Annotated in this window: 53 protein-coding genes (2 of these 53 running past the window's edge); 32 read left to right on the top strand and 21 right to left on the bottom strand. The window is 64.5% G+C overall.

Features of this window, described 5'->3' with window-relative positions; genetic code table 11:
- Together glsA and ABID58_RS19675 are read right to left on the bottom strand one after the other, a co-directional pair.
- Positions 1–778, bottom strand: partial view of a glutaminase A gene (gene glsA / locus ABID58_RS19670; RefSeq protein WP_354034000.1) — the start only. 1067 nt of this gene lie to the left of the window's left edge; 778 of the gene's 1845 nt are visible here — the first part of the coding sequence; its start codon is at positions 776–778; its stop codon lies beyond the left edge, outside the window.
- A 146-nt stretch (positions 779–924) separates the two neighbouring features.
- Positions 925–1146: a biotin/lipoyl-containing protein gene (locus ABID58_RS19675; RefSeq protein ID WP_354034001.1), complete on the bottom strand. Its 222-nt coding sequence runs from the start codon at positions 1144–1146 to the stop codon at positions 925–927.
- Between the two features lie 94 nt (positions 1147–1240).
- Here ABID58_RS19675 and ABID58_RS19680 point away from each other — a divergent pair, with 94 nt between their 5' ends.
- Positions 1241–2215, top strand: coding sequence for an IclR family transcriptional regulator (locus tag ABID58_RS19680; protein ID WP_187434641.1), 975 nt, complete (start codon positions 1241–1243; stop codon positions 2213–2215).
- Complete coding sequence (locus tag ABID58_RS19685) at positions 2145–3704, top strand: acyl-CoA carboxylase subunit beta (protein ID WP_354034003.1); 1560 nt, start codon at positions 2145–2147, stop codon at positions 3702–3704. The genes ABID58_RS19680 and ABID58_RS19685 overlap by 71 nt, the downstream gene beginning before the upstream one ends.
- Positions 3705–4198: 494 nt before the next feature.
- On the opposite strand, the gene ABID58_RS19690 is transcribed toward ABID58_RS19685, so the two are convergent.
- A complete protein-coding gene (locus tag ABID58_RS19690) occupies positions 4199–4474 on the bottom strand; it encodes a DUF3303 domain-containing protein (RefSeq protein ID WP_018319867.1) in 276 nt (91 codons plus the stop codon).
- 379 nt (positions 4475–4853) lie between these two features.
- Between ABID58_RS19690 and ABID58_RS19695 the strand changes: the two genes are divergently transcribed.
- On the top strand, positions 4854–5390 hold the full coding sequence (locus tag ABID58_RS19695) for a hypothetical protein (RefSeq protein ID WP_354034004.1): 537 nt from the start codon (positions 4854–4856) through the stop codon (positions 5388–5390).
- Between the two features lie 27 nt (positions 5391–5417).
- On the opposite strand, the gene ABID58_RS19700 is transcribed toward ABID58_RS19695, so the two are convergent.
- Positions 5418–6893: an FAD-binding oxidoreductase gene (locus ABID58_RS19700; protein WP_354034006.1), complete on the bottom strand. Its 1476-nt coding sequence runs from the start codon at positions 6891–6893 to the stop codon at positions 5418–5420.
- A 964-nt stretch (positions 6894–7857) separates the two neighbouring features.
- On the bottom strand, positions 7858–9054 hold the full coding sequence (locus tag ABID58_RS19705) for a patatin-like phospholipase family protein (RefSeq protein ID WP_354034007.1): 1197 nt from the start codon (positions 9052–9054) through the stop codon (positions 7858–7860).
- A gap of 219 nt (positions 9055–9273) precedes the next feature.
- On the opposite strand from ABID58_RS19705, the gene ABID58_RS19710 reads away from it, so the two are divergent.
- From ABID58_RS19710 to ABID58_RS19720, 3 genes are all read left to right on the top strand, one after another.
- Entirely contained in the window at positions 9274–10056 is a 783-nt protein-coding gene (locus ABID58_RS19710) for an acetoacetate decarboxylase (RefSeq protein ID WP_148749441.1), read from the top strand.
- 110 nt (positions 10057–10166) lie between these two features.
- The gene (locus ABID58_RS19715) at positions 10167–11186 is read left to right on the top strand and encodes a transporter (protein WP_354034009.1); all 1020 of its coding nucleotides are present in this window, start codon (positions 10167–10169) and stop codon (positions 11184–11186) included.
- Between the two features lie 22 nt (positions 11187–11208).
- Positions 11209–12612: a carbohydrate porin gene (locus ABID58_RS19720; RefSeq protein ID WP_354034010.1), complete on the top strand. Its 1404-nt coding sequence runs from the start codon at positions 11209–11211 to the stop codon at positions 12610–12612.
- Here the strand turns inward: ABID58_RS19720 and ABID58_RS19725 are convergent.
- The 3 genes from ABID58_RS19725 to ABID58_RS19735 form a co-directional block, all read right to left on the bottom strand.
- Positions 12609–13904 carry an MFS transporter gene (locus tag ABID58_RS19725; protein ID WP_354034011.1) on the bottom strand — a complete coding sequence of 432 codons (1296 nt, stop codon included), beginning with the start codon at positions 13902–13904 and terminating at the stop codon, positions 12609–12611. The genes ABID58_RS19720 and ABID58_RS19725 overlap by 4 nt on opposite strands.
- 114 nt (positions 13905–14018) lie before the next feature.
- Entirely contained in the window at positions 14019–15215 is a 1197-nt protein-coding gene (locus ABID58_RS19730) for an acetyl-CoA C-acyltransferase (protein WP_354034013.1), read from the bottom strand.
- A 129-nt stretch (positions 15216–15344) separates the two neighbouring features.
- Complete coding sequence (locus ABID58_RS19735; RefSeq protein WP_354034014.1) at positions 15345–16115, bottom strand: enoyl-CoA hydratase; 771 nt, start codon at positions 16113–16115, stop codon at positions 15345–15347.
- A gap of 154 nt (positions 16116–16269) precedes the next feature.
- Between ABID58_RS19735 and ABID58_RS19740 the strand changes: the two genes are divergently transcribed.
- A complete protein-coding gene (locus tag ABID58_RS19740) occupies positions 16270–16809 on the top strand; it encodes a PaaI family thioesterase (RefSeq protein ID WP_354034016.1) in 540 nt (179 codons plus the stop codon).
- A gap of 59 nt (positions 16810–16868) precedes the next feature.
- On the top strand, positions 16869–17489 hold the full coding sequence (locus ABID58_RS19745; protein WP_354034018.1) for a TetR/AcrR family transcriptional regulator: 621 nt from the start codon (positions 16869–16871) through the stop codon (positions 17487–17489).
- A gap of 114 nt (positions 17490–17603) precedes the next feature.
- On the opposite strand, the gene ABID58_RS19750 is transcribed toward ABID58_RS19745, so the two are convergent.
- Entirely contained in the window at positions 17604–18512 is a 909-nt protein-coding gene (locus ABID58_RS19750; RefSeq protein ID WP_354034020.1) for a LysR family transcriptional regulator, read from the bottom strand.
- 98 nt (positions 18513–18610) lie between these two features.
- Between ABID58_RS19750 and ABID58_RS19755 the strand changes: the two genes are divergently transcribed.
- From ABID58_RS19755 to ABID58_RS19790, 8 genes are all read left to right on the top strand, one after another.
- Positions 18611–20107: a CoA-acylating methylmalonate-semialdehyde dehydrogenase gene (locus ABID58_RS19755; RefSeq protein WP_148749448.1), complete on the top strand. Its 1497-nt coding sequence runs from the start codon at positions 18611–18613 to the stop codon at positions 20105–20107.
- Positions 20108–20256: 149 nt separating this feature from the next.
- Complete coding sequence (locus ABID58_RS19760) at positions 20257–21402, top strand: isobutyryl-CoA dehydrogenase (protein WP_354034021.1); 1146 nt, start codon at positions 20257–20259, stop codon at positions 21400–21402.
- Entirely contained in the window at positions 21399–22466 is a 1068-nt protein-coding gene (locus ABID58_RS19765) for an enoyl-CoA hydratase/isomerase family protein (protein ID WP_354034022.1), read from the top strand. Before ABID58_RS19760 ends, ABID58_RS19765 begins: the two co-directional genes overlap by 4 nt.
- A complete protein-coding gene (gene mmsB / locus ABID58_RS19770; protein WP_354034093.1) occupies positions 22463–23383 on the top strand; it encodes a 3-hydroxyisobutyrate dehydrogenase in 921 nt (306 codons plus the stop codon). Before ABID58_RS19765 ends, mmsB begins: the two co-directional genes overlap by 4 nt.
- Positions 23383–25098, top strand: a complete 1716-nt coding sequence (locus tag ABID58_RS19775) for an AMP-binding protein (RefSeq protein ID WP_354034023.1) — start codon at positions 23383–23385, stop codon at positions 25096–25098. Before mmsB ends, ABID58_RS19775 begins: the two co-directional genes overlap by 1 nt.
- A 160-nt stretch (positions 25099–25258) precedes the next feature.
- Positions 25259–25738, top strand: a complete 480-nt coding sequence (locus ABID58_RS19780; protein WP_354034025.1) for a MaoC family dehydratase — start codon at positions 25259–25261, stop codon at positions 25736–25738.
- Positions 25739–25969: 231 nt separating this feature from the next.
- Positions 25970–26887, top strand: a complete 918-nt coding sequence (locus ABID58_RS19785) for an SDR family NAD(P)-dependent oxidoreductase (protein ID WP_354034027.1) — start codon at positions 25970–25972, stop codon at positions 26885–26887.
- A complete protein-coding gene (locus tag ABID58_RS19790) occupies positions 26884–28104 on the top strand; it encodes a BaiN/RdsA family NAD(P)/FAD-dependent oxidoreductase (RefSeq protein ID WP_354034095.1) in 1221 nt (406 codons plus the stop codon). The genes ABID58_RS19785 and ABID58_RS19790 overlap by 4 nt, the downstream gene beginning before the upstream one ends.
- Here ABID58_RS19790 and ABID58_RS19795 read toward each other — a convergent pair whose 3' ends face one another.
- Positions 28105–29322 carry an MFS transporter gene (locus tag ABID58_RS19795; RefSeq protein ID WP_354034029.1) on the bottom strand — a complete coding sequence of 406 codons (1218 nt, stop codon included), beginning with the start codon at positions 29320–29322 and terminating at the stop codon, positions 28105–28107.
- A gap of 93 nt (positions 29323–29415) precedes the next feature.
- Here ABID58_RS19795 and ABID58_RS19800 point away from each other — a divergent pair, with 93 nt between their 5' ends.
- On the top strand, positions 29416–30318 hold the full coding sequence (locus ABID58_RS19800) for a LysR family transcriptional regulator (RefSeq protein ID WP_354034030.1): 903 nt from the start codon (positions 29416–29418) through the stop codon (positions 30316–30318).
- On the opposite strand, the gene ABID58_RS19805 is transcribed toward ABID58_RS19800, so the two are convergent.
- Genes ABID58_RS19805 through ABID58_RS19815 form a run of 3 tightly spaced genes read right to left on the bottom strand, consistent with a single transcriptional unit; the run spans position 30315 to position 33715 of the window.
- Positions 30315–31394, bottom strand: a complete 1080-nt coding sequence (locus ABID58_RS19805) for a D-TA family PLP-dependent enzyme (protein ID WP_354034031.1) — start codon at positions 31392–31394, stop codon at positions 30315–30317. The two genes, ABID58_RS19800 and ABID58_RS19805, sit on opposite strands and share 4 nt — an antisense overlap.
- 3 nt (positions 31395–31397) lie before the next feature.
- Positions 31398–33209 (bottom strand): ABC-F family ATP-binding cassette domain-containing protein, encoded by a 1812-nt coding sequence (locus tag ABID58_RS19810; RefSeq protein ID WP_354034032.1) that lies wholly within the window; start codon positions 33207–33209, stop codon positions 31398–31400.
- Positions 33210–33211: 2 nt separating this feature from the next.
- Positions 33212–33715 carry a YaiI/YqxD family protein gene (locus tag ABID58_RS19815; RefSeq protein ID WP_148749460.1) on the bottom strand — a complete coding sequence of 168 codons (504 nt, stop codon included), beginning with the start codon at positions 33713–33715 and terminating at the stop codon, positions 33212–33214.
- 107 nt (positions 33716–33822) lie between these two features.
- Between ABID58_RS19815 and ABID58_RS19820 the strand changes: the two genes are divergently transcribed.
- Positions 33823–34623: a hypothetical protein gene (locus tag ABID58_RS19820; protein WP_354034034.1), complete on the top strand. Its 801-nt coding sequence runs from the start codon at positions 33823–33825 to the stop codon at positions 34621–34623.
- A 159-nt stretch (positions 34624–34782) separates the two neighbouring features.
- Here ABID58_RS19820 and ABID58_RS19825 read toward each other — a convergent pair whose 3' ends face one another.
- Positions 34783–37152 (bottom strand): xanthine dehydrogenase family protein molybdopterin-binding subunit, encoded by a 2370-nt coding sequence (locus ABID58_RS19825; protein WP_354034036.1) that lies wholly within the window; start codon positions 37150–37152, stop codon positions 34783–34785.
- 209 nt (positions 37153–37361) lie between these two features.
- Here ABID58_RS19825 and ABID58_RS19830 point away from each other — a divergent pair, with 209 nt between their 5' ends.
- On the top strand, positions 37362–38435 hold the full coding sequence (locus ABID58_RS19830; RefSeq protein ID WP_354034038.1) for a Ppx/GppA phosphatase family protein: 1074 nt from the start codon (positions 37362–37364) through the stop codon (positions 38433–38435).
- Position 38436: 1 nt separating this feature from the next.
- A complete protein-coding gene (locus tag ABID58_RS19835) occupies positions 38437–39123 on the top strand; it encodes an RlmE family RNA methyltransferase (RefSeq protein ID WP_354034039.1) in 687 nt (228 codons plus the stop codon).
- A 106-nt stretch (positions 39124–39229) separates the two neighbouring features.
- Here ABID58_RS19835 and ABID58_RS19840 read toward each other — a convergent pair whose 3' ends face one another.
- The gene (locus ABID58_RS19840; protein WP_354034041.1) at positions 39230–40720 is read right to left on the bottom strand and encodes an MFS transporter; all 1491 of its coding nucleotides are present in this window, start codon (positions 40718–40720) and stop codon (positions 39230–39232) included.
- A gap of 372 nt (positions 40721–41092) precedes the next feature.
- Here ABID58_RS19840 and guaB point away from each other — a divergent pair, with 372 nt between their 5' ends.
- The 3 genes from guaB to ABID58_RS19855 all read left to right on the top strand — a co-directional run bounded on the left by guaB (position 41093) and on the right by ABID58_RS19855 (position 44199).
- A complete protein-coding gene (gene guaB, locus ABID58_RS19845; RefSeq protein WP_354034042.1) occupies positions 41093–42586 on the top strand; it encodes an IMP dehydrogenase in 1494 nt (497 codons plus the stop codon).
- A gap of 124 nt (positions 42587–42710) precedes the next feature.
- Positions 42711–43748 (top strand): NADPH-dependent curcumin/dihydrocurcumin reductase, encoded by a 1038-nt coding sequence (gene curA, locus ABID58_RS19850; RefSeq protein ID WP_354034044.1) that lies wholly within the window; start codon positions 42711–42713, stop codon positions 43746–43748.
- Between the two features lie 151 nt (positions 43749–43899).
- Positions 43900–44199 carry a hypothetical protein gene (locus tag ABID58_RS19855; protein WP_354034046.1) on the top strand — a complete coding sequence of 100 codons (300 nt, stop codon included), beginning with the start codon at positions 43900–43902 and terminating at the stop codon, positions 44197–44199.
- A 9-nt stretch (positions 44200–44208) separates the two neighbouring features.
- Here the strand turns inward: ABID58_RS19855 and ABID58_RS19860 are convergent, their stop codons facing one another.
- Positions 44209–45051, bottom strand: coding sequence for a metallophosphoesterase family protein (locus ABID58_RS19860; protein ID WP_354034047.1), 843 nt, complete (start codon positions 45049–45051; stop codon positions 44209–44211).
- A gap of 282 nt (positions 45052–45333) precedes the next feature.
- Here ABID58_RS19860 and ABID58_RS19865 point away from each other — a divergent pair, with 282 nt between their 5' ends.
- Both ABID58_RS19865 and ABID58_RS19870 read left to right on the top strand, forming a co-directional pair.
- A complete protein-coding gene (locus tag ABID58_RS19865) occupies positions 45334–45756 on the top strand; it encodes an MAPEG family protein (protein ID WP_354034049.1) in 423 nt (140 codons plus the stop codon).
- Between the two features lie 34 nt (positions 45757–45790).
- Positions 45791–47092 carry an RsmB/NOP family class I SAM-dependent RNA methyltransferase gene (locus tag ABID58_RS19870; protein WP_354034050.1) on the top strand — a complete coding sequence of 434 codons (1302 nt, stop codon included), beginning with the start codon at positions 45791–45793 and terminating at the stop codon, positions 47090–47092.
- A 215-nt stretch (positions 47093–47307) separates the two neighbouring features.
- Here ABID58_RS19870 and ABID58_RS19875 read toward each other — a convergent pair whose 3' ends face one another.
- The 3 genes from ABID58_RS19875 to ABID58_RS19885 form a co-directional block, all read right to left on the bottom strand.
- Positions 47308–47517 (bottom strand): cold-shock protein, encoded by a 210-nt coding sequence (locus ABID58_RS19875; protein ID WP_148749473.1) that lies wholly within the window; start codon positions 47515–47517, stop codon positions 47308–47310.
- A 254-nt stretch (positions 47518–47771) separates the two neighbouring features.
- The gene (locus tag ABID58_RS19880) at positions 47772–48104 is read right to left on the bottom strand and encodes a DHCW motif cupin fold protein (protein ID WP_354034052.1); all 333 of its coding nucleotides are present in this window, start codon (positions 48102–48104) and stop codon (positions 47772–47774) included.
- Between the two features lie 157 nt (positions 48105–48261).
- Complete coding sequence (locus ABID58_RS19885) at positions 48262–48633, bottom strand: nuclear transport factor 2 family protein (protein WP_148754210.1); 372 nt, start codon at positions 48631–48633, stop codon at positions 48262–48264.
- A gap of 150 nt (positions 48634–48783) precedes the next feature.
- Here ABID58_RS19885 and guaA point away from each other — a divergent pair, with 150 nt between their 5' ends.
- From guaA to ABID58_RS19920, 7 genes are all read left to right on the top strand, one after another.
- Positions 48784–50382 carry a glutamine-hydrolyzing GMP synthase gene (gene guaA / locus ABID58_RS19890; RefSeq protein ID WP_187435203.1) on the top strand — a complete coding sequence of 533 codons (1599 nt, stop codon included), beginning with the start codon at positions 48784–48786 and terminating at the stop codon, positions 50380–50382.
- Positions 50383–50447: 65 nt separating this feature from the next.
- Positions 50448–51347: an HNH endonuclease gene (locus tag ABID58_RS19895; protein WP_354034053.1), complete on the top strand. Its 900-nt coding sequence runs from the start codon at positions 50448–50450 to the stop codon at positions 51345–51347.
- Between the two features lie 107 nt (positions 51348–51454).
- Complete coding sequence (locus tag ABID58_RS19900; RefSeq protein ID WP_354034054.1) at positions 51455–51697, top strand: type II toxin-antitoxin system Phd/YefM family antitoxin; 243 nt, start codon at positions 51455–51457, stop codon at positions 51695–51697.
- A gap of 3 nt (positions 51698–51700) precedes the next feature.
- A complete protein-coding gene (locus ABID58_RS19905; RefSeq protein ID WP_354034056.1) occupies positions 51701–52156 on the top strand; it encodes a type II toxin-antitoxin system VapC family toxin in 456 nt (151 codons plus the stop codon).
- Between the two features lie 267 nt (positions 52157–52423).
- Positions 52424–52756: a hypothetical protein gene (locus ABID58_RS19910; protein ID WP_148754215.1), complete on the top strand. Its 333-nt coding sequence runs from the start codon at positions 52424–52426 to the stop codon at positions 52754–52756.
- Positions 52757–52850: 94 nt separating this feature from the next.
- The gene (locus ABID58_RS19915) at positions 52851–53168 is read left to right on the top strand and encodes a hypothetical protein (protein ID WP_354034057.1); all 318 of its coding nucleotides are present in this window, start codon (positions 52851–52853) and stop codon (positions 53166–53168) included.
- A 203-nt stretch (positions 53169–53371) separates the two neighbouring features.
- Positions 53372–54253 carry an AraC family transcriptional regulator gene (locus tag ABID58_RS19920; RefSeq protein WP_354034058.1) on the top strand — a complete coding sequence of 294 codons (882 nt, stop codon included), beginning with the start codon at positions 53372–53374 and terminating at the stop codon, positions 54251–54253.
- Positions 54254–54361: 108 nt separating this feature from the next.
- On the opposite strand, the gene ABID58_RS19925 is transcribed toward ABID58_RS19920, so the two are convergent.
- On the bottom strand, positions 54362–54898 hold the full coding sequence (locus ABID58_RS19925; protein WP_354034059.1) for a GFA family protein: 537 nt from the start codon (positions 54896–54898) through the stop codon (positions 54362–54364).
- Positions 54895–55518: the 3' portion of an FAD-dependent oxidoreductase gene (locus ABID58_RS19930; protein WP_354034060.1), read on the bottom strand. 516 nt of this gene lie beyond the right edge of the window; 624 of the gene's 1140 nt are visible here — the last part of the coding sequence; its start codon lies off the right edge, out of view; it ends in the stop codon at positions 54895–54897. Before ABID58_RS19930 ends, ABID58_RS19925 begins: the two co-directional genes overlap by 4 nt.

Below are 55518 nucleotides of genomic sequence, written 5' to 3' on the forward strand. Positions count from 1 at the left end.
AGATCCACTCGCCGGCATAGTCGTACATGCCCGATGACGTCATCACCGAGAGCGTGCGCGAGATCGCGTAAGGCGTCAGCACCTGCTCACCGGTGACCGGATTGACGCCGCGATTGGCGAGCGTTGCCGCCATCACCGCGATGTCGCGCGCGGTGACCAGCACCGCGCATTGCCGGAAATAGACGTCGAGCACGCCGGCGACGTTGTCCGAGATCACCGCATTGGTCTTGAGGAGATAGCCGATGGCGCGATTGCGGTCGCCGGTCTGGCTCTCCGACGTGTACACAGCTTCGTCGACGGCGAGGTCGCGTCCGGCAAAGCGACTGAGAGCGAGCCGGATCTGCTCGAAAGCCTCAGCGCCCTTGCTGTCGTAGATCAGCCCGGTGCAGGCGATCGCGCCGGCATTGACCATCGGGTTGAACGGATGGTTCTCCGCATTGAGCCGGATCGAGTTGAAGGGATCGCCCGAGGGCTCGACGCCGATCGCGCTCTCGACCTTGCCTGCGCCGAGCAAGTCCAGCGCCAGCGCGAACACGAACGGCTTCGACATCGACTGGATGGTGAAGGGCACCCGGCTGTCGCCCACTTCATAGACATGGCCGTCGAGCGTCGCGAGGCTGATGCCAAAATAGGCAGGGTCGGCCTTGCTCAGCTCGGGAATGTAGTCCGCGACATGGCCCGAGGTCTCGGCGGAGAATTCATTGAGGCACGTGTCGAGAAACCGCAGCAGCGGCGGCTTCGAGCGGATCCAGGCGGAGGCGGGCGGTTGCGCTATCATCGGCTCCCTTGTGCAACGCAATCAGGGCACGCGCAACCCGTCCGGCACCTCGGTCCGCCGTGACGTCCGAACGCAAGACGCCGCGCACCATCGCGATATGATCTGTTTCAGATTGTCGCGGATGAGAAGCCGCTGGCAGCGCGTGCTCAACTCGCGACAATCGCGATCGTCTGACCTTCGGCAACGAGGTCATCGATCTTCACGAGCAGTGATGTGAGCGTGCCTGAAGCGGGCGTGGATACAGGTATCTCCATCTTCATGGCTTCGACGACCACAACGTCATCGCCATCGGCGACGGTTCCTCCAACTTGCACGGGAGTTGCGCAGATGCGGCCCGCGACCTCCGTGACGATCTTAATTTCTGGCATGCCATCGCCTTTTTGTTGTGGTGGCAAAATGCCTGAGGTAGCGTCGTCTGCAAGCGGAATTTAATTCCGCAGAGCGGAACAGACGGTAGGGATCATGGGACGACGTTCGGAGCGGTTGAGTAGGCAAGGTGCACTCGCTGGCGATGCCGGTGAAGGTGATGTCATCCAGGTGGTGTCGCGCGCGTTCGACGTGTTGCGATGCTTCGAGGGCCACGATAGCAGGCTCGGCAATCTCGAGATTTCAAATCGCTGCGGCTTGCCGCGCTCGACGGTGTCGCGGCTCACGCATACGCTGACGCGCATGGGGCAGCTGGTCTATCTGCCGCGTGACCAGAAGTATCGCATCGGTCCGAGCGCAGTGGCGATGAGCGCCTCGATGATGAAGGGCGCGCAGCTGCGCAGCATGATCCGGCAGCGGCTGCAGGAAGTCGCCGAGCAATTGCCGGGCACCGTCGGCTTCGTCGTGCCCGATCGCTTCCATCTCGTCTATCTCCAGTTCGCGCGCTCGGCCTCTGCGCTCGGTTTGCACGAGGGCACCGGCAGCCGCATCTCGATGGCCTCGACCGCTGCGGGCGCGGCCTACACCGCGGCCTTGTCGCCGGAAGTCGGCGATGCCTACATTGCGGAAATGGAGCGCGAAGCGCCGGAGGCCGCAAAGATCTTGCGGCCGCGCATCGAGGCCAACCGGCAGTCGCTGCGCGAGCGCGGCTATGTCACGGCCTGCGGCCTGTGGAGCCCGCACATCAACGGGCTCGCGGTGCCGATCTGGTCGCCGCAGTATCAGACCTTCGTGGTCGTCACGATCGGCCTTCTCTCGGCGATGTATGACGAGCAGCGTCTGCATGCCGAAGTCGCGCCGTCGATGGTCGCGCTCGGCCGTTCGCTCGGCAGCCTGATGGAGGGCGCGGAAGGCGACGTCTTCAACGCGCGCATCCCGCGCAAACCGGTCGCAATGGCCGTGCACAACAATAACAAGCCGATCAATTCGGAGGGAGTGAATGAACTGGAAGCCGGAACTCGACGAGCTCGCCCGGCGCGAAGCCTTCGCGCGGGAGATGGGCGGCGTTGACAAGGTCAAGCGACAGCATGACCAGGGCCGGCTGACTGTTCGGGAACGCATCGACAGACTGGTCGACAAGGGCAGCTTCCACGAGATCGGTGCCGTTTCCGGCATCGGTGAGTACGATCCCAAGGGCGAGCTGAAAACCGTGACGCCGGCGAACTGCGTGTTCGGCCGCGCGCGCGTCGACGGCCGCACATTGGTCGTCGTGGGCGACGATTTCACGGTTCGCGGCGGCTCGGCGGATGCGTCGATCTCGGCAAAGCCCTTGATGGCGGAGGAGATGGCGCACGACATCCGTCTGCCCATCATCCGCATCATCGAGGGCTCCGGCGGCGGCGGCTCGGTCAAGACCATCGAGACCAAGGGCGCGGCCAACCTGCCGGGTGGCATCGGCGGCACGCGCTGGTATCGCTTCACGACCGAGAATCTGTCGCGCGTGCCGGTGGTCGCGCTCGGCCTCGGCTCGGTTGCGGGCTTAGGCGCCGCGCGTCTGGCCGCAAGCCACTATTCCATCATGACGCGGAAGTCCGCGATGTTCGTCGCGGGTCCGCCGGTAGTGAAGGCGCTGGGGCAGAACCTCTCGAAGGAGGAGCTCGGCGGCGCCGAGATCCAGACCCGCGCCGGTGCGGTCGATCATGCCGTCGACACCGAGGAGGAAGCTTTTGCCTGCGCGCGGCACTTCCTGTCCTATCTGCCGTCATCGGTCTACGAGCTGCCGCCGACCTTGCCCTGCATCGACAATCCGGAGCGCAGCGAAGAGGCGCTGATGAATGCGGTGCCGCGCAACCGCAAGCAGGTCTACAAGATGCGGCCGATCATCGAGCAGGTGGTCGACAAGGGCTCGTTCTTCGAGGTCGCCAGTAATTTCGGCAAGCCGATCATTGTTGGTCTGGCGCGGCTCGAGGGCAGGGCGGTGATGTTGCTCGCCAGCGACAGCTTCCACTATGGCGGCTCCTGGACGGCGGATGCCTGCCAGAAGGTGGTGCGCTGGGTCGACTTCGCCGAGACCTTCCATCTGCCGATCGTCTATCTCATGGATTGCCCTGGCTTCATGATCGGTCTCGACGCCGAGAAGGCGGCGACCATCCGCCACGGCGTCCGCGCCATGGCCGCGGTCAACCAGACCACCGTGCCCTGGTGCACCGTGATCCTGCGCAACGCCTTCGGCGTCGCCGGCGTGGTGCATCAGCCGGCCGACCGCTTCTCGATCCGCTACGCCTGGCCGTCGGCCTATTGGGGCTCGCTGCCGCTCGAGGGCGGCATCGAAGCCGCCTACCGCGCCGACATCGACGCGGCCGAGGACAAGGCCGCCAAGCTCAACGAGATCCAGGAGCGGCTCAACAAGCTGCGCTCGCCGTTTCGCTCGGCCGAAAAATTCTGGGTCGAGGAGATCATCGACCCGCGCAAGACGCGCTCGCTGCTGTGCGAGTTCGCACGGCTCGCCGAGCCGCTGCGAAAAGCAGGACCGCCGGAGAACATGACGATCCGGCCGTAGGTTTCGTCGGGCCTCAGGAACGATTTTCGGCGCTCCGCATTCAACCCGCATGAGGAACCTGTATTTCGGCATCGGCGCTCTCGCCGGCGCGCTGGTTCTCCTCACGGTTTGGCTGGGCCAGCACGAACGCCAGGCGTCAATCGATCGCCTCGAGCAATGGGAGCTTCCGCGCTCACCTGAGCGCTAGAGCATGATGATCAGGCTCGATGTGGCAACGAGTGAGATGCGCTCCCTCCCTCGCTTGCGGGGGAGGGTTGGGGAGAGGGTGTCTCCACAACGGGACAGTCCCCAAGAGGAAAGAACCCTCACCCGGCGCGCAGGACGATGCTTCGCATCGCCCGGGCGCGCCGACCTCTCCCGCAAGCGGGAGAGGTGAACGAGCCCGCGGCCGGTTGATTCAGCCTAAAGCCATTCCGCTTTAGCGGCGATGTCACCACTGGCGGGCACGCCACTGCCGCCGGCGTTGGCGGCGGCAGTGATGTGAGTGGTGACGATCAACGCTTGGGTAGCGACGCCATCACTTCGCCCGCGTCTCCGTCTTCGAGGCAAGGTGTGACGGTCAACGGGAGCAGGTCGGACCATTGCGCGAGCCAACGATACATGGCTTTGGGATCACTCGATTCAGAGATCGCAAATCCCTGTCCGTTCATGCCATGCCAGCGCCCCAACATCTTGACGCCTTCGGGTGGTGCGCCGCCGGTTTCTAGAAATCGGGCGACTGCTGCATTGAAGGTGCCTTGGGGTACACTCCAGGTGGTTATGAATTTCATGCGATTCTCCCATAACTGGAATTATTGGATGAATGCCGCGGCTGCGCCGCCTGCGCACGATAGCGCCTGCGCATCGAATAACAAAGGCGGATGAATGGGTGCGTTGGTTTGATCCAGGGCGCGGTTCTCTGACACCGTCGCGATCTTCTGCGTCTGGCGCAAAGCGAGCCTGGTCGCATGTCGCAAAGCGTTGGAAGCGCCAAAGGCAGGCGTTCGTACTCTGCGAGTTAATCATGTCGATCGCAACGTGTAGCTTATGAAAATTGAAGACAGCGGCGCACAAAGGCAGCCGGTTTCGGCCGTTCTTTAGGCCCATTTCAGCCAAACTGATATTGGTTTCTCATTGCCCGGGGCAGGTCTTCAATTTCGGAGTCCTGCAATGTTCAAGCAAGTTCTTTCTGCGTGTTTCTTCTTTGCCGTTAGCTCCATCGCCTCGGAAGCACGACCGTACCACCTTCAACAAGCTTCCGAATGCAATGTGACCATGCCCTGCGACTTCTCGTATTCGCAAACGCGCCGCGAGCGAGTGTCCAGGAGCTCACTGCAGGCGTACCGTTCGATGCGACTGACAGTGACTGACGCCGGTGGCGACGCCGCGGCGGCGAATGTCTCCGGCGCGCAAATCGTCGGCGGCAGGCCGGCCGGTTGCCCGTCGTCCTTCTGCGGCTGCGGCGCGGCCCTGCGCGTGTTTGGTCATATCGTGCCGGAATTGAATCTCGCGGCCAACTGGCTGCGCTTTCCGCGGACATCGCCGGCGCCGGGAATGGTTGCGGCGCGACACGGCCACGTCTTCGTCCTGGAGCAGCCCCTGGGAGGCGACATGTGGATGGCCTATGATGCCAATTCGGGCGGCCATACCACGCGCATGCACGCGCGTTCGCTGCGGGGCTACACCGTGGTCAACCCGCGCGGCTGAAACGACGGGGAGGGTGCCCGGCCTTCATCACAGCCGCAGCACCTTCCCCGGATTCATGATGTTCTGCGGGTCGAGCGCGCGCTTGATGGTGCGCATGATGTCGAGCTCGGTCTTGGAGCGGTAGTGGCTGAGCTCGTCGAGCTTTTCGATGCCGATGCCGTGCTCGGCCGAGATCGAGCCGCCCATGGAGGTGATGAGATCGTTCACGGCCCGTGTGATCGCGGCGGTGTATTGGTTCAGGGCCTGCTGATCCATACCCTTCGGCCCCATGAACGAGAAATGCAGATTGCCGTCACCGATGTGGCCCAGCGGATAGGGGCGAATGGACGGGAGAATATCGAGCGCGGCCTCGAGCCCCTTGTCGATGAACTCCGGAATTTTGGAGATCGCCACCGACACGTCGTAGCTGAGCCCCGGACCCTCGGCGCGTGAGGCCTCGGCCATGGCCTCCCGGATGCGCCACATGTTGCGCGATTGACCGACGGTCTGCGCGATCGCCGCGTCGAGCACGCGACCGGCCTCGAGCTGGTCGGCGAGAAACTGCTCCAGCTTCTCGGACATGCCATCGGCCCCGTCCTGCCGCGGGCGCGAGGACGACCATTCAAGCAGCAGGTACCACGGCGTATCCGCCTTGAGTGGATCCTGGACGCCGGGGATGTGGCGCATCACAAGGTCGACGGCCGCACGGCTCAGCAGCTCGCAGGACCCGACATTGTCCTCGGAGGCCGCATGCGCGTCGGACAGGATCTCCAGCGCCGCGCGCGGATCGCGGACAGCCAGCCACGCCGTGGCGACGTCCTTCGGCGCCGGCCATAGCTTGAGGACGGCCTTGGTGATGATGCCGAGCGTCCCCTCGGCGCCCATGAAGAGGTGCTTGAGGTCGTAGCCGGTGTTGTCCTTCTTCAGCGCACGCAATCCGTTCCAGACCTCGCCGTTCGGCAGGACGACCTCGAGCCCGAGCGCGAGGTTGCGCGCGTTGCCGTAGCGCAGCACCTGCACACCGCCGGCATTGGTCGAGAGATTGCCGCCGATCATGCAGGAACCCTGGGCGCCAAGGCTCAACGGCAGGAACCTGTCGTGCTCGGCCGCGGTCTCCTGAAGCGTCTGCAAAACGCAGCCGGCCTCGACCGTCATCGCATAGCCGACGGGATCGACGTCCAGCACGCGGTTCATGCGGCCCAGCGACAGCACGATGCCGGTGTGTGCAGGCCAGGGCGTGGCGGCGCCCATCAGCCCGGTGTTGCCACCCTGCGGCACGATCGCGACGCCGTGCTCATGGCAAAGCCGGACCACTTTCGAGACTTCCTCGGTGCTGCCAGGACGTATGACGGCCCCGGCGCCACCAGCCAGCAGCCCCCGCCAGTCTGTCACGAACGGCTGCTTGCCGTGCTCGTCTTCGATAATGCCCTTCGCACCCACGATCGCGCGCAACGCGTCGCGTAGCTGGGCGGTCAAAGGCGCGGTCGGAATGGCGGGTACGGGCGACGGGAAGGCAGTCGGCATTTTGTTTCCCCTGGCGCATCTTGGTGTGCACTGCGCGCGCGAAGCGCTTGGACCGCATTGTCCACGTTTGGGCCGCGAAGTCTATCGGCAACACTTGAACGATTTCAGCAAGGCGGTTGTCACATGCCCGCGCCCGTCGGGCAAAACACCCTGTCAATCCCTCCGCGTAAAAACATTCTTGTTTACCGAAATTCGGTTATAGCGCATATTGCGTCCATCCTGCCCGCCGCAAGGGGCGTTTCGCGATCGTCACGGGACGCGGGCAGGGAGGCGGTGGCCGCGACTGCGTCGGCGCGCATTCCAGGCTGCAGGGCGGGGCTCCTTCAGGGGTGTTCCGTGAGCAGCATGAGCGCGGCACGACACGGCGCTGACAGCGTCTTCGTCCGGCCCGGATGGCGAGCGCACGCCAGCCATCGGGGCGAGGGGCGGAGATGTGCGCGGACGGCAAAATCGTGTGGTCCTGGCGCCCGGAGCCTGTGCGTCAAGTCTTGTGGTGATGTGCGCTGTCCAACCGGGCTCGCAGACCAGTCATCCGCAAGGTGACGGGGGCAATAGTGCATCGCTCCCCGGGGAGAGCGCGACATAAGCCGTAAAGCCATTCGCGCAGGGAAGGCCGGGCGTTCCGGCGTCACCTGTTGTCCACCCCGTGCGCGTTTTTCCGCACACGGGACGCGGGTGCCAGCCGGCGCCCGGCCTTCCCTGTGCCCTTTCCATCAGAAGGGCGCGAAGATGAGAGCAAAGCTCGGGCGAAATGAGCCGCGAGGATGCGAAGGTGTGTCTGCAAGCGAAAATGCGAATTGGGTGAGCGCAACGATGCGTCATACTCCGTCATTGCGAGTGCAGCGAAGCAATCCAGACTGTCTCCGAGGAAAGACTCTGGATTGCTTCGCTGCGCTCGCAATGACGATGGGAGGCAGCTCTCGTTCCACGCTCGATCAGGCTCGCAATGACGAGGAGAATAGGACTACGACGCGCTCTCCGTCTCCCGGTGCACGTCGTGCACCACGAGCCCCATGCCTTCGTCTGGCATCTTGATCCAGTCGCGGCGCTTCAGGGTGCGCTTGGTGTCCTCGTACCCGCTCGTCCAGTGCTCGCGCATCGAGGTGCCAGAGAATTCGTGGTCCTTGGCGTCGCCTTCATAGGCCTTCTGCTGGTAGATCAAATGCAGGATCGCGATCTCCGGCATGTTGCGCAGGCTCGTCTTGAGGCTGCGATCCTCGTCGGACAATTGCTCGTCCGGAATCTTCGCGAGCGCCTTGTAGAGCAGCACCTTGAGATTATGCGTGCGGCGGTAGACGTCGGTATTGTGGCGGGTGCGCGAGGAATACATGATGTCCTTGTGGCGGGCCATCACATCCTGGATCGAGCGCGGCAGCACGCCGCGCGCGCTGAACAGGTCGACCTGGAACACCAGCGAATTGAGCGCGTCCTCCTGGTCGAGCAGATGCTGCAGCGGCGTGTTGGAGACGATGCCGCCGTCCCAGAAATGATCGGTGCCGATCCGCACCATCGGCAGCGCCGGAGGCAGCGCGCCGGACGCCATGATGTGCTCCGGCTCGATCTCGTCATGGGCGTTGTCGAAATAGATGAAGTTGCCCGAGAGCACGTTGACCGCGCCGACCGCGAAGCGGATCTTCTTCTCGTTGATGAGGTCGAAGTCGACCAGCTCCAGCAAGGTCGCCTTGAGTGCCGCCGTGTCGTAATAGCTCGTCGCTGTTCTGGCGCCGACGGCGCTGAACCAGGGATTGACCTGGTGCGGGGTGAAGAAGCCCGGCTGGCCCATCGCGGACGTCATCCAGGAGCTATAGAGGTTGCGCCACTGGCGGAAAATGTCGCCGTCGGGCGTGTAGTGCCAGATCTTGCGATTGGTGATGCGCTCCCAGAACACGCGCAGCGCATCGAGCCGCTTCTCCGGCCTGTTGCCGGCGATGATCGCCGAGTTGATCGCGCCGATCGAGACGCCGGTGACCCAGTCGGGCTCGATGCTGGCCTCGTGCAGCGCCTGGTAGACGCCGGCCTGGTAGGCACCGAGCGCGCCGCCGCCCTGCAGGACCAGCGCGACGCGGTCGCAGCGCTCCGGCCGCCAGCCCCGTGCGGGCGGCTGGCGGGTCTGATGTGTCTGTTGCGACGTCTGTGTCGCCTGCGACGTCCGGGCGTCCATGATGATGCCTCCTGCCTTCATTGGACGATTGCGGCCGGTGGTGACGGCGTGATGACAAAGCCGGCCGATGCATCCTTTGCATGCAGGTCAGTTGGGGCGGGAATGGCAGGAGGTCGTGCGGCTGACGGAAATCGTCACACCGCAGTCAATGACGGCGGCTAGCAATTTGGGTAAAGTCGGAACTTGCCGGACATCACAGCATCACCAGAGGAGACAGCGATGCGCAGGGAAGATTTGCTGAGGCTTCCGTCCATGCCGGCCGCCGGGCCGAGCTATCCGGCCGGGCCGTACCGCTTCGTCAACCGCGAATTCCTCGTCATCACCTACGAGACCGATCCGGACCTGATCCGTGCCGGCCTGCCTGAGCCGCTGGAGCCGATCGACCAGCCGATCGTGCACTACGAATGGATCAAGATGCCGGACTCCTCCGGCTTCGGCAGCTACACCGAGTCCGGCCTCGTGATTCCAGCGCGGCTGCACGGCGAGGAGGTCAACTTCGTCTCGCAGATGTATCTCGACGATGATCCGCCGATCGCGGCCGGCCGCGAGATCTGGGGCTTTCCCAAGAAGTACGCCCATCCAAAACTCGAGATCGTCAAGGACACGCTGACGGGCACGCTTGAATATGCCGGCCAGCTCGTCGCCATGGGCACGATGGGCTACAAGCACGAGAGCATGGCCGGCAACGGCGATCTTACCCGCGCCACGCTGTCGAAGACGCAGATCAATCTGAAGATGATCCCGGGCGTCGACGGAAATCTCGAGGTCTGTCAGCTCGTCGCCATCAACCTGATCGACATCGTGCCGAAGGGCTCCTGGATGGGTCCCGGCCGGCTGCATTTGGTGCCGCACGTCAACGCCCCGGTCGCGGATTTTCCGGTCCGCCGCTGTATCGGCGCGCATCACTACATCGCCGACCTGACGCTGCCGTTCGGCCGCGTGGTGCACGATTACATCAAGGAAGCGGAGACTGAGGCTGCGACGGGGTTGGCGGCGGAGTAGGGCGGCGCGCCATCATCAAACTGTAACACTGGCGTAATTGACTGCACCGGAGGACCCGGAGGAGGCCAGTAACGGCCCCCGGGCATGGGCTGCAATGATTTGGGGTCAGCATGGCCGAGCCGGCAAAGCTTGTCAGCGCGACATCGGATGTCGCGCCTGTCATTCCTGGACTGGTGTGGGCGTTTCGTTTGCATGGTGACGGCAGCGCCGAGGCGCTGCCGATCGACCAGCCGATCGAGTTCAGCCGTGATGGCCGGCTCTGGCTGCATTTCAATTTGACAGATGGTCGCGTGCGGCCGTGGATCGCGACATCACAGCTGCCGCCCCTGGCGCGCGATCTTCTGTTGTCGAGCGACACGTTCCAGCAGCTTCACGTCATCGACCATTGCGTCTACGGCGTGTTCTCCGATCTCGTCCGCGACATCGATGCTGCTACGGAAGAGACCGCGTTCCTGCGCTTCGCAATGACCGAGCATCTCTTGGTCTCGGGCCGCCATCAGGCGCTGTGCTCGGCGGATGCGACGCGGCGCGTCCTCGAAGGCGGTTATCGCGTCGACAATGTCGCCCATCTCCTGGAGAAGATCGTCGACGAGGTCGCCGACACGCTCGATCGCATGGCCGACAAGCTCGGCCAGGAGATCGACGGCATCGAGGAACGCATTCTCGCCGACGACGCCAAGCCGGAGATGCGCCGCACGCTCGGAAGGTTGCGCCGGACCTGCGTGCGGCTGCACCGCCAGCTCACCGGCCTGCGCGTGCTGTTCCATCGGCTCGACCAGAAGAACACCGATCATCTGTCGCCCGGCTTGCGCATCCAGGCCGGCAAGCTCGCCCAGCGGCTCGACGGTCTCGACCACGACATCGTCGAGCTCCGGGAGCGCAGCCGCCTGCTCGAAGAGGAGCTGCGCTTCAAGAACGAGGAGGAGAGCAACAAGCACCTCCACACGCTCTCGATCGTGACGACGCTGCTGCTGCCGCCGACGCTGATCACCGGCATCTTCGGCATGAACACCAAGGGCCTGCCGCTCACCGACGTGGACGAGGGCTTCCTCTGGGCGGCGGCGCTGATGGTGAGCTCGATCGGCCTTGCCTACCTGTTCATGCGGCGCACCGGCATCTTCAAAAAGTAGCGCATGCAAGCCGGTGTCAGCCGTGAGTGGGATTGCCCAGACATTTGCGTTGCAACGTTCGGTCGTGATCGCGGCGATGTTGCTCGCGAGCACCGGCGCGTTCGCCGGCGCCAAGGATGAGGGCGCTGCCGACTGGCTGTTCCCAAAATGGTTCAACGAGTGGCATGACGGTCTCGCCAACAAGGGGCTCAATTTCGGCGCGACCTACATTGCCGACAACATCGGCAATGTCTCGGGCGGGGTCTCGCGCGGCGCCATCCATTTTGGCCGGCTCGATCTCTCGGTCGACGCCGATCTCGACAAGCTCGTCGGCTGGACCGGCGGCCGCATCTTTGCCAATGGCTACATCATCTACGGCCGCGGGCTCAGCCGGAATTACATCTATAATCTCGCCACCATCAGCGAGATCGAGGCGCTGCCCGACCAGCGGCTCTACAACGCCTATTTCGAGCAGAGCTTCTTCAACGACCGGCTGAACATCAGGGCCGGCCAGCAGGCGGCCGACGTCGAGTTCTTCGACAGCCAGACCGATGACCTCTTCATCAACGGCACCTTTGGTTGGCCCGCGATCAAGGCGTCAAACCTCCCGGCCGGCGGCCCGGCGCCGCCGATCGCGGTGCCCGGTATTCGCGTCAAGGCTCAGGTCGCGGACAACGTCACCGTCTTCGGAGCGGTGTTCAACGGCAATCCAGCCGCGCCCGGCGGCGGAGATCCGCAGACGCGCGACAATCATGGTCTGGCGTTTCGCGTCAATGATCCGTCCTGGCTGATCGGGCAGGTCCACTTCGACTATCATGTCGACATCGGCGGAAGCACGCTTGCCGGCAATGTCACACCCGGAGGCTGGTATCATTTCGGCGACTTCGACAGTCAGCGCTTCACTGCGGACGGCTTCTCGCTCGCAGACCCGGCCGGATCCGGCATTCCGGCGAAGCTTCGCGGCAATTACGGAATCTATGCGGTCGTCGAGCAGGCCCTGTGGCGGCCGCCGGGGACAGAAACCGAAAAGACCGTGTCGGCCTCGATCCCCGGCGTCACCGCCTTCGGCCGCGTCGCCTACAGCCCGCCCGACCGAAATCGGATCGATCTTTATCTGGACGGCGGCGTCGGCTTTGTCGGCTTCACGCCCGGCCGTCCGCTCGACCGGTTCGGGATCGGCGTGGCCTATATGCGGATTTCGGGCGCAGCACGAAGCCTCGACGTCGATACGCAGTTTTTCAACGGCATCCAGAGCCCGGTGCGCAGCAGCGAGGCCTTGCTCGAAATCATCTACGAGGCGCACATCAGGCCGGGCTGGCTGATCGCGCCTTACTTCCAATATGTATTCAGACCGTCGGGCGGCATCCCGAACCCGAACGATCCGACCGGCGTGTCGCGGATCGGTGACGCCGCTGTGTTCGGCGTCACCACCACGATCAGGTACTAGGCCATCGCGGGTTTTGCTTGCGGCTTCGGCTGCCGCGACAGTGCCAGCACGATCAGCGAGGCGAACACACAGAGCGCGCCGGCCACGAAGAAGGCGGGCAGGTAGCTTTGCAGCAGCGTCCGCGACAGGCCCGCGCCGAAGGCGGCGGTGCCGGCGCCGAGCTGATGGCCGGCAAAGATCCAGCCGAACACCAGATTGGCGCGTTCGGGCCCGAATTTCTGCGCGGTCAGCCGCACCGTCGGCGGCACGGTCGCGATCCAGTCGAGGCCGTAGAACATCGCGAAGATCGACAGGCCATAGAACGAGAAATCGCTAAAGGGAAGGAAGATCAGCGAGAGCCCGCGCAGGCCGTAGTACCAGAACAGCAGGAAGCGGTTGTCGTAGCGGTCCGACAGCCAGCCCGACATGATGGTGCCGAAGAAATCGAAAATGCCCATCGCCGCCAGCAGGCTCGCCGCCTGCACCTGCGGGATGCCGAAATCGAGGCACATCGGAATCAGATGCACTTGCACGAGGCCGTTGGTCGAGGCGCCGCAAACGAAGAACGTTGCAAACAGGATCCAGAACGCGCTCGACTTCGAGGCGTCGCGCAGCGTGCCGAGCGCAACACCCGTGATCGAGCCGTGGTTCACCGGTGGTGCCGGCAGCGGCTCGGTGCCTTCGTCGCCGAACGGACGCAGGCCCAGATCGCTCGGGCGATCGCGCATCACGAGCAGCACTGCCAGTGCAGAAACGCCGAGCATGATGCAGACGAAGCCGAGCGCAAGGCGCCAGCCGAAGCGTTCGGTGAGGCTTGCGAGCAGCGGCAAGAACACGAGCTGGCCGGTAGCGACGCTCGCGGTCAGGATACCGACGACCAGGCCGCGCCGCGCGGCAAACCAGCGCGTGGAGATGGTGGCGCCCAGCACCAGCGCGGTCATGCCGGTGCCAATGCCGATGACAACGCCCCACAACGCCACGAGCTGCCAGACCTGCGTCATGCCGAGCGAGAGCACCAGCGCCGAGACGACGATGAGCTGCGCGGTCAGCGTGACGTTACGCAGGCCGTAGCGGTTGAGCAGGGCGGCCGCGAACGGCGCCATCAGCCCGAACAGGATGAAGCGGATCGAGAGCGCCGAGGAGATCTCCGCCGTGCTCCAGCCGAACTCCTTCTGAAGCGGAACGATGAACACGCCGGGCGCGCCGACCGTGCCGGCGCTGATCAGTGCGGCGAAGAAGGTTACGCCGACCATCACCCAGCCGTAGTGGATGTTGCGACGGCCGAGTGCGGCCGAAAGCCAGTTCGAGATCATTGCCCCTCAATCCAGGTTGGCGGGTTTCGGGCGACCCGCGTCATTGTTGTAATCTGGCACGGAAACGGGAGGTCTGAAATGACAGACTTCCCTCAATTCAGGACGTCGCGGCCGCTAGTGCGCGAGACGTTCCACCGCGATCGCAGTGGCCTCGCCGCCGCCGATGCAGAGTGCCGCAACGCCGCGCTTGAGGTTGTTGGCCTCGAGCGCATGCAGCAGCGTCACGATCAGCCGTGCGCCGGTGGCGCCGATCGGATGGCCGAGCGCACAGGCGCCGCCATTGATGTTGAGCTTTTCGCGGGGAATGCCGAGATCGCGCTGCGCTGCCATCGCGACCACTGCGAACGCTTCGTTGATCTCAAAGAGATCGACATCGCCTGCGCTCCAGCCGACCTTCTCGAGCAGCTTGCGGATCGCCGGGATCGGCGCGGTGGTGAACCATTGCGGCTCCTGGCTGTGGGTGGCATGCCCCTTGATCACGGCGAGTGCGGGCAGGCCGTTACGATCGGCGAGCGAGCGCTTCGTCAGCACCAGTGCGGCGGCGCCATCGGCATTGGCGGAGGAGGCCGCGGGCGTGATCGTGCCGTTGGCACGGAACGCCGGCTTCAATCCGGGAATCTTGGCTGGGTCGACCTTCAGTGGGTGCTCGTCATTGGCAATCACGCGCGGCCCGGCCTTCTCGGTCAGCGAGATCGGTGCGATCTCCCTCTTGAAGGCACCACCCTCGACCGCCCTGCGCGCGCGGCTCAGCGTCTCCATCGCATAAGCGTCCTGGTCCTTGCGGGTGAACTGATAGGCCTCGGCCGTCGCCTCGCCGAAATCGCCCATGGAGCGGCCGGTCTCGTAGGCGTCTTCCAGGCCGTCCATCATCATGTGGTCGATGATGCGGTCGTGGCCGGCGCGATAGCCGCCGCGCGCCTTCGCCAGAAGATACGGCGCGTTGCTCATGCTCTCCATGCCGCCGGAGACGACGATCTCGGCGGAGCCGGCGCGGATGATGTCGTGCGCCAGCATGGTCGCCTTCATGCCGGAGCCGCAGACCTTGTTGACCGTGGTCGCCCCGGTGGCGTCAGGGAGACCTGCGCTCCGTGCCGCCTGGCGCGCCGGTGCCTGGCCCTGGCCTGCGGGCAGCACGCAGCCCATGAACACCTCGTCGACCTTCTCGGGCGCGAGCTTGGCGCGTTCCAGCGCCGCATTGATCACGTGCGATCCGAGCTTGTGCGCGGCAAGCGGCGACAACTCGCCCATGAAGCGGCCGAGCGGGGTGCGGGCGGCGGAGACGATGACGACGGGATCGGCGGCTTCGGCCATGACGAGACTCCCTGGCGATGGCGACTGAGATTATGGTCATCATATGATGCGGCGCAAAAAATGCAACCGCGCGAGCATGAGAAATTGTCGTGGATTGGATGAGAATTGGTCGTTCGAACGGAGGAGTCGCTACCGCTTCCGGTTCACAAACGCCTGCATCAGCCGCGTGGGCTCGTCCGTCAGAAACGACTCGCCGAACACCTTGACGCTCAAATTCACCGACTCCGTCAATGGCAGCTCCTCCCATTGCCGCAGCAGCGCCTTCTGCGAACGCAGCGCCTCGGGGCCGCATTCGAGCAGCGCGTTCACGAGATGCTCGATCTCGGCATCCAGTCCGCCGGCCGGCGCGATTCTGTCGATCAGGCCCCAGGCCAGCGCCGTCGGCGCGTCGATATTCTCCGCGGTCATCACCAGCCAGCGCGCGCGGGCCCAGCCGATCAGGCGCGGCAGCAGCGCGGCGTGGATCACCGACGGAATGCCGACGCGCACCTCAGGCATGCCGAAATGCGCATCATGCGCGGCGATGCGGAAATCGCAGGCCGCGGCGACTTCGAGCCCGCCGCCGAGGCACCAGCCGGGCAGGCGCGCGATCACGGGGGCCGGGAAGTGGCGTACCGCTTCGCAGAGATCGCGCAGGCGGCTGATGAACGCTTCGGCCGATGTCTGGTCGAGCTTGGCCATCTCCTTGATGTCGGCGCCGCCGATCATGCTCTTCTCGCTCTGGCCGCGTAGCACCATGATTCGGATGCTGCGGTCGCTGGCAAGCTTTTGCAGGCCTTCGCGCACTGCATCGGTCACGGGCGATCCCAGAATATTCAGCGGGCCGGCATTGCAGATCGCGACATGGACGACGCCACGGGCATCGCGCGTCACGCCGCAGTGGTTGTTGAGCATTTCCATCGTGGGATCTCTGAGTTTCGTGGATGCGCGCGGGCGCACCGGTCGGGTTCACTTCCGGGCCGAAATGCATTGCTTGTCAAGCGGGCATAGGCGGTGGAGTTGCCAGCGCGAAGTCCGCAGCATAGTATGATATTTATCATACAAAGGGATGGACATGACCGAACTCGCTCAACTCGACCTGTTTTCGCCAGCGCAGCGGCGCGAGCGCGTGGTGGATTGGCAGGTGCCGGCGCCGGTTGCGAAAGCGGCCATGGGCCTTTCCGGCATCGACGCCATGCGCGGCATCCGCGACGGCTGGCTGCCGCCCCCACCCTTCGCCAAGCTGATCGGTTTCGTCATGGCCGTGGTCGAGCCGGGCCGGATCGTGATGGAACTGGAGCCGCGCGAGGATCTCGAAAATACCATCGGCCTCCTGCACGGGGCGACCGCCGCCGCGCTCCTCGACACCGCCATGGGCTGCGCGATTTCCACGCGGCTGGAGGCCGGGCAGTCGTCGGTGACGCTCGACCTGAAAATGACCTTTCTGCGTCCGCTCTCGGTCCGGTCGGGGCTGATCTCGGCCGAAGGCAAGATCATCAAGCTGGGGCGCCAGAGCAGCTACACCGAAGGTTTCGTGCGCGACGGCAAAGGCGCCCTCGCAGTCCATGCAACTGCAACCTTTTCCATGATCGGCAACAATTTTACCGGGAATTAATGCGCCGCCGGACCGATATTCGTGTTATGAGATGACCTCCGACATCCAATGAGAGCCGCATGCGCTATTCCCGGGAACACAAGCAGGAAACCCACGACCGCATCGTGAAGAAGGCGTCCGTGCGGCTGCGCGAAAAGGGTGCCCACGGCATCGGCGTCGCCGACCTCATGAAGGAGGCGGGCCTCACCCATGGCGGCTTCTACGCGCATTTCGATTCGCGCGAGGCGCTGGTGATCGAGGCCTTCGGCTACGCCATGGACCGCGCAATGGAGCACTGGCGCAAGCAGTCCGACCAGGTCGCGCCCGAAAAGCAGCTTGCCCAGATCGTTGAGACCTATCTCTCCACATTGCACCGCGACAATCCCGGCCACGGCTGCTCGATCCCCGCGCTCGGCGCCGAGATCGCCCGCGAGAGCCCGAAGACGCGAAAAGCCTTTGCCGGCAAGCTCGACGAGATGGTCGAGATGATCACCGATTTCATCCCCAATTTGCCGCGCAAGGCCGCGCGCAAGCAGGCGATCGCGACGCTGGCCACGATGGCCGGTACCATGCTGCTGGCGCGGATCGCCGGCTCCAGCGAGCTGTCGGACGAGGTGCTGAGGGCCGGGAAGGACAGCGCGCTTGAGGGTGCGCGGCGCGAGCCTGCGAAGGCTGCACCGGCCAAGAAGAAGCAGAACTAGAGCGGTGCGGTAGGGTGGGCAAAGGCGCTCTTGCGCCGTGCCCACCATCTCTCCGCGTTCGCGTTTGGCAATGGTGGGCACGCTTCGCTTTGCCGCACCCTACGGGAGCCGCGTCTACCGCCCCGCAAACAACGCCCGCTCGCGCTCCACGATCTCGCCGATGTAATCCGCCACCGCCCTGATCCGCGCGAGATCCTTGCTGTCGGCGTGCATCAGCATCCAGAACGTGCGCGTGATCGAAACCTCCTCCGGCAGCACCGCGACAAGCTGCGGATAGTCGCTCGCCATAAAATGCGGCAGCACCGCGATGCCGAAGCCTGATAGCGTGGCGTTGAGCTGCGCGATCAGATTGGCGCTGCGGAAGCGCGCGGAGATGCGCGGCGACACCTGCGGCAGATAATCGAGCTCGGGCGTGAACAGCAGCTCGTCGATGTAGCCGACGAAGCGGTGCTGCGGCAGCACCTCGCGCGAGGCGATCTTCGGGAAACGGTCGAGATACGCCGGTGAGGCATAGAGCCCGAGGCGATAATCGAGCAGCTTGCGGCCGACGATGCGGCCTTCCTTCGGCATGGTCAGGCTGATCGCGATATCGGCCTCGCGCTTGGAGAGACTGAACAGCCGCGCGGTGGCTACAAGTTGCAGATCGAGATCAGGATAGCGGTCGGCGAAGGGCGCCAGCCGCGGTGCCAGGAAGGCGGTGCCGAACCCGTCAGGCGCGCCGATCCGCACCGTCCCGGTCAGTCGTGCCACGGAGCCGCCGACCTGCTCCTGGTTGGCGACGATGGTGGATTCCATCGCCTCGGCGCTGTCGGCGACGCGCTGGCCGGCCTCGGTGAGGAGGTAGCCGGTCTTGCGCCGGTCGAACAGCTTGGCTGAGAGGTGCTTTTCCAGCCGGTCCACACGGCGGATCACCGTGGCATGGTCGACGCCGAGCTGTTTTGCCGCAGCCGACACCGAGCCGCCCCGCACGATGGCCAGCACGAAGCGGAAGTCGTCCCAGTCGATGTGACCTTGATCCAGCATTTTCGCACATCTATGGTGCATTATCTCAGACTTGAATCCTATAAAATGCAGGTCGATAGGATTTGTCAAAGCGGATCAGGCCTGAAGGAGTTCATTCCATGCGCGCAGTCGGACATTTCATCGGTGGCAAGGAGGTCAAGGGCACCTCGGGCCGCACCGCCGACGTTTTCGAGCCGATGACCGGTGATGTCCAGGCCAAGGTCGCACTGGCGTCCAAGGCCGAAGTCCGCGCCGCGGTCGAGAACGCGCGCGCAGCACAGCCCGAGTGGGCCGCGACCAACCCGCAGCGGCGCGCCCGCGTCATGACGAAATTCGTCGAGCTGGTGCAGCGCGACTACGACAAGCTCGCCGAGTTGCTCGCGCGCGAGCACGGCAAGACCGTGCCCGACGCCAAGGGCGACATCCAGCGCGGCCTTGAAGTCGCCGAGTTCGCCTGCGGCATCCCTCATCTGATGAAGGGCGAGTACACTGAAGGCGCCGGCCCCGGCATCGACATCTATTCGCTGCGCCAGCCGCTCGGCGTCGTCGCCGGCATCACGCCGTTCAACTTCCCGGCGATGATCCCGATGTGGAAATTCGCGCCCGCGATCGCCTGCGGCAACGCGTTCATCCTCAAGCCGTCCGAGCGCGATCCCGGCGTGCCGATGATGCTTGCCGAGCTGATGATCGAGGCGGGCCTGCCGGCCGGCATCCTCAACGTCGTCAACGGCGACAAGGAAGCCGTCGACGCCATCCTCGACGATCCCGATATCAAGGCCGTCGGCTTCGTCGGCTCCACGCCGATCGCGCAATATATCTATGAGCGCGCCGCCCAGACCGGCAAGCGCTGCCAATGCTTCGGCGGTGCCAAGAACCACGCCGTCATCATGCCGGATGCCGACATGGATCAGGCCGTCGACGCTCTGATCGGCGCGGGTTACGGCTCGGCCGGCGAGCGCTGCATGGCGGTTTCGGTCGCCGTGCCCGTCGGCAAGACCACCGCGGACCGCCTCATGGAAAAGCTGATCCCGCGCGTCGAGTCCTTGAAGATCGGCACCTCGATCGATCCGTCCGCCGATTACGGTCCGCTGGTCACGCGCGAGGCGGTCGAGAAGGTCAAGAGCTACATCGATATCGGCATCAAGGAAGGCGCGACGCTCGCCGTCGACGGCCGCGGCTTCAAGATGCAGGGCTACGAGAAGGGCTTCTATCTCGGCGGTTCGCTGTTCGACAACGTCACCAAGGACATGCGGATCTACAAGGAAGAGATCTTTGGCCCCGTGCTCTCGGTCGTGCGCGCGCACGACTACAAGGAAGCGCTGGCGCTGCCGTCCGACCATGACTACGGCAACGGCGTCGCCATCTTCACCCGCGACGGTGACGCCGCGCGCGACTTCGCGGCCAAGGTCAATGTCGGCATGGTCGGCATCAACGTGCCGATCCCGGTGCCGATCGCCTATTACACCTTCGGCGGCTGGAAGAAGTCGGGCTTCGGCGATCTCAACCAGCACGGCCCGGACTCGATCCGCTTCTACACCAAGACCAAGACGGTGACCTCGCGCTGGCCGTCCGGCGTCAAGGAAGGTGCGGAGTTCTCGATCCCGCTGATGAAGTAATCTCCTCGGCCGTCATTGCGAGGAGCCCGCGACAAAATTGCGAAGCAATTTTGCGCTGGTGCGACGAAGCAATCCAGCATCTTTCCGCGGAGGCGGTCTGGATTGCTTCGCTTCGCTCGCAATGACGAGAGAAAAATGAGCAACCCAGCATGCAGTTCGCTCTGGACGAGGATCAGGTCGCGGTTCGCGATATGGCGTTGGCGTTTGCGGCGGAAAAGATCGCGCCGCACGCGCTGCGCTGGGACGAGGAGAAGCATTTCCCCGTCGAGGTGATGCGCGAGGCGGCCACCCTCGGCATGGGCGGCATCTATATCCGCGAGGATGTCGGCGGTTCCGCCATGACGCGGTTCGACGCGGCGCTGATCTTCGAGGCGCTGGCGACGGGCTGCCCGACCACCTCGGCCTTCATCTCTATCCACAACATGGCAAGCTGGATGATCGATGCCTACGGCAACGACACCCAGCGCCACACATGGCTGCCGAAGCTCTGCACCATGGAGCTGATCGCGAGCTACTGCCTGACCGAGCCGGGCGCCGGCTCGGATGCGGCCGCGTTGCGCACCCGCGCGGTGCGCGACGGCGATCACTATGTGCTCAACGGCCAGAAGCAGTTCATCTCCGGCGCCGGCGGCACCGATCTCCTGGTCGTGATGGTCAGGACCGGTGGCGATGGCCCCGGCGGCATCTCGACCCTCGTTATCGACGGCAAGACGCCGGGCGTCTCGTTCGGCGCCAATGAGCGCAAAATGGGCTGGAACGCGCAGCCGACCCGCGCCGTGATTTTCGAGAACGCCCGCGTTCCTGTTGCCAACCGGCTCGGCGAGGAGGGCGTCGGCTTCAGGATCGCGATGGCCGGCCTCGATGGCGGCCGCCTCAATATCACGGCTTGCTCGCTCGGCGGCGCGCAGACCGCGCTCGACAAGGCGCGCAGCTACATGAAAGAGCGCAAGGCGTTCGGCAAACGCCTTGACGAATTCCAGGCGCTGCAGTTCAAGCTCGCTGACATGGCGATCGAACTGGAAGCGGCTCGCACCTTCCTGTGGCGTGCTGCTGCCGCGCTCGACCGCAAAGACCCCGACGCGACCATGCTGTGCGCGATGGCAAAACGCTTCGGCACCGATGTCGGCTTCGAGGTCGCCAACCACGCGCTCCAGCTTCACGGCGGCTACGGGTACTTGAGCGAATACGGTATCGAGAAGATCGTGCGCGATCTGCGCGTGCACCAGATCCTCGAAGGCACTAACGAAATCATGCGGCTCATCGTGGCGCGCAAACTGATCGAGGGCGCGCGATGAGTTCGGTGGAAGAGGGCGACCTGATCGTTCGCCGCGAGGGCGCGGCGGGCGTGATCCGGCTCAACCGCCCCAAGGCGATCAACGCCATGACGCTGGAGATGTCTGAAGGTATCGATGCGGCGCTCGACAAGTTCGAGGTCGATCCGGAGGTCGCCGTGATCATCCTGGAAGGCGCCGGCGAACGTGGCCTGTGCGCCGGCGGCGACATCCGTGGCCTCTGGGAGAGCTCGCGCGAAGGCGGCGACCTCGGCGCGCGGTTCTGGCGCCAGGAATACGTCATGAATGCGCGGATCGCGAAATATCCGAAGCCGTATGTCGCCTTCATGGACGGCCTCGTGATGGGCGGCGGCGTCGGCCTGTCCGGTCATGCCAGCCATCGAATCGTCACCGATCGTACCAAATTGGCGATGCCCGAGGTCGGGCTCGGCTTCTTCCCGGATGTCGGCGGCACCTGGCTGCTGTCGCGCTCGCCGGGTGAGATCGGCACTTATTTCGGCCTGACCGGCCAGACCATGAACGGACCCGACGCGATCCATGCAAAATTTGCGGATGCCGTGGTGCCTGCGGCGAAATGGCCTGAGCTGCGCGCGGCGCTGACGAAGGTTCGTGAGGGCGTGACTGCGGCTGATGTCACCAAGCTCATCAACGGAGTTGCAACCGGCGAAACCTCAGGGCCGGTGGCCGCAAAAGAACCGATCATCGACGCGTTATTCGGTTTCGACCGTATGGAAGACATCTTCGCGGCGCTCAAGCGCGACGGCTCCGAGTTCGCGCTGGCGACGCTCAAGACGCTCAACGAAAAATCGCCGCGCGGCATGGTGGTGACCCTAAAACTCTTGCGGCTGGCGCGCAGCGCGTCGAGCCTGGAACAGTGCCTGGTGCGCGAATATCGCGCCGCGCTGGAGGTCTTCCGCAGCGACGATTTCCGCGAAGGCGTGCGCGCGGCCGTGATCGACAAGGACCGCAATCCGAGCTGGTCGCCGCCGCGGATCGAGGATGTGACGCCGCAAATGCTCGCGCGGTATTTCGCGGAGATCGGCGCCGACGAGCTGAAGTTCAACTGACAACGTTACAAGCGGAGGAAACGAAGATGGCCACGATCGCATTCATCGGTCTCGGCAACATGGGCGGCCCGATGGCCGCCAATCTGGTCAAGGCCGGCCACAAGGTGGTGGCCTTCGATCTCGCCGAGGCCTCGCGCAATCAGGCCAAGGCCGACGGCGCCAGCATCGGCGAAAGCGCTGCGAGTTCGGTGAAGGGCGCTGACGTCGTCGTCACCATGCTGCCGGCCGGCAAGCATGTGCTCGGCGTCTGGAACGAGGTGGTGCCCGCCATGGCCAAGGGCGCGCTGATCATCGACAGCTCCACCATCGACGTCGAAAGCGCGCGTCAGGCGCATGCGCTCGCGGCTAGGCATGGCGTGCTCTCGGTCGATGCGCCGGTCTCCGGCGGCACCGGCGGTGCCAAGGGCGCCACGCTCACCTTCATGTGTGGCGGCGAGGAGGGCGCGTTCGCGGCGGCAAAGCCGGTGCTGGAGAAGATGGGCAAGAAGATCGTGCATTGCGGCGGCAGCGGCGCCGGCCAGGCGGCAAAGATCTGCAACAACATGATCCTCGGCATTTCCATGATCGCGGTCAGCGAGGCCTTTGTGTTGGCTGAGAAGCTCGGGCTCTCGCATCAGGCGCTGTTCGACGTCGCCTCGACCTCGTCGGGTCAGTGCTGGTCGCTCACGACCTATTGCCCGGTGCCGGGTCCGGTGCCGACCTCGCCCGCCAACAACGACTACAAGCCGGGCTTTGCCTCGGCGCTGATGGTCAAGGACCTGACCCTGGCGCAGGACGCTGCGAAGGCTGCGGGCGCCGCAACGCCGCTCGGCCAGCACGCGCAGGAGATTTACCAGGCCTTCGACAAGGCGGGGCAGGGCGGGGTGGATTTTTCCGGAATTATCAAGCACGTTAGGGGGCTGACCGGGAAAGCTTAATGACGACATTTCAGGAAGCGCGCGCGTTTCTGCTGCACAACCGCACGGATTACGAGACAGCAGTCAGGGATTTCCGCTGGCCCGATCCGGTTGCTTTCAACTGGGCGCTCGACTGGTTCGACGAGCTGGCGAAAGATGCGGAAGCCAAGGACAGACCCGCGCTCTGGATCGTCGATGCCGCGCAGGACAAGCAGACCAAACTGTCTTTCGCGGCGCTCTCGAAGCGCTCCAATCAGGTCGCCAACTTTCTCCGCGCGCAGGGCCTGAAGCGTGGCGATCATCTTCTGCTTCTCCTCGGCAATGTAGTCCCGCTCTGGGAGACGATGCTCGCCGCGATGAAGCTCGGCGTCGTCGTCATTCCCGCGACCACGTTGCTTACCGCGGATGAGCTGCGCGACCGGCTCGATCGCGGCAAGGCCAAGGCGGTGGTGGCGGCCGAAGACCAGGTCGCGAAATTCACAAGCCTCGACGCCGAGAACATCGTGCGCATCGTGGTCGGCGCGGCCTCCGACGGCTGGCTCGCCTATGATGAGGCAACGAAAGCGCCGGAAAGTTTTGCCGCTGACGGTCCGACCAAGGCCAACGACCCGATGCTGCTCTATTTCACCTCGGGCACGACTGCAAAACCAAAGCTGGTGCGGCACAGTCAGCGCAGCTATCCCGTCGGGCATCTCTCGACCATGTACTGGATCGGGCTGAAGCCCGGCGATATCCATCTCAACATCTCCTCGCCCGGCTGGGCCAAGCATGCCTGGAGTTGCTTCTTCGCGCCGTGGAATGCGGGTGCGACCGTGTTCGTGGTCAACCAGCCGCGCTTCGATGCCAAAGGTCTGCTCGCCACCATTGGTCGTTGCGGCGTTACCACGCTGTGCGCGCCGCCGACGGTGTGGCGGCTGTTCATCCAGGAGAACCTGGCGTCGTTCAAGGTGAGCTTGCGCGAAGTCTGCGGCGCCGGGGAGCCGCTCAATCCGGAAGTGATCGACCAGGTCCAGGCAGCCTGGGGCCTCACCATCCGCGACGGCTACGGCCAGACCGAGACCGCGGCGCTCGCCGGCAACTCGCCGGGGCAGAAGATCAAGGTCGGCTCGATGGGCCGGCCGCTGCCGGGCTTTCGCGTGCAGGTCAGCGATGCCGACGGCCATCCGGCGAGAGAAGGCGAGGTGGCGCTGCTGCTCGGCACTGACCGTCCGGCTGGCCTGATGCAGGGCTATCAGGGCGACGACGGTAAGCTCTCGGGTGCCGAAGGCGAGCTCTATCGCAGCGGCGACGTCGTATTCGAAGACGAGGATGGCTATCTCACCTTCGTCGGCCGCTCCGACGACGTGTTCAAATCTTCGGACTATCGCATCAGCCCGTTCGAGCTGGAGAGCGTGCTGCTCGAGCACGAGCTGGTTGCCGAAGCCGCTGTGGTGCCCAGCCCCGATCCGATCCGGCTCGCGATCCCCAAGGCCTTCGTGCTGCTGACATCGGGCGCCGAGCGAACGCCGGAGACGGCACTCTCCATCTTCAGGCACCTGCACACGAGGCTTGCGCCATTCAAGCGCATCCGCCGCCTCGAAATCGTCAGCGAGCTGCCGAAGACAATCTCTGGCAAAATCCGCCGCGTGCAGCTACGACGGCTCGAACGCGACGATGATCGCAACGATCCGCTGCGCGGCCGGGAATTCCGCGAGGAGGATTTTCCGGAGTTGCCGAAAACAAGAAGTGAAACGTAAGTGAACAGTCTACGCTCGTCATTCCGGGCGCGCGAAGCGCGGGCCCGGAATCCATTTCGCAACAGGCTCTGTCGCGTGATGGATTGCGGGCTCGATGCTCCGGGCCGCGCTTACGCGGTCCCGTCGCATCGCCCCGGAATGACAGCAGTTGGAGTTGCTAATGAACGAAATCTGGAAGAAGCCGCCGATCACGCTGGAGGCCTATCAGGCCATGGTCGGCACGGAGATCGGCGTGTCCTCGTGGCACCTGGTCGATCAGCCCCGCATCGACACCTATGCCGATGTGATCGAGGATCACCAGTTCATCCACGTCGATCCCGAGCGTGCCAAGAAGGAAACCGCCTTCGGCACCACCATCGCGCACGGTTTCCTGACGATGTCGCTGCTGTCGATCATGTCCTACGAGGTGATGCCGGTGATCGCCGGCACTACGATGGGTGTCAATTACGGCTTCGACAAGCTGCGCTTCATCTCGCCGGTGCGTTCGGGCAAGCGCATCCGCGGCCGTTTCGTATTGGCGGAAGCCAAGCTGCGCAAGCCCAATGAACTGCAGTCGCGCACCAACGTCACGGTGGAGATCGAAGGCGAGGATAAGCCCGCGTTGGTCGCCGACTGGCTCGGATTGATCTATTTCGCGTAAGTCGGCCGGGGCTTGACCCGGAAACCCATCGCTGCTCAAAAGTCTGTTAAATCGCGCTCGGTGCACCCTCTCCCCTTGTGGGAGAGGGTGACAAAATCGAGCGGAGCGAGATGACGCCGGGTGAGGGGTATCTCTCCACACGCTCATCTGCCGAGACAACCCCTCATCCGGCGCTTCGCGCCACCTTCTCCCAAAAGGGGAGAAGGGAAGAAAGCACAGGGAAGCACACTCATGGCAATCAGGTTCGACGGACGCGTCGCCATCGTCACCGGCGCGGGCAATGGTCTCGGCAAGGCGCATGCGCTGGGCCTGGCGAGCCGCGGCGCGAAAGTCGTCGTCAATGATTTCGGCGGCGCGCGTGACGGCAGCGGCGGCTCCCTCTCGCCGGCCGAGACCGTCGTCGAGGAGATCCGCAAGGCCGGCGGCACCGCGATGGCCGACGGCGCCGACGTCTCGAATTTCGAGCAGGTCACCGCCATGGTCGAGCGCGCCACCAAGGAGTGGGGCAGCGTCGACATCATGTGCGCCAATGCCGGCATCCTGCGCGACAAGTCGTTCGGCAAGATGGAAGCGACCGATTTCCAGAAGGTGCTCGACGTGCATCTCGTCGGCACCTTCTATTGCTGCAAAGCGGTCTGGGCCGGCATGCGCGACCGCAATTACGGCCGCATCGTGCTGACGACCTCGTCCTCCGGCCTCTATGGCAATTTCGGCCAGGCCAATTACGGCGCGGCCAAGTCCGGCATGGTCGGCTTGATGAACGTGCTGGCGGAAGAGGGCCGCAAGACCAACATCCGCGTCAACATCATCTCGCCGACCGCGGCCACCCGCATGACGGAAGAGCTGCTGCCGCCGCAGGCGCTGCAGCTCATGAAGCCGAACGCGATCACGCCCGCCGTCGAGTATATGCTGAGCGAGGACGCGCCGACCCGTACCATCATGGGCGCCGGTGCCGGCTCCTTCGCCGTGATCAAGATTGTTGAGAGCGAGGGCATCAATCTGCCGGAGTCCGACTGGACCCCCGACGCGATCGCTGCGCATTTCGCCGAGATCAGCGACATGTCGAAGGCAAAAGCGCTGACGGGTGCGTTCGAGCAGACCCAGAAGTACGTGGCGCAGGCCGCGGCACGAGCGGGGATCAAGCTCTGACTGACGTTGCCGTCATCGGTGCCGGTCCCGCCGGGCTGATGGCCGCGGAGGTGCTGGCGCAAGGTGGCGCCCACATCACCGTCTACGACGCCATGCCGTCGGCGGGCCGCAAATTCCTGATGGCCGGCCGTGGCGGGCTCAATCTCACCCACAGCGAGCCGCTGGCGAATTTCCTTGCCCGCTACCGCGAAGCGATGCCGCATCTGCGCGCGGCAATCGAGGCGTTTCCGCCCGATGCGCTGCGCGACTGGAGCGCGGCACTCGGGCAGCTGACCTTCGTCGGCAGCAGCGGGCGGGTGTTTCCAAAAACGTTCAAGGCCTCGCCCTTGCTGCGCGCCTGGCTGCGGCGGCTGGATGCAGCCGGCGTGCAATTCGCGTTTCGGCATCGCTGGACGGGCTGGGACGCGGCGGGCCGGCTCCAATTTCAAACGGCCGATGGCGCGCTTGCCATCGCCCCGAGCGCAACCGTGCTCGCGCTCGGCGGCGCGAGCTGGCCGCGGCTGGGCTCGGATGGCGCTTGGGTCGATTGTCTCGCCGCCAGGGGCGTTGCCGTCTCGAAGCTCAGGCCGGCCAATTCCGGTTTCACGGTCGCATGGTCCGACGTGTTTCGGGATCGGTTCGAAGGCCAGCCGCTCAAGGGCGTGGCGCTGACGGTCGGCGCGCACACGGTTCGCGGCGAAGCCATGATCACCCGCAGCGGTATCGAGGGCGGCGCGATCTACGCGCTGTCGGCAGAGCTGCGCGAGGCGGTGCTGGGGATCGGGCGGGCGACACTGATGATCGCCTTGCGGCCCGATCTTGACGCCGCCGCGCTGACCACGCGGCTGTCGGGCACGCGCGGCAAGCAATCGCTCGCGAACTTTTTGCGCAAGGCGGCACAATTGTCGCCGGTCGGCATCGGGTTGATGCAAGAAGCGGCCATTGCGTCTGGCCGGTCGCTGGCAGCGTTTGCGCCGGCAGAGCTCGCGCATCTGGTCAACGCGATCCCGGTTCAGCTCACCGGCGTTGCCGCGATCGATCGCGCCATCTCGTCCGCGGGTGGGATTGCCTTCGATCAGCTCGACGAGCATTTCATGCTCAGCAAACTGCCCGGCGTGTTCGCCGCCGGCGAGATGCTGGATTGGGAGGCGCCGACCGGCGGCTATCTGCTGCAGGCGTCGTTTGCGACCGGTGCGGCGGCGGGCAGGGGCGTGTTGCGATGGCTTGCGTCCTCCTGATCATGACGTTCCGGTCCTTGTCACGAGATCCGTGAGGAAACCGAGCACACCAAAGCTCGCCGCCACCACGCAGACCGCGGTCCAGCCGCCAAAACTCCAGGCCAGCGAGGCCGCCGCTGAGCCGATACCGCCGCCGATGAAGAACAGCGCAACGAACAGGCCGTTGATGCGGCCACGCGCCTCGGGCCGCAGCAGATTGACGGCGCGGCGGCCGAGCGTCTGGTCGGCGGTGATGCCAATGTCGAGCAGGATCGTCCCGAGGCTCAGCACCAGCAGAGCCGCCACGCGCGACTCCATCGTACCGGCCCAGGCGCAGAGCGCGAGCGAGCCGATGATGCCCAGATGTGCGGCGAAGAACAGCGGACGTGCCCAGCCCTTGTCGCCCCAGCGGCCTGCAAGCGGCGTCGCCGCGGCGCCCGCGACGCCGATCAGTGCGAAAGCAGCTATGCCCTTGGCGTCGAGCGCAAACGGTGCTTCCGGCAGGCGCAGCGCGACCGCGGACCAGAATGCGGTGAACGACGCCATGACCAGGGAGGCAGTCCAGGTCCGCACGCGCAGCACCGGCTCTTCCCGCAGCAATTTTGGGAACGAGCGGAGCAATTCGCCGTAGCCGACGCGGGCCACCGGTTGCAGCGTCGGCAGATAGCGGCCGAGCGCGCCGGCGAGGAACGTCATCAGGATGGCTGAGGCGAGATAATAGGCGCGCCAGCTCCAGAGATCGGCGATCAGGCTCGCCGCGGGCCGGGACAACAGGATGCCGATCATCAATCCGCTCATCACCTCCCCGATGGCCTGGCCGCGGCGCTCGGGCGCCACCATCGAGGCCACGAGCGGGACCATCATCTGGATCGCGGCGCAGGACGCTCCGAGGACGAAGGTGGCGGTCAGGAGCAGCGAGGGCGTTGGCGCGAGTGCGGTTGCGAGTGCTGCGAGGATCGCGCAGCCGAGCGTGCGCAGGATCAGCCGCCGGTTCTCGATCAGATCGACCAGCGGCACCAGCAACAGCAATCCGAGCGCATAGCCGAGCAGTGTCAGCGTGCTGACGAGGCCTGCCTGCGAGGTGGTCATGGACAGGGATCGGCCGATCAGTCCTACGAGAATCTGCGGCGCGAACAAATTGGTGACGACCACGCCGGTGGTGATGGCGCCGAGCCAGATCAGCGGTCGCTCGGCAAGTTGGTTTCGGGATGCGAGCTTGGTGGTTTCGGAGATGGTCATGGGACCTCGCGCGCTGGATGCGGGTTCCTCTTTAAGGCGGGCTGGCAATATGCTACAATTCAATTAAGCCTATAAAGAATATGCGAGTTCGTTATGAACACCCATGACCTCGTCGCGTTCGTTGCTGTGGTCGAGACCGGATCGATCGTTGCGGCCTCGATGCGCCTCAATCTCACCCAGCCTGGCGTGACCCGGCGCATCCAGAATCTAGAGGAGATGCTGGGCGCGCAGTTGTTGGACCGCCTGTCGAAGCCGCTGAAGCCCACGGCCGCAGGTCATGAGGCCTATGAGCAGGGCCGGCGCCTGCTGAGGATGCTGGATGATCTCAAGGCCGGCGTCGCTGATGATGGCGTAGTACGCGGCGAGTTCAGGCTCGGCCTCACGCCGTTTCTCTCCGAGGCCGGACTCAGCGCGCCGCTCGATGCGGTGCGTGCCGAATTTCCGGCCCTGAGCGTGCGCGTCGTCTCGGGCTGGTCGCCCAACCAGGTCGAGAGGGTCAGCCGCAATGAACTCGATGCCGCTGCGATCTGCCTGCCCGACGGGGCAGTTCCGCCCGCCGATCTCGTCGCCGACGATCTCGGCTCGCAGCCGGTGGTGTTCGTCGTCGCGCGCGAGATGAAGATCCCGCGCACTGTCGACCTCGAGCGTCTGTCGCAGCTCTCATGGGTGATCAACCAGGACGGCTGCGGATTTCGCGACACGCTCAAGCGCCGCTTCGACGCCGAGCATTTGCCGTTCACCGTCGCCGTGGAGGCGCTGGACAGCGAGCTTCGGCTGTCGCTGGTGTCACGCGGTCTGGGCGTCGGACTGGTCACACCGATTGCGCTGAAGCGCAGCGCGTTTCGAGACAAGCTCAAGCCGGTCGCTGCGCGCGACTTCAATCCCGCCGTGCGCGCATGGCTGGTGCATCGCCCGCCGGCCGGTCGTCTGACCGGCCCAATCAAGCTGTTCCGCGACGGCCTGGATCGGGAGCTACAAGCTCTAATTCACGCCTAGCGCAGCTTCCCACGCGCCGCCACCGGCAGCGTGCCGATGATCTCCTCGCCGCGGACCATCACGACCTCGTCCATCATGTTGACCACGACGCAGACGTGGTTCGGCACGATGCGGACGACGTCGCCGACGTTCGGCCGTGTGTTGCTGCGGGAGAGGTCGAGGAAGCCGTGCTCCTCGGCGAAGCGCGCGATCTTGGCTTCCGGGTGTTCCAGGATCAGGCCGTGGCCGTCGAGCCCGCCGGTATCGGTCGTCAGCGTCTTCGAGCCGGCGTCGAGGATGCCGCGCTCGGGTGCGGCGCGGCTCACCACCGTCGAATAGACGTGCAGGGCGCAATCGTCCCAGGTGGCGGAGCCGGCGGCGACCTGCATGCGGTCGTTGTAGATGTAGGTGCCGAAGCGGTGCTCGGTGCCGCCCTTGAGCTTGCCGATGTTCTTGAGGTTCGGCGTGCCGCCGGTCGAGACGATCTTGGCATCGAGCCCGTGCGCGCGCACGCCGGCCAGCGCCTCGTCGAAGAATTTCTGCGCATCGCCCCAGCCGGTCTCGGTCGGGTAGAGCATGAAGCCGGCAAACTCCAGCCCCCTGGACGCCGCGATCTCGCGCGCCAGCGCAATCGCCTCCGCCGGCGTCTCGACGCCCGCGCGCTTGCGGCCCGTGTCGCATTCGACGACGACCGAGAGCGGACGGCCCGAGGCTGCTGCAGCCTTGGGGAGGCCGGCAACGACGGTCGAATTGTCGGCGGCGACCGTCATGTTGGTTTTGGCATTCAGCGCGCCGAGGCGCGCCATCTTTTCCTCGCCCAGCAGATTGTAGCTGATCAGGATGTCGTCGATGCCGGCATTGGCCATGATCTCGGCCTCGCCGATCTTCTGGCAGGTGATGCCTTTGGCGCCGGCCGCGACCTGCATCTTCGCAATGGTCGGATTCTTGTGCGTCTTGATGTGGGGACGGTTGGCGATGCCGGCGTCGTCGCAGGCCTTCTGGATCCGCGCGATGTTGCGCTCGACCTTGTCCATGTCGATGACGGCGCAGGGCGTACCGTATTCACGGGCGAGTTTTGCGGCAAGAGCAGTTGTCATGGGTTATGCCTGTTCGATTTCTTCGCGGAGCATTTCAAGTTCAAGCCAGCGCTCTTCGGAGGCGGACAATTCGTCGTGCGCCTTGGCGATCGCGGCGGAGGTGTCGTCGAATTTTTTGCGATCCTTGACATAGAGGTTGGGATCGTCGAGCAGGCGTTGCAGCTTGGCGATATCGGCCTGCAATTTTTCCATCTTCTTCGGCAGCGTTTCCAGCGCATGCTTCTCATTGAAGCTCAACCGCCGTTTTGACGCGGCGGCGGGAGCCGCGGCCCGCTCTTCCTTCTTCTCCGCGGGCGCTTGCGGCTTCGCAGTCTCGCGCTTGAGGTCGGCGCCGCGTTGCGTGAGCATGTCGCTATAGCCGCCGGCATATTCGGTCCACTTGCCGTTGCCCTCGGGCGCGATCACCGAGGTTACGACGCGGTCGAGGAAATCGCGGTCATGGCTGATCAGGATCACGGTGCCATCGTAGTCGCCGAGCATGTCTTCGAGCACGTCGAGCGTTTCGAGATCGAGATCGTTGGTCGGCTCGTCCAGCACCAGCAGGTTCGACGGCTTCGCCAGCGCGCGCGCCAGCATCAGCCGGCCGCGCTCGCCGCCCGAGAGCACCTCCACCGGCGTGCCGCGCTGTTCCTGGGCGAACAGGAAATCCTTCATGTAGCCGACCACATGCTTCGGCTTGCCGCCGACCATGATCTGGTCGCCACGGCCGCCGGTCAGCGCCTCGGCCAGTGTCGACTTGGGATCGAGGCTTTCGCGGTGCTGGTCGAGCGTGGCCGTTTCCAGATTGGCGCCAAGCCGCACGGTGCCGGAATCAGGCTGTGCGCCGCCGGTGAGGAGATTGACCAGCGTGGTCTTGCCGGCGCCGTTGGGACCGATGATGCCGAGCCGGTCGCCGCGCTGGATGCGGGTGGAGAAATTGTCCACGATGATACGGTTGCCAAAAGCCTTGGTGATGCCCTTGGCCTCGATCACCAGCTTGCCGGATTGCTCCGCCTCCGACGCGGCGAGACTCGCGGTGCCGGCGGTGCCGCGATAGTTGCGGCGCTGGTCGCGCAGCGCATGCAGATTACCGAGCCGCTTGACGTTGCGCTTGCGCCGCCCGGAGACGCCGTGGCGCAGCCAGTGCTCCTCGTCGACGATCTTGCGGTCGAGCTTGTGCTGGTCGCGCTCTTCTTCCGCCAGCACCTCGTCGCGCCAGCTCTCGAACGAGGCAAAGCCGCGATCGATCTGCTTGATCCTGCCGCGGTCGAGCCATGCCGTCGCGCGCGAGAGATTGCTGAGGAAGCGGCGGTCGTGGCTGATGATCACCAGTGCGCTGCGGCGGCTGTCGAGCTCCTTTTCCAGCCATTCGATGGTGGCGAGATCGAGATGGTTGGTCGGCTCGTCCAGCAGCAGGATGTCGGGCGAGGGCGCCAGCACCCGCGCGAGCGCCGCGCGGCGGGCCTCGCCACCGGAGACGTTGGCCGGGCTCTCGTTCCCGGTCAATCCGAGTTGTTCGACCAGGTAGCGCGCCTGGTATGGATCATCACCGGGCGCGAGGCCCGCCTCGACATAAGCGAGCGTGGTCTTGTGGTCGCCGAAATCAGGCTCCTGCTGCAAATAGCGAACCGTCGCGCCGGGCTGCACGAAGCGTGTGCCGCCGTCGGGCTCAACCAGGCCGGCGGCGATCTTCAGCAACGTAGACTTGCCGGAGCCGTTGCGGCCGATCAGGCAGACACGCTCGGATGGCGCGACATTGAGCTCGACGCCGCTCAAAAGCGGCGTGCCGCCGAAGGTCAGCTTGATGTCCTTGAGTTGGATCAGCGGCGGCGCCATGACTAGCCTTGACTCGAATTCTGGCTCATTGCGGCCTGGTCGGCGCGCCGGCGCTGGATCCGGCGCAGCGTCTGGTCGAGCGCCGAGAGGAATGTTGAGCGGTCGCGCGGCGCGAACGAGCGCGGGCCGCCGGTCACTTCGCCGGCTGAGCGCAGATCCGTCATGAGATTGCGCACCGCCAGCGTCATCCCGATCGATTCCTCCGTGAACGGTTTGCCGTTCGGCGCGATCACGTCGGCGCCCGCCTTCACGCAGCGGCTCGCCAGCGGAATGTCGGAGGTGATGACGACGTCGCCGGGCTTGGCCCTCTCGGCGATCCAGTCGTCGGCCGCGTCCATGCCCGCGCCGGCGGCGATACGCTCGATGAGGGGATCGTTCGGCACACGGATAAAGTTGCCGGCGACTACGCTCACGGGCACGCCGTGGCGGAGCGCGACGCGGTAGATTTCGTCCTTCACCGGGCAGGCGTCGGCGTCGACATAGATGCGGGTGGGGGTGTCAGTCATTCGCCGCGTGGTACCCCATTCGCGCCGCAAAGGCGAGGGGATTGACCCCGGTTCCGTGAGGCCTACGATCGGCTCTGAAAGAACAAAAACATAGGGAAAAGCCCGCCATGCCGAACCGGCTCGAAACCTACCGCGTCGAGGCCTACAACACCGCCAAGCAATCCGAAAACAAGATGCATGACGATACGGTGGCGCGCCGCTTCGGCTTTTCCGGTGGCCTGGTTCCGGGCGTCGATGTCTTCGCCTACATGATGCATGTGCCGGTGGCGCGCTGGGGCCGCGATTTCCTCGCGCGCGGGCTGGTCGAGGCGCGCTTCATCAAGCCGGTCTATGACGGCGAGACCGCCGATGTCGATGCGACCGAGCACAACGGCCTGCTCACGATCGAGGTCTTCAGCCGCACCGAGCTTTGCGCCACCGGAACGGCGTCGCTGCCTGCGGCGGCGCCGACTGTGTCGTTGGGGGACTATGTCGAAGTGCCCGCGGTGGTCGAGCGCCAGCCGGTCAGTCCAGGAATCTTCGAGGTCGGCAAATGGCTCGGCACGACGCCGCGCCGCTGGGCCGGGCAGGCAGCGACGGATTATCTCGCCGATGTCAGGGAGACGGATCCGATTTTTGCGCGCGAGGGGCTCGGCCATCCCGGACTGATCCAGCGCGTGATGAACCGCGTGCTGGTGGACAATACGACCCTCGGTCCGTGGATCCATGTCGGCAGCCACATGCAGATCTTGTCGGCTGCACGCGCCGGCGATGAGATCGTTGCGCGGGCGAAGGTGACCGCGAATTACGAGAAGAAGGGCCACCGCTTCGTCGAGCTCGACGCGCTGGTCGTCGCCAATGGCACGACGCCGTTGGCGCACTGTCTGCACATCGCGATCTACCAGCCGCGGGAGCAGGCGGCGGCGTAGGGAAGGGACACAGCGCGTCCACATATTCTCTGTCATTCCCCGCGAAGGCGGGGAATCCAGTACGCCGCGGCCCATCCGTGAATCACGACTGCCTCGGCGTGCTGGATCGCCCGATCAAGTCGGGCGATGACAGCATTGTTGTTGAGGCAGAAGTGCCCGTTACGCCTTGCCCTTCGCGTCCTGGATCGCGCGCCAGACACGCTCCGGCGTCAGCGGCATGTCGATGTGCTTGATGCCGTAGTCGGAGAGCGCATCGAGCACCGCGTTCACCACGGTCGACAGGCTGCCGGCGCAACCGGCTTCGCCGCAGCCCTTGGTGCCGAGCGGATTGCTCGTGGCCGGCACCGGGTGATCGCCCACCTCCATGTACGGCACATCCTCGGCACGGGGCAGCGCATAGTCCATCAGCGAGCCCGTGATCGGCTGGCCGCTCTCGTCATAGCGGACGTGCTCCATCAGCGCCTGGCCGATGCCCTGGACGACGCCGCCGTGGAGCTGGCCCGCGACCAGCATCGGATTGATCACCGTGCCGAAATCGTTCACCGCGCTGTAACGCACGATCTGCACCACCCCGGTGTCAGGATCGACCTCGACCTCGGCGACATGGCAGCCGTTCGGGAAGGCCGAGGGCACTGGCTCGCTGGTGTGATCGACGTCGAGTGAGTCAGGCACGCCGTCCGGCACCTTGGCGTCATGCAGCTTCTTGGCGAGCTCCATGATGTCGATGCTGCGGTCGGTTCCGGCGATGGTGAAAGCACCATCGGCGAACTCGATGTCGGCCTCCGACGCTTCCAGCATGTGCGCGGCGGCGCGCTTGCCCTTTTCGATCACGAGGCGCGAGGACTCCACGATGGCTTGTCCGGTCGCGGTGATCGAGCGCGAGCCGCCGGTGCCGCTGCCGGCGTGCACGATGTCGCTGTCGCCCTGCACGAGCTTCACGCTCTCGAAGGGAACGCCGAGCTGCGCGCTCAGCACCTGCGCAAACGGCGTGGCGTGGCCCTGGCCGTAGTCGAGTGTGCCGGTGATGAGCTGCACGCTGCCATCGGGATCGAACACGATCTTGCCGAGCTCGGGGCTCGGCGGCGCCGTCACCTCGAGATAGGAGCCGACGGCGATGCCGCGCAGCTTGCCGGATTTCTTGCTCTCCTTCTTGCGCCTGGCGAAATTCTCGTGGTCGGAGATTTCGAGCGCCTTGGTGAAGACCGCCTGGAAGTCGCCGCTGTCATAGGTGACGCCGGAGGAGGCCGGAAACGGCATCTGGCTCTGCTTGATGAAGTTGCGCTTGCGCAGCGTCAGCCGGTTGATGCCCATCTCGTCGGCGGCGCGGTCGATCAGCCGCTCCATGTAATAGTTGGCCTCGGGCCGGCCGGCGCCGCGATAGGCGCCCATCAGCGTGGTGTTGGTCAATACCGTCTTGATGTCGATGCTCATCAGCGGCGTGCGGTAGACGCTGGAAAAATTCTTGCCGGTATTGAGCGAGAGCGGGCTCGGTGAAACCCCGGTGATGTAGGCGCCGAGATTGCCGTAGCCCGAGAGCTTCGCCGCGAGGAAGTGCCCCTCGGCGTCGAGCGCGAGCTCGGCATGGATCTTTTGCGCGCGGCCATGGCTGTCGGACAGGAAGCTGGTGGAGCGCTCGTCGAGCCACTTCACCGGGCGTCCCAGCGCCTTCGCCGCGTACAGGATGCACATGTATTCGGGATAGTTGACGTTCTTCATGCCGAAGGAGCCGCCGACGTTGGCGGTGAGGATGCGCACCTTCTCGTTCGGCACCTTCAGGTTCTTGGCGAGGTTGGCGCGGTTGCCGGCGACGCCCTGCGTCGGCATCTGGATGGTGTAGCGCTCGGTCTTCCTGTCGTAGGAGGCAAGGCCGACGCGCGGTTCCATCGAGACCACGGCGACGCGGGTGTTCTCGATGTCGACCTTGGTGACATGGGCGGCGCTTGCGAAAGCGGCGTTCACCTTTTCCGTGTCGCCATAATGATAGTCGAGCGCGACGTTGTTCGGGATGTGGTCGTAGAGTTGCGGCGCGCCGGGCTTGGTGGCCTCCTCGGGATCGGTCACGGCCGGCAGCGGCTCGATATCGAGCTCGACCGCCTCGGCCGCGTCGCGCGCCTGGGCCAGCGTATCGGCCACCACGAAGGCGACGGGATCTCCGACGAAGCGGACCTTGTCGGTCGCCAGCGGCTGGCGGTTGGTCTGGAGCAGGGGCGAGCCGTCACGGCTCTTCAGCGGCAGGCCGCAGGTGAAGGGGCCATAGCCGGCCGCGTCGAGGTCCTTGCCGGTCCACACGCCCAGCACGCCCGGCATCGCTCTGGCGGCGTCGGTGCCAATACCGCGGAGAATGCCGTGGGCGTGGGTCGAGCGGACGACCACGCAATGGGCCTGGCCGGGCAGGTTGAAATCGTCGGTGTAGCGGCCCTTGCCGCGCACCAGCGTGTCGTCCTCCTTGCGGCGGACAGGCTGCCCGACACCGTATTTTTGCAGTGCAATAGCGTTTTCGAGCGTAGACGATTTGGTGTGTTCTTGCATGGAATTGACCTGAAAAGCCGGCAATTGCGCGTTTTGGGGGGCGCTTGAGGGACCGGACCCCCAAAAATAACCCACGACCCCGGTCACGACAACGCACGAATGGACATGGTCCCATGTGATGCGTTGTTGCGCAGGCCTGCCGCGCTGCTAATGTTTCAGGCGAAAAAGCAATTCCAGATCGGCCCATTGGCCGCGGAAAGACAGTTTGTATGAATGACCACACGCGGCTCCGCGACGGCCATGTGCCGCACGGTGAGCTCGAGGGGTCGATGGCGGCGGTGGCCTTGGCCACCGGACCGGCCGTCGCCGCACAAGCGCCGGGAACCGGCGTCTACGCGGCGCTGGACCTCGGCACCAACAATTGCAGGCTCCTGATTGCCTGTCCGACCCACGACGGCTTTCGCGTGGTCGATTCCTTCTCGCGCATCATCCGGCTCGGCGAGGGCGTCTCGGCGACCGGCTCGATCAGCGAGGCCGCGATCGATCGCGCCATCGCCGCGCTCAGCATCTGCCGGGACAAGATCAACCTGCGCAAAGCCAAGCGGCTGCGGCTGATCGCGACCGAAGCCTGCCGCGCGGCCTCGAATGCCGAGGGCTTTCGCAGCCGCGTCGCAGCCGAGACCGGCATCGACCTCGAGGTGATCGACCGCGAGACGGAAGCCTCACTCGCCATGCTCGGCTGCTCGCCGCTGGTTGATCCGAGGGGGCGCGGCGCCATCCTGTTCGATATCGGCGGCGGTTCGACCGAGCTGGTGCGGATCGAGCGCGACCCGCAAAATCCGGAGCCGCGCATCAAGGCCTGGATGTCGATCCCGCTGGGCGTGGTGACGCTGGCCGAGCAGTTCGGCGGCCGCGACGTTACGCCGGAGATCTACGCCGCGATGGAGCAGGAGGTCGCCAACCATGTCGCGCCGTTCGCGCAAGCGCATGGCCGCGATCTCGCCGACATGCATCTGCTCGGCACGTCGGGCACCGTGACCACGCTCGCCGGTATCCATCTCAATCTCGCGCGCTACGACCGCCGCCGCATCGACAGCATCTGGATGAAGGACACCGATATCACCGCGACCATCAACAAGCTGCTCGGCATGAGCTATGAGGAGCGCGCGAACAACAGCTGCATCAGTATCGAGCGCGCCGATCTGGTGCTGGCCGGCTGCGCCATCCTCGATGCGATCCGCCGCGCTTTCCCGCTGCCGCGCCTGCGCGTCGCCGACCGCGGCCTGCGCGAGGGCATGCTGGTCGAGATGATGCGCGAGGACGGCGCGCTCGGGAGCTGGTGAGATGGCGAAAGACACCACCGGCCGCTTGCACGTCCAGGTCAAGACCGGCGGCAAGCGCAAATTGTCATCAAAACTCTGGCTGGAGCGGCAGCTCAACGATCCCTATGTCGTCAAGGCCAAGGCTTTGGGCTATCGCTCGCGCGCCGCGTTCAAGCTGCTCGAGATCGACGACAAATATCGCCTGCTGAAATCAGGCATGGCCGTGGTCGATCTCGGCGCGGCCCCCGGCGGCTGGAGCCAGATCGCCGCCAAGCGCGTCGGCTCGATCGACGGCAAGGGCAAGGTCGTCGCGATCGATCTGCTGGACATGCCCGAGATTGCCGGCGTCGACTTCGCGCAGCTCGACTTCATGGACGACGACGCGCCGGCGAAGCTCAACGCCATGCTCGGCGGCGGCGCCGACGTCGTGATGTCCGACATGGCCGCCAACACCACCGGTCACCGCAAGACCGACCAACTCCGCATCGTCGGCCTGATCGAGACCGCGGCGGCGTTTGCCTGCGACGTGCTCAAGCCCGGCGGCTCGTTTCTGGCAAAAACGTTCCAGAGCGGCGCCGACGCCGATCTGCTCGCCCAGCTCAAGCGCGATTTTGCCACAGTGCGTCACGTCAAGCCGGCCGCGAGCCGGCAGGATTCCTCGGAGCGCTACGTGCTCGCGACAGGATTTCGCGGTGGGGCGAAGGCGTAACCACAAATTCCGTCATTGCGAGGAGCGAAGCGACGAAGCAATCCAGAAGCCTTCCGCGGAAAGATTCTGGATTGCTTCGCTTCGCTCGCAATGACGAGATTAGCAACTACCCCAGCCGCTGATCCCGCATGTCCTGCGTGTCTTCCGTCGCCACCTTGACGGCGGCGGTTGCCGCGCTCTTGGCTGCGCCCTTGCGGCTTGCGATCTCCACCGCCTTGCGGCCGGAGATCTCGTGGCCGGCGTCGGCGGGCATCTGCCAGAAGAACCAGCTCGACGCCGCCGAGGTCAGCGCCACCACGACGAAGGCCGGCGAGAACATGGTGGCGTTGAGCTCGCTGACATGGCTGAGCCACATCGTGGTCTCGACCGAGGCGGCACCGACCGCGACGCCGGCGGAGATCGCGAGCTGCTGGTTGACGCTGACCAGCGTCGTGGCGCGGCTCATCTGCGCACTCTCGACGTCGGCATAGGCCACCGTGTTGATGGCGGTGAACTCGAGCGAGCGGAAGAAGCCGCCGACCACCAGGATCACCAGGATGATCAGCAGCGGCGTCGTCACCGTGAACAGCGCGCAGACGGCGAGGAAAAATGCGCTGATGATGGCGTTCACCGTCATCAGGTTGCGGAAGCCGAAGGTGCGGATGATCCGCGCGGCCAGCGTCTTCATGCCCATCGCGCCGAGCGAGGAGCCGAAGGTGACGAGGCCGGAATGGAATGGCGACAGGCCGAAGCCGATCTGCATCAACAGCGGCAGCAGGAAGGGCAAGGCGCCGATGCCGAGCCGGAACAGGAAACCGCCGAGCACGGCCGCGCGCAGTGTCGGCAGGTTCAGAAGCGAAAAGTCCAGCACCGGCGATCCCGTCCGCCGGGCATGGATGACGTAGAGCGTCATCGAGATCGCGCCGCCCGCGATCAGGGCCGCAACGATGCTCCAGGGCAGCAGGTTGAGCCCGGCCACGGAGAGACCGAATGCGATGCCGGCAAGCCCGATGCCTGCCAGCACCATGCCGTAGAGATCGAACGGCTCGCGGTTCTCGCTCTTGATGGGATCGATGAACTTCAGCGCCATGAAGATGCCGAGCAGCCCGATCGGAATGTTGATCAGGAAGATCCAGTGCCACGACGCGTAGGTGGTGATGAAGCCGCCGAGCGGCGGGCCGATCACGGGACCGATCAGGGCAGGGACGGTCACCCAGGCCATCGCATTGACCAGCGCGCTCTTGTCGACGGAGCGCAGCAGCACGAGGCGCCCGACCGGCGTCATCATCGCGCCGCCCATGCCCTGGAGGATGCGCGCGATCACGAAGTCGGTGACCGAGGTCGAGAGCGCGCAGCCGACCGAGCCGACCATGAACACGCCGACGGCGATCGCGAACACCATGCGCGCACCGAATCGATCGGCGGTCCAGCCGCTCGCCGGGATGAACACCGCGAGCGACAGGAGGTAGGACGTGATCGCGAGCTTCAGAGTCAGCGGGCTGGAGCCGATGTCGGCCGCGATCGCCGGCAGCGAGGTGGCGATCACCGTGGAGTCCATGTTCTCCATGAAGAGAGCGGTGGCCACGATCAGCGGAATGATGCGTTGCTTGTCGACCATGACGGATTGGTAATGGAAATCAGAAGGAAGGGCGGACTTGCGGCTTATCACCACGACTCGGCCGGGACCATTGCGCATCAACGCATAGCACCTAAATCCTGCGCTCCGTTCCTTCGCCGTTCCAGGGCGCCCCATGGTGCGAGCCCGGAATGACGGTGGGGCCACCGCCCGGCTGCCCCCGCCGAATTTACCTAAAAAGCCCGTGCATGGCTGGCCAGCGGTCCGATTTGCTTTGATTCGTCGCGCGGCCGTGCTATCGACCCGCGTCAACCCCACCGATGGGCTCCGATTCTCCGGCGATGCCGCAAGGTACGCCGAGGGCGGCGCTCATCCATACTTATTTGCGGCACGGCCGCAGGAAGGAGTTGGCAGATGGCCACGGTGCAACTTCAGGGCATCCGCGAAGCCTTTACGTTCGACGACGTGCTGTTGAAGCCGGGTCTGTCTGACGTCATGCCGGGCGAGGTCGACATCCGCTCCCGCGTCACCCGCGCCATTCCGCTCAACATTCCGATCATGGCCTCCGCAATGGACACCGTGACCGAGGCCCGCATGGCGATCGCCATGGCGCAGGCCGGCGGCCTCGGCGTCATCCACCGCAATTTCGATCCCGAAGGCCAGGCCGCCCAGGTGCGGCAGGTCAAGCGCTACGAGTCGGGTATGGTGGTGAACCCGCTCACCATCAGCCCCGAGGCCTCGCTCGACGATGCGCTCAAGCTGATGAGCGATCACGGCATCTCCGGCATTCCCGTTGTTACCGGTGCCGGCAAATCGACGCCGGGCAAGCTGGTCGGCATCCTCACCAACCGCGACGTGCGTTTTGCCACCGACCGCCGGCAAAAAGTCTCCGAGCTGATGACGCACGAGAACCTCGTCACGGTGCGCGAGAATGTCAGCCAGGATGAAGCCAAGCGGATGCTCCATCACCATCGCATCGAGAAGCTGCTTGTCGTCGACGATCAGTATCGCTGCGTCGGCCTGATCACGGTCAAGGACATCGAGAAGGCCGTCGCCCATCCGCTCGCCTGCAAGGATGCGCAGGGCCGCCTCCGCGTCGCCGCCGCCACCACCGTCGGCGACACCGGCTTCGAGCGCACCGAACGGCTGATCGATGCCGGCGTCGACCTCGTCGTGGTCGACACCGCGCACGGCCATTCCCGCCACGTGCTGCACGCCGTCAACCGCATCAAGCGTCTGTCCAACTCCGTGCAGGTCGTCGCCGGCAATATCGCAACCGCCGAAGGTGCACAGGCGCTGATCGATGCCGGCGCGGACTGCATCAAGGTCGGCATCGGCCCGGGCTCGATCTGCACCACGCGCATCGTCGCCGGTGTCGGCGTGCCCCAGCTCACCGCGATCATGGATGCGGTCGAGGCAGCGAAGAAGTCGGACATCCCCGTCATCGCCGATGGCGGCATCAAGTTCTCCGGCGATCTCGCCAAGGCGCTCGCTGCCGGTGCTGATATCGCGATGGTCGGCTCGCTGCTCGCGGGCACCGACGAGACGCCGGGCGAAGTGTTCTTGTGGCAGGGCCGCTCCTACAAGGCCTATCGCGGCATGGGCTCGGTCGGCGCGATGGCGCGCGGGTCGGCCGACCGCTATTTCCAGCAGGACATCAAGGATGCGCTCAAGCTCGTCCCTGAAGGGATCGAGGGCCAGGTGCCCTACAAGGGCCCGGTCGGCAACGTCATGCACCAGCTCGCCGGTGGCTTGCGTGCTGCAATGGGCTATGTCGGCGCAAAGGACATGAAGGAGCTGCACGAGAAGGCCAATTTCGTGCGCATCACCGGCGCGGGCCTGCGCGAAAGCCACGTCCACGACGTGACCATCACGCGCGAGGCGCCGAATTATCCGGGCGGGGGTTAGCTGCCCTGCTTTCTCCTTCGTCATTGCGAGGAGCTCTTGCGACGAAGCAATCCAGTCCTTTTGTGTTGACGCGGCTGGATTGCTTCGCTTCGCTCGCAATGACAGAAAAGTGGAGGAAGCCATCATGTCCCAAAGCTCATCCCAGCAAGGCAAGCGCATCGTTCTCGCCGCACGTCCCGTCGGCGAACCCAAATCATCCGATTTTCGCCTTGAGGAATTTGCCGTCCCGACGCTTGGCGCAGGCGAGGTCCTGCTACGCACGATCTGGCTGTCGCTCGATCCCTATATGCGCGGGCGGATGAGCGAGGGGCCGTCCTATGCCGCGCCGGTGCCGGTCGGTGGTGTGATGGAAGGCGAGGCGGTGAGCGAGGTCGCGGCCTCCAACAATCCTGATTTCGCGGCAGGCGACATCGTGAGGATCCGTTCGGGCTGGCAGACGCACGCGATCTCGAACGGCAAGGGCCTCATCAAGGTCGATCCCAGGCTCGGTCCGATCTCGACCTCGATCGGTGTGCTCGGCATGCCCGGCATGACCGCGTATACGGGCCTGCTCGACATCGGCAAGCCGCAAGAAGGCGAGACCGTCGTCGTCGCCGGCGCTTCCGGCGCGGTCGGCTCGGCCGTGGGGCAGATCGCGAAGATCAAGGGAGCACGCGCGGTCGGCATCGCTGGCGGCAAGGACAAGTGCGACTACGTGGTGAAGGAACTCGGCTTCGATGCCTGCGTCGATCACCGCGATCCTGATCTCGCCGCGAAGCTGAAGGACGCCTGCCCGAAGGGGATCGACGTCTATTTCGAGAATGTCGGCGGCGCGGTGTTCGAGGCGGTCTTCCCGCAGCTCAATCAATTCGCGCGCGTGCCGGTGTGCGGCCTGATCGCGCATTACAACGACACCGAGGCCAAGCCGCCGAAATGGGCGGCGTCGATGATGCGCGCGACGCTGACCAAGCGGCTCACCTTCCGCGGCTTCATCGTCTCCGACTTCGCCTCGCGCCATGGCGACTTCCTGCGCGACATGTCGGGTTGGGTCCGTGACGGCAAGGTGAAGTACAAGGAGTTCGTCACCGAGGGCCTGGAGAGCGCGCCCGCCGCCTTCATCGGGCTCTTGAAGGGCGCCAATTTCGGCAAGCAGCTGGTCCGGGTCGGGCCGAATAAGGCCTGATTTGGCACAACCAGCCCCCTTCAGGGGGCTGGTTGGTTAAAAAAGAGTCACCGATTGGCCACACCAGCCCGCAAAAGCCGCCTGTGTGACCGGCGGTTCATTGACGGAAAGGCGAAGGCATTGAATCATCGCGCATATTTTGGGTGTTGCGATGTTAGAGATCGGTATTTTCTGCATAATCCTTTTGGCTGCCGGCTATTGGGCGGCCATGTATGTCATGGGCCGTCGCGACGACGTCATCCATGGCAAGTTCGTGCACACCGACGATGAGGGTGCGTTCACGCAACCCGCGATGCCGACGCCTCCGCCGCGCTTCCCCAAGCGTCCGCTCAAGGCAGCCGAGTCCGTCAAGTCTGTGCCTGTGAATGATCGGGTCGCTCAGCCGGTGAGCAGCCAAGCGCTGCAGTCGTTGCTCGCTGCGATCCAGCAGGATCTCAAGAGCGTCGCGTAAGACGCGGTGCTAGTGCTCGCCGCCCATCTGGGCGAACAGCTCTTCGATATCCACATCGATCTGGCCTGCGGCGCGGACGTGGCGGACTTCGAAGCTGTCAGGCGCGAAGCGGTACTCGACGAGGCCGGTCTCCTTGATCGCGATCCGGTCCTGGCGTGAATCGTTGATCTTGAAGCCGGCCGACGGCGCCCAGACGTGCCGCGTGTGGCGGAACGTGAAGTCGCGACGCTGGTGCACGTGACCGCTCGCGATGAGGCGGAGATCGACATGCGCAAACATCTCGATCAACCGCGCGCGCGCCGGCTGCGGCACGTAGCGGATCGAGGTCTCTGGGGCTTCAGGCTCGTCCGGCAAATGGAGAAACACCGGCTTGTGCAGGAACAGCGCGACCGGCTTGCCATTCACGCGTGCGATTTCCCGGGACAGCCAGTCGAACTGCTCGGCCTCGAACGCGAGCCCTGAATTCATCACCAGCGAGTTGAGGCCCATGAAGCGCCAGCCGGCGGCCTCGAACGACCAATGGTCCTCGCCGATGATGTCGCGGAATTGCTGGCGGTGCGCTTCCGCGATCGGTGGCTTTGGTGCGGGCCCGAGTGCGGTCGGATTGTCGCCGATGTCGTGATTCCCTGGAAGATAGCGACAGTCGACGGCGAGGGCGTCGTGCAGGCTCTTCGCAAACGTGACGTCGTCGCGACTAGTGGGCCCGTCGAAGGAGACATCGCCGGTGTTGATGACGAGATCAGGCCTGTCGGCGTCGATGTGCTCACTGACGCGATGAAAGTTCGCGATCAGGCCGGGAAAACGCCGACCGAGATGCGTGTCGGAAATCTGGGTGAGGCGAAATACGGACATGGGCGAAGTCTCGCCCGCGCAGACGTCGGAACGATGACGCGCGCGCAAAATCCGCGACCGAACAAAGTTTAAAGCACGCGATAGCGGATGGTGTAGGCGTCCTGCGGCGCGACGGGGCGTGTCAGCGGCGGCGTGTCTCGCCGGGCTCCAGGGGGCCAAGATCGCTGCAATGATCGGCAGTTGGCCGCCGAATCGGGAACGCCGGTTCAACTCGTCGATTGTCAGCGCCAGAAGTCGCGGCTAATGACGGTCCGCGGCACGCCGCCTTACGGGAAAGTTCCGATGTCCGTCCAAATGGTCTTGTTGCCTGTCTTGGTGCAGGTCGGTCTCACCTTCGCGCTCCTGATCGGCATGGTGTTCGGGCGCCGGAATGCGCTGGTCTCGGGCGAGACCAAGATCCGCGACATTGCGCTCGGCGAGCCGAACTGGCCGAAGGGCGCCACGCAAATCGCCAATTGCTACCGCAACCAGTTTGAGCTGCCGGTGCTGTTCTACGCCCTGATCGCGCTGGCGCTGCCGCTGCGCCATGCCGATCTCTTCATCGTGCTGATGTCCTGGGTGTTCGTGGCGACGCGCTTCGCCCATGCCGGCGTGTTCGTCAGCTCGAACGATCTCGGCCGGCGCTCGTCGCTCTGGCTCGCCGGCGTGCTGGTGCTGCTGGCGATGTGGATCTACTTCGCACTGAAAATCCTGTTGCTGATCTGACGGTTGACCGTCGGATTTGATTTGAAAGATTCAAATGACTCCCGCTGCCCGGCTGTCCGCAGCCATCGAACTGATCGACACCATCGAACGCGACCGCGTGCCCGCGGCCAAGGCGCTGAAGGAGTGGGGCACCGCGCACCGCTTTGCCGGTTCCGGCGACCGCGCCGCCATTGCCGGCCTGGTCTGGGACGTGCTGCGCCGCTATGCCTCCAGCGCGTTCCTGATGGATTCCGATACCGCACGCGCACGGTTGATCGGCATGCTCCGCCTCGAGCGCAACATGGACACCGCAACCATGGAGGCTCTGTTCGACGGCAGCCGGTTCGCGCCTGAGCCGCTGACCGAGGCCGAGCAGGCGGCGCTCAGCCATCGCTCCCTGAAAGACGCGCCGGCGGCAATTGCCGGCGATTATCCGGACTGGCTCGATTCCCATCTGGCCAAAGTGTTCGGCGAGGACCGGGCGGCCGAGGCCGTCGCGATGGCGAGCCGGGCGCCGCTCGATCTGCGCGTCAACACGCTAAAATCCAATCGCGACAAGGTGCTGAAGGCGCTTGCTCATCTTCATGCGAAACCGACGCAATGGTCGCCAAATGGCCTGCGCATCGAGCTTTCGGCCGATGCGCGCAACCCCGGCATCCAGGCCGAAGAGGATTTCATCAAGGGCGGCGTTGAAGTGCAGGATGAAGGATCGCAGCTTGCGGCCCTTCTCACCGCGGCAAAACCGGGCGAGCAGGTGATCGATCTCTGCGCCGGTGCCGGCGGCAAGACGCTGGCGCTCGCCGCGATGATGCAGGGCAAGGGCCGGCTGATCGCGACCGACAGCGACAAACGCCAGCTAGTGCCCATCCACGAGCGCCTGTCGCGCGCCGGCGTCCACAATGCCGATGTCCGTACGCCCAAGGGCGAGGCTGATCCGCTGGCCGATATCAGCGGCACCGCCGATCTCGTTGTGATCGACGCGCCCTGCACGGGAACCGGAACCTGGCGCCGCAACCCCGATGCCAAATGGCGCATGCGACCGGGCGCGCTGGAGGTTCGCCTCAAGGACCAGGCCGAGGTGCTGGAGCGCTCCGTACCGCTGCTGAAGGCGGGCGGCCGCATCGCCTACATCACCTGCTCGGTGCTGGCTGAGGAGAACGGTGAGCAGGTGAGGGCCTTCGTCGGCCGCCATCCCGAGCTCGCGGTGGTGCCGCCGGAGCAGACCGCGAGCGTGCTCTGGGACAAGGCCGAGGCGTTTGCGCAAGCCGCGCTGCAATCGGACGAAGGCTGGCTGATGACCCCCCGCCGCACGGGGACCGATGGGTTCTTCGTGTCGGTGCTGAGGAAGGCAGGCTGAACTATCCCCCGTCATTCCGGGGCGCCCGAAGGGCGAGCCCGGAATCCATCGGGCGGCGCATTCTGCGGATCAATGGATTCCGGGCTCGCCCTGCGGGCGCCCCGGAATGACGAATGGGCAAACAAAAACCCCGCGAACCGGAGGCCGGTCGCGGGGTCTCTGAACTCAACGATCTGCCGGTACGTCCGTGGTCAGATCGCGAATTGCGCGGTCAACTAGCCGGCGCGGAGGTTGTCGGCCGAGGACTTGCCGCTGCGGCGATCCGCAACGATGTCGAACGAAACCTTCTGGCCCTCGTTGAGGGTGCTCAGACCAGCGCGTTCAACGGCGCTGATGTGAACGAAGACGTCCTTCTGGCCGTCATCCGGCTGGATGAAGCCAAAGCCCTTTTGGTTGTTGAACCACTTCACGGTGCCCATTGCCATAGTCATTTCCTTTCAATTGACGATGCACTCAGGGGGACAAATGCACATTGCTGCGCCCATCATCCCGGTTGGTCGATTTTGGAGAAATACCTGAAACGTGCTCGTCCATTGGAAATGAGACGGAGCGGCCCAGTCGTTCGGCCAAGGATCGATCATCACAATCTAGCGATTTTTTGGGGCAACTTCAAGGCGGCACGCGCTCACAGCGAGCGCTGCGCATTTTGCTATTTTGCGCTGCACACCGCTCGGTTCCATCAGTCCACGATGAAAAGAGTAGCGCCCACAGCCGTCGATGAGCGATGCGCGGCGTCGCCAAAGTCCGAGACCTGGTAGCTCATCCCCGGCGTAAGCCTGAATTTGCGCCCGTCGCGGAGCTCGCTGTCGAGCTCGCCCGCGAGCACGTAGAGCACGTGGCCGCGGTCGCACCAATGATCGGCCAGATAGCCCGGCGAATACTCCACCATCCGCACCCGGAGATCGCCGATGTTGAGCGTGCGCCACAGCACGTGCCCGGTTTCACCGGGATGCGTGGTGGCCTCGACCTTGCTCCAGTCGGTGACGGTGAAGGGCGAGGTGGGGAGCTTCATGGGAGGATCCTGTAGGTGAGCAATGTTGCTTGGGGCATGCTCTTAGCAATAAACTCAGTCATTGCGAGGAGCTCTTGCGACGAAGCAATCCAGACTGTCGCCGCCGAGAGATTCTGGATTGCTTCGCTGCGCTCGCAATGACGGGGAGGGAGCGACGTCAATCCGGTAGATGGTTCGCCGATCCCTGCACGATCAGCCCCGCATCATTCACCCGCAGGTATTCGCAGATCCGCTTGCCCCGCTCGTTCTCGTAGAACACCACCACGCTGTCAGGGCTGACGAACACGTCAATCAGTGAAAAGTGCAGGTCCGGCAGCAGCCCGAGCGCCTTGCCCCAATAGGCGCGCAACGCGTCCTTGCCGCGCACGGTGCCGCTGGCGCCGAATCCCATCGCGGGGATCCGGTCCGACGTCATCACGGCCGCGTCGTCGTAGAGCGTGAGCACGCGCTCGAGATCGCGCGTGTTCCAGGCCTCGACCCAGGTCCGGCCGAGCGCGGCTAGCGTTGATGGCTGATGGTGCTGTGACATGGCGTTTCTCCCTGATTGGCCCCGGTTTAGTGGAGGGGGCAATTAGGTCAATAATACTTACCTATATCCATTTGTCCATGCCCAAAGAAGAATGTGGGCGCCCAGCCCCACGCGGTTGCGAGGAGGGGCGCGGTCGCGTATCTGCTTGCCATGACAGCAGCACAGAACGACCGCTCCGCGTCGACGCCCTCCGTGGCCTCGGCGCACGACAAGATTCTCATCGTCGACTTCGGCAGCCAGGTGACGCAGCTGATCGCGCGTCGCGTGCGCGAGGACGGCGTCTATTGCGAGATCGTCCCGTTCAACAAGGCCGAGCAGGCCTTTTTGGAGATGAAGCCGAAAGCGGTGATTCTCTCCGGCGGCCCGGAGTCGGTGCATGAGGCCGGCTCGCCCCGCGCGCCGCAAGCGATCTTCGCCTCCGGCGTGCCGGTGATGGGCATCTGCTACGGCCAGATGACCATGGCGGAGCAGCTCGGCGGCACCGTCGAGGGCGGCCATCACCGCGAATTCGGCCGCGCCGATGTCGAGGTCAAGGCGCCGAGCAAGCTGTTCGAGGACGTCTGGTCACCAGGCGGCAAGAACCAGGTCTGGATGAGCCATGGCGATCGCATCACAAAAATGCCGCCGGGCTTCTCCGTCGCCGGCACCTCTCCGAACGCGCCGTTCGCGATCATCCAGGACGAGACGCGCAAATATTACGGCCTGATGTTCCACCCCGAAGTGGTGCACACGCCCGACGGCGCCAAGCTGATCCGCAATTTCGTCCGCAAGATCGCCGGCCTCACCGGCGACTGGACCATGCGCGCATTCCGCGAGGAGGAGATCGCAAAGATCCGCGCCCAGGTCGGCAAGGGCAAGGTGATCTGCGGCCTCTCCGGCGGCGTCGATTCGGCCGTGGCCGCCGTGCTGATCCACGAAGCCATCGGCGACCAGCTGACGTGCGTGTTTGTCGACCACGGCATGCTGCGCCTCGATGAAGCCAAGACCGTGGTCGATTTGTTCCGCCACCACTACAACATCCCGCTCGTGCACGTGGACGCCTCGAAGCAGTTTTTGGGCGAGCTCGAAGGCGTCACCGACCCCGAAACCAAGCGCAAGACCATCGGCCGCCTCTTCATCGAGGTGTTCGAGGCTGAGGCCAAGAAGATCGGCGGCGCGGACTTCCTGGCACAAGGCACGCTCTATCCCGATGTGATCGAGAGCGTCTCCTTCACCGGCGGTCCCTCGGTGACGATCAAGTCGCACCACAATGTCGGCGGTCTGCCCGAGCGCATGAACATGAAGCTCGTCGAGCCCCTGCGCGAGCTGTTCAAGGACGAGGTGCGCAAGTTAGGGCGCGAGCTTGGTCTTTCCGAAATCTTCGTCGGCCGCCACCCGTTCCCGGGCCCCGGCCTCGCCATCCGCTGCCCCGGCGACATCACAAGCGACAAGCTCGACATCCTGCGCAAGGCCGACGCCGTCTACATCGACCAGATCCGCAAGCACGGTCTCTACGATGACATCTGGCAGGCCTTCGCCGTGCTGCTCCCCGTCAAGACCGTCGGCGTCATGGGCGACGGCCGCACCTACGACTACGTCGTCGGTCTGCGCGCCGTCACCTCCACGGACGGCATGACCGCGGACTTCTACCAGTTCGACATGAAGTTTTTGGGCGAGACCGCCACGCGCATCATCAACGAGGTCAAGGGCGTGAACCGGGTGGTCTATGATGTGACCAGCAAGCCGCCGGGGACGATCGAGTGGGAGTAGGGGCTTCTCTCCAGGTTCAACAGAGTTAGGTCGTTACTTCCCGGACAGGCGGCGCGGCAAAAATCATGGGATTTGGGGTATTCATCCATCGATCGGACTCGATCTACGATGATAGCCCGGCTGAACGATATCAGTTTCCCAGTCAATATCTCCGCCGTGTCGAAGCCTGCATCGGCGATTGGATCATCTATTATGAACCGAGCAAGGTTGCCGAGACGCGCGGCTACTTTGCGATCGCGCGGGTTCAGCAGGTCATTTCCGATCCCGGTACTTCAGGAATGTACCTCGCTTTGATTGAACCTGGAAGCTATCTCGATTTTGCCAATCCGGTCTCCTTCAACGGGCCAACGGGTCCTGTGGAGCGTGGCGTCCTGAATGAGCAGGGTCGAATTTCGGGACGCGCTCAGTCGGCGGTCCGCCCTATCTCTCCCGACGATTTCAATAGAATATGCGAACTTGGTTTGGCGGAGAGTGCGCCGCTGCTGCCACGGCGAGATGAAGACGTCCGACAGCTTGATCTCAATGAGCCGCAGATGCCGTTCGGGCTTGAACAGCAGCGCGACCGTATTAGCCTGACAGTGTCTAGAGTGTTGCGCGATCGCGTTTTTCGCCGTGTCGTGCTCCGCGCTTATGATGAGCGTTGCGCCATTACCGGGCTAAAGCTCATCAATGGAATGGGACGTGCGGAAGTCGCCGCCGCTCACATCCGGCCGGTTGAGGCGAATGGGCCAGACATCGTTAGTAACGGTATCGCCCTTTCTGGCACCGCGCATTGGATGTTTGACCGCGGTCTCATCAGCCTGGCGGACAATCTGAAAATTTTGATCTCGCGCCAGACAAACGATCTGGATGGCGTGCGGTCGATAGTCAACAGGACCGGCCACGCCATTGCGCCGCAGCGGGTATCGGATCACCCGCATCCGCATTTCCTGAAATGGCATCGCGAGTATTGCTTCAAGCAATAGGCGATCCACGCCTTGCTTCGTTCGAATGTCGCCTCTGACGGGCGGGGCGGAGTTCTTGAAATCTGAGCCACTTCAGTATATAACTACTGTAGTCATATGGGTGTGCCATGCGTGAAATTCAGCTTCGTGATGCGAAAGCCAATCTCTCCGCAGTCGTCGACGAGGCTATCGAGGGTAAGCCTGCCGTGATCACGCGTCACGGCAAGAAGCAGGCGGTGGTCTTGAGCTACGAGGAGTGGCAGCGTCTGTCGCAGGTCCCGAGCTTCGGACGCTTACTCATGGCAGCCCCCGTGAGAACAGGCGATCTGCCGGCGCGCAATCGTTCCAAGCTGCGCAAGACCGATTTCTGAGATTTGTACCTCGTCGATACCAACGTCATATCTGCGGTCTCGCCGAACCGGCCGACGCCCGTGGCGCTGGTCGAATGGATCGATGCGCAATCGGCCTCCTTGTTCTTGTCCGTCGTGACGGTTGCGGAGATCGAGGATGGAATAGCCAAGCTGCGCCGCGAGAAAGCCACGCGCAGGAGTAAGGACTTGGACCAGTGGCTTGACACCGTGCTGCACCTCTATGGTGACCGTATACTGGTATTCGACACGCAGACCGCGCGGCTCGCAGGCGAGCTGTCGGATCGGGCTCGCGGGCGGGGGCATGCGCCCGGATTTGCAGATATCATCATTGCTGCCACTGCACGCCAATACGCGCTGACAATCCTGTCGCGCAACGTCAGGCATTTCGAGCCGCTCGGCGTGCCTGTGCTCGATCCCTTTAGCCGGTTGCCCCGTCCTGATCGTCACGCAGGTGAGTAGGATCGGTAGAGCGTAGCGAAACCCATCGCGACTACGAAGCGTGATTGATGGGTTTCCCTTTGCTCTACCCATCCTACAAAGTACTGATCGAGAAGCTCACGATCAAGAAGCTGCCGCACGGGCGGTTCGCACGGTCGTCCGTGCGAGGCCCATTGCTGGTCCGTTCCAGCTACAGCTCGGCGACCTGGACGAGAACGCGGCCACCCATTATTTTCGGAAGTGGTTTTGGAGACCCGCCGGTTGGGCGTGATCGAGAAGGAGGCAAACATGCCGATCATCCGTGTGTCCGTGATCCGCTGCGAGCCGCAGCACTTCGCCGAAATCAAGAAGATGATGGCGGACTCGCTTGCCGTGCTCGAACCGGGCATCCGCGCGATGCGCGGTCTCATCCACTTCTACGCGGGAGAAGATGAGGCGGTGAGCTCGCTGGTCAATGTCAGTCTGTGGCGCACCCTGGAGGATGCAAAGCAGCTCGACACATTCCAGCCGATGCTCGATCTCGGCAAGGCGTTCGTGGGCAAGGGCGCTACGTTCGAGCGCCCCGTCATGAATTACGCCTCGCAATGGGAGTTCGGGCCGGAGCGCTCGTCGCCAGATTGATCGCGGGGGTACGGTCACAGTGCACTTGACCCCCGCGGCGTTGCTAGAGCGGTGAAATCTTGCAGCCCTTTACATATAGGCGCATGTAGTCACCATGACCCACATCAGCATCCGCGATCTCCAGAAGATATCCGGCGAGGCCATCGGTGCGCTGCCGGGGGCCGACATCTGTGAAGTCGGGCGAGCGGACGTGGGGCTGCTCATTCCCCTCAGGTCGGCCGATCCGGATCGCCTTGCTGCCGTGTTGACACGGGCAACAGCGCTGGCCAAGGGCCGCGATGTGCGGGCGGACGACGCGGCGCTGGCGGCGTTCGGCGATGTCGATCCGGTCGATTGGTCGATCGCGGCCGTGAACGCCCTGACGGGCAAGCCCGGCAAGTCCCGTAACAATTCCCGCAAGTCGAAGCGGTGAGGCGGCCCTCGACGACGATCGTCATCGACGCGGTCATTTTGGTTGCCGCGGCTCGAGCGCGATCCTGAAGGCCGCCGGGTCTGCGATTCTGGTCACGACCGATCCGCGAGATCGTCGAGGACGCCGAGCGGCCCAAACCGCAAGATCGGTCGAGCGCATCACGGCCATCCCGGCCTAACTCAAGCCGCCACTGAGGAGTGACGATGACGCCGGCACTGCGAAACTATCAGGCCCGGATGCGGCGGGTGCTGGATCATATCGACCGGCATCTCGACGCGGATCTGGACCTGGCCAGCTTAAGCGCTGTCGCGGCGTTCTCGAAATTCCATTTCCACCGGCAGTTCACGGCGACCTTCGGGCTGTCAGTGCATCGCTATGTCCAGCTGGCCCGCCTGAAGCGCGCGTCGCATCAGCTGGCCTACAATGACGCCCTTGATGTCACCGGCATCGCGATGGATGCCGGTTACGACGCACCAGATGCTTTCGCCCGCGCCTTTCGGCAACGGTTCGGGCAATCGCCGTCGTCGTTCCGGAAATCGCCGGACTGGGAGCCGTGGCTTGCGGCCTTCGGGCCTCTCGACAACGCCAGGAGCAAGCTCATGCAGAAGAACTTCACCACTAACGACGTGACGATCCGCGATCTACCGCCCACCAGGGTGGCGATCATGGAGCATCGGGGGAGCCCTGAGACACTTGGTGACACGATCCGCCGGTTCATCGCGTGGCGCAAGGCGGCCTACCTGCACCACAGGACAAATCCGACCTTCAACGTCTGGCACTCCGAGGGGCGTCCCGCGCAGCAGGACGAATACAGCATCGACCTTTGCGTCGGGACCGACCAACCGATCGAGGCGAATGGCGGAGAGATCAAGGCCGGCGAGATTCCCGGTGGACGCTGCGCGGTGCTGCGCGTCGTCGGCTTCACCGACAATCTGGAGCCCGCCGCGCTCTATCTCTATCGCGACTGGCTTCCCGCCAGCGGCGAGGAAGCACGCGACTTCCCGATCTATTGCCAGCGGCTGAGCCTGTTCCCGGAGGTGCCGGAGCATGAGGCCATCGCGGACGTTTTCCTGCCGCTGAAGTAATGCACTGCCGTAGGGCGGATTAGCCGCAAGGCGTAATCCGCCATCTCATCACGTCGCGCTGATCGATGGCGGATTACGCTTCGCTAATCCGCCCTACGTTCTTAGCTCTCATCTCCCCAGCGCCATTGCGATGCGCGAGGCGAGCAGCTTGACGATGAAGCTTGGCGGATAGCTCTTGTAGCTCGGCACGTCGTCTGACGGCACGACGCCATCCGGCCTGGACTTCGTGCAGATGCGCGCCTGCAGCGGCGGGAGGTCGCCGTGGAATCGCGCCCGGTAGGCCGAGATCCAGTGCGGGCCGCGATCGAAATTCACGAACATCGCCGAATTGCAGCACGTCGCGACCACCCTGTTGGTTGGCGACGTCTCCTTGAGCTTGTAAGAGTTCAGGCGTTCGGCTCCCCTGGAGCATTCGAACCGGTCCTTGCGATAAAGCATATAGGCCGTTCCGCCGTCGCCATCGCGCACCGCGGGTGCATTCGGCAGCGCTTCGATCTTGCCTGCGCCCCTCTCGCAGTCGTCGCAATAGCAGACGGCGCTGACGATCGGATGACCGAACGCTCTGACTTCAACAGCTCCGCAAGCGCATGTTGCAGTTATGACGGGAGCAGGGGGCATGTTGGCAATACCATGAGGATGGATCATTCCGAAATCCTCTCGCGCATCCCGGTGAAGAAGTCCACCAGGCCAAACGGCGCGCGTTCGCCGAGGCAGAGCTCCAGGATTTCATGCGCGCCGATAGCGGCCGCCTGGCTGCGTGGGAACAGCGCGGCTTCGTAAGTCGCCAACGCCGCTTCGATGTCGTCGGGGTGTGCAGCGATGGCCTTGCCCAGTTCCGCGCCGTCGAGCATCGCGAGGTTCGCGCCGTCGCCTGCCGGCGGCATCAAATGCGCGGCATCGCCGAGCAGCGTCACTCCACGCCCGCGCGCCCAGCGATGGTCGTTGGGAAGTGTGTGGAGCATGCGCAGCACCGGCGGCGTGTCGGCGTCGGTGATCAGTGCCGTGAGCGCCGGCGCCCAGCCGGCGAATTCGGCTGCGATGCGCGCCGTCGCAGTGGCGACATCGGTGAAGTCGATCGCGGTAAACCATTCGGCGGGACGGTTCAGCGCGATGTAGGCATGAAGCGCGCTGTCTGGCTCGCGGTGCGCGAAGATGCCCTTGCCAGGAGCGTGCGCGAACAGCGCGCCGCCGCCGACCGCCTCAGCCGCAGCACGATGCCGTGCGTCCGCATCGTGCAGATAAGTTTCGATGAAGGACGTGCCGGC

The sequence above is a fragment of the Bradyrhizobium sp. S3.2.6 genome (assembly GCF_040546885.1).
Taxonomy (GTDB): Bacteria; Pseudomonadota; Alphaproteobacteria; order Rhizobiales; family Xanthobacteraceae; genus Bradyrhizobium; species Bradyrhizobium cytisi.

Excerpts from the sequence above, each read along its gene's own strand:
- ABID58_RS19860 (WP_354034047.1), bottom strand. The coding sequence starts at position 45,051 with ATGTCCGTATTTCGCCTCACCCAGATTTCCGACACGCATCTCGGTCGG.
- ABID58_RS19700 (WP_354034006.1), bottom strand. The coding sequence starts at position 6,893 with ATGCCGACTGCCTTCCCGTCGCCCGTACCCGCCATTCCGACCGCGCCT.
- ABID58_RS19765 (WP_354034022.1), top strand. The coding sequence starts at position 21,399 with ATGAGTTCGGTGGAAGAGGGCGACCTGATCGTTCGCCGCGAGGGCGCG.
- ABID58_RS19735 (WP_354034014.1), bottom strand. The coding sequence starts at position 16,115 with ATGGAAATGCTCAACAACCACTGCGGCGTGACGCGCGATGCCCGTGGC.
- ABID58_RS19800 (WP_354034030.1), top strand. The coding sequence starts at position 29,416 with ATGAACACCCATGACCTCGTCGCGTTCGTTGCTGTGGTCGAGACCGGA.
- ABID58_RS19760 (WP_354034021.1), top strand. The coding sequence starts at position 20,257 with ATGCAGTTCGCTCTGGACGAGGATCAGGTCGCGGTTCGCGATATGGCG.
- ABID58_RS19900 (WP_354034054.1), top strand. The coding sequence starts at position 51,455 with ATGCGTGAAATTCAGCTTCGTGATGCGAAAGCCAATCTCTCCGCAGTC.
- ABID58_RS19805 (WP_354034031.1), bottom strand. The coding sequence starts at position 31,394 with ATGACAACTGCTCTTGCCGCAAAACTCGCCCGTGAATACGGTACGCCC.
- ABID58_RS19920 (WP_354034058.1), top strand. The coding sequence starts at position 53,372 with ATGACGCCGGCACTGCGAAACTATCAGGCCCGGATGCGGCGGGTGCTG.
- ABID58_RS19895 (WP_354034053.1), top strand. The coding sequence starts at position 50,448 with ATGGGATTTGGGGTATTCATCCATCGATCGGACTCGATCTACGATGAT.
- ABID58_RS19775 (WP_354034023.1), top strand. The coding sequence starts at position 23,383 with ATGACGACATTTCAGGAAGCGCGCGCGTTTCTGCTGCACAACCGCACG.
- ABID58_RS19820 (WP_354034034.1), top strand. The coding sequence starts at position 33,823 with ATGCCGAACCGGCTCGAAACCTACCGCGTCGAGGCCTACAACACCGCC.
- ABID58_RS19685 (WP_354034003.1), top strand. The coding sequence starts at position 2,145 with ATGAACTGGAAGCCGGAACTCGACGAGCTCGCCCGGCGCGAAGCCTTC.
- ABID58_RS19815 (WP_148749460.1), bottom strand. The coding sequence starts at position 33,715 with ATGACTGACACCCCCACCCGCATCTATGTCGACGCCGACGCCTGCCCG.
- guaB (WP_354034042.1), top strand. The coding sequence starts at position 41,093 with ATGGCCACGGTGCAACTTCAGGGCATCCGCGAAGCCTTTACGTTCGAC.
- ABID58_RS19830 (WP_354034038.1), top strand. The coding sequence starts at position 37,362 with ATGAATGACCACACGCGGCTCCGCGACGGCCATGTGCCGCACGGTGAG.
- ABID58_RS19745 (WP_354034018.1), top strand. The coding sequence starts at position 16,869 with ATGCGCTATTCCCGGGAACACAAGCAGGAAACCCACGACCGCATCGTG.
- ABID58_RS19810 (WP_354034032.1), bottom strand. The coding sequence starts at position 33,209 with ATGGCGCCGCCGCTGATCCAACTCAAGGACATCAAGCTGACCTTCGGC.
- ABID58_RS19755 (WP_148749448.1), top strand. The coding sequence starts at position 18,611 with ATGCGCGCAGTCGGACATTTCATCGGTGGCAAGGAGGTCAAGGGCACC.
- ABID58_RS19710 (WP_148749441.1), top strand. The coding sequence starts at position 9,274 with ATGCGCAGGGAAGATTTGCTGAGGCTTCCGTCCATGCCGGCCGCCGGG.
- ABID58_RS19840 (WP_354034041.1), bottom strand. The coding sequence starts at position 40,720 with ATGGTCGACAAGCAACGCATCATTCCGCTGATCGTGGCCACCGCTCTC.
- ABID58_RS19695 (WP_354034004.1), top strand. The coding sequence starts at position 4,854 with ATGTTCAAGCAAGTTCTTTCTGCGTGTTTCTTCTTTGCCGTTAGCTCC.
- ABID58_RS19725 (WP_354034011.1), bottom strand. The coding sequence starts at position 13,904 with ATGATCTCGAACTGGCTTTCGGCCGCACTCGGCCGTCGCAACATCCAC.
- ABID58_RS19880 (WP_354034052.1), bottom strand. The coding sequence starts at position 48,104 with ATGAAGCTCCCCACCTCGCCCTTCACCGTCACCGACTGGAGCAAGGTC.
- ABID58_RS19750 (WP_354034020.1), bottom strand. The coding sequence starts at position 18,512 with ATGCTGGATCAAGGTCACATCGACTGGGACGACTTCCGCTTCGTGCTG.
- ABID58_RS19825 (WP_354034036.1), bottom strand. The coding sequence starts at position 37,152 with ATGCAAGAACACACCAAATCGTCTACGCTCGAAAACGCTATTGCACTG.
- ABID58_RS19925 (WP_354034059.1), bottom strand. The coding sequence starts at position 54,898 with ATGATCCATCCTCATGGTATTGCCAACATGCCCCCTGCTCCCGTCATA.
- ABID58_RS19675 (WP_354034001.1), bottom strand. The coding sequence starts at position 1,146 with ATGCCAGAAATTAAGATCGTCACGGAGGTCGCGGGCCGCATCTGCGCA.
- guaA (WP_187435203.1), top strand. The coding sequence starts at position 48,784 with ATGACAGCAGCACAGAACGACCGCTCCGCGTCGACGCCCTCCGTGGCC.
- ABID58_RS19835 (WP_354034039.1), top strand. The coding sequence starts at position 38,437 with ATGGCGAAAGACACCACCGGCCGCTTGCACGTCCAGGTCAAGACCGGC.
- ABID58_RS19870 (WP_354034050.1), top strand. The coding sequence starts at position 45,791 with ATGACTCCCGCTGCCCGGCTGTCCGCAGCCATCGAACTGATCGACACC.
- ABID58_RS19690 (WP_018319867.1), bottom strand. The coding sequence starts at position 4,474 with ATGAAATTCATAACCACCTGGAGTGTACCCCAAGGCACCTTCAATGCA.
- ABID58_RS19715 (WP_354034009.1), top strand. The coding sequence starts at position 10,167 with ATGGCCGAGCCGGCAAAGCTTGTCAGCGCGACATCGGATGTCGCGCCT.
- ABID58_RS19855 (WP_354034046.1), top strand. The coding sequence starts at position 43,900 with ATGTTAGAGATCGGTATTTTCTGCATAATCCTTTTGGCTGCCGGCTAT.
- ABID58_RS19875 (WP_148749473.1), bottom strand. The coding sequence starts at position 47,517 with ATGGCAATGGGCACCGTGAAGTGGTTCAACAACCAAAAGGGCTTTGGC.
- ABID58_RS19910 (WP_148754215.1), top strand. The coding sequence starts at position 52,424 with ATGCCGATCATCCGTGTGTCCGTGATCCGCTGCGAGCCGCAGCACTTC.
- ABID58_RS19885 (WP_148754210.1), bottom strand. The coding sequence starts at position 48,633 with ATGTCACAGCACCATCAGCCATCAACGCTAGCCGCGCTCGGCCGGACC.
- ABID58_RS19785 (WP_354034027.1), top strand. The coding sequence starts at position 25,970 with ATGGCAATCAGGTTCGACGGACGCGTCGCCATCGTCACCGGCGCGGGC.
- ABID58_RS19740 (WP_354034016.1), top strand. The coding sequence starts at position 16,270 with ATGACCGAACTCGCTCAACTCGACCTGTTTTCGCCAGCGCAGCGGCGC.
- ABID58_RS19705 (WP_354034007.1), bottom strand. The coding sequence starts at position 9,054 with ATGGACGCCCGGACGTCGCAGGCGACACAGACGTCGCAACAGACACAT.
- ABID58_RS19915 (WP_354034057.1), top strand. The coding sequence starts at position 52,851 with ATGACCCACATCAGCATCCGCGATCTCCAGAAGATATCCGGCGAGGCC.
- ABID58_RS19795 (WP_354034029.1), bottom strand. The coding sequence starts at position 29,322 with ATGACCATCTCCGAAACCACCAAGCTCGCATCCCGAAACCAACTTGCC.
- ABID58_RS19730 (WP_354034013.1), bottom strand. The coding sequence starts at position 15,215 with ATGGCCGAAGCCGCCGATCCCGTCGTCATCGTCTCCGCCGCCCGCACC.
- ABID58_RS19780 (WP_354034025.1), top strand. The coding sequence starts at position 25,259 with ATGAACGAAATCTGGAAGAAGCCGCCGATCACGCTGGAGGCCTATCAG.
- ABID58_RS19680 (WP_187434641.1), top strand. The coding sequence starts at position 1,241 with ATGGGACGACGTTCGGAGCGGTTGAGTAGGCAAGGTGCACTCGCTGGC.
- curA (WP_354034044.1), top strand. The coding sequence starts at position 42,711 with ATGTCCCAAAGCTCATCCCAGCAAGGCAAGCGCATCGTTCTCGCCGCA.
- ABID58_RS19865 (WP_354034049.1), top strand. The coding sequence starts at position 45,334 with ATGTCCGTCCAAATGGTCTTGTTGCCTGTCTTGGTGCAGGTCGGTCTC.